Source organism: Hydrogenophaga pseudoflava (assembly GCF_031020795.1).
Classification (GTDB): domain Bacteria; phylum Pseudomonadota; class Gammaproteobacteria; order Burkholderiales; family Burkholderiaceae_C; genus Hydrogenophaga; species Hydrogenophaga pseudoflava_A.
Genome location: NZ_JAVHJP010000002.1, coordinates 445,543 through 500,950, shown reverse-complemented (window position 1 = coordinate 500,950; position 55,408 = coordinate 445,543). Strand labels below are relative to the sequence as shown.

The following is a 55,408-nucleotide window of genomic DNA, read 5'->3' as shown; positions in this document are numbered from 1 at the left end:
GGGTGGTCCGGCGCAGGCGTCATCAATGGGGGGTTTCTGTCACAATGTCCGAGTTCACAGGCACCGCTCTAGCGGTCGCCCTGTTTCCGACTTTAACTTCCCCGATCCACGTTTCTCAGGATGAACCATGGCCAGTGAGCTGATCACCCACGTTTCCGATGCAACCTTCCAGGCCGACGTGCTCGACGCCAAAGCACCCGTGCTGGTCGATTTCTGGGCCGAGTGGTGCGGCCCCTGCAAGATGATCGCCCCCATCCTGGACGAAGTGGCCGGCTCTTACAACGGCAAGCTCAAGATCGCCAAGGTCAATGTCGACGAAAACCGCGACATTCCGGCCAAGTTCGGCATCCGTGGCATTCCCACGTTGATGCTGTTCAAGGATGGGCAGCTGGCCGCCACCAAGGTGGGCGCCATGAGCAAGGCCCAGCTGACGGCATTCATCGACCAGCAACTGGCCTGAGCGGCCCCGCGCCGGCCGCCGCCCCGGGTGCAAGGCCCGGCTCATGCGCAGCGGCCGGTTTTTTCCTGTCATAATTCCCGCGTCAGCTGGCCACCAACGCCCAGCCTCTTCTGACCGCGCCGGTCCGCCATCCGGACATCAGCGCCCCTCCCCCGGTTCTGACAAGACTCCCTTCCGGAGCGATTTCCATGCACCTCAACGAACTCAAGGCACTGCACGTGTCTGAAGTCCTCAAGCAGGCCGAAGCGCTTGAGATCGAAAACACCGGCCGCATGCGCAAGCAGGAGCTGATGTTCGCCATCATCAAGAAGCGCGCCAAGGCCGGCGAACAGGTGAACGCCGACGGCGTGCTGGAGGTGCTGCCCGACGGCTTCGGCTTCCTACGCAACATGGACACCAGCTTCACGGCGTCCACCGACGACATCTACATCTCGCCCAGCCAGATCCGCCGTTTCAACCTGCACACCGGCGACATGATCGAGGGCGAGGTGCGCATCCCCAAGGACGGCGAGCGCTACTTCGCGCTCAACAAGCTCGACGCCATCAACGGCCTGCCGCCCGAGGCGAACAAGCACAAGGTGATGTTCGAGAACCTGACGCCGCTGTTCCCCAAGCAGCAGATGCGACTGGAACGCGACATCAAGAGCGACGAGAACATCACCGGCCGAGTCATCGACATCATCTCGCCCATCGGCAAGGGCCAACGCGCGCTGATCGTCGCCCCGCCCAAGAGCGGCAAGACGGTCATGATGCAGCACATCTGCCACGCCATCACCGCCAACCACCCCGAGGTGGAGCTGATGGTGCTGCTGGTGGATGAGCGCCCGGAAGAAGTGACCGAGATGCAGCGCACAGTTCGCGGCGACGTGATCGCTTCGACGTTCGACGAACCGGCCGCGCGCCACGTGCACGTGGCCGAGATGGTGATCGAACGCGCCAAGCGCCTGGTCGAACTCAAAAAGGACGTGGTGATCCTGCTGGACTCCATCACCCGCCTGGCCCGCGCCTACAACAACGTGCTGCCCAGTTCCGGCAAGGTGCTGACCGGCGGTGTGGACGCCAACGCGCTGCAGCGTCCCAAGCGCTTCTTCGGCGCCGCGCGCAACGTGGAAGAAGGTGGTTCGCTGACCATCATCGCCACCGCCCTGGTCGACACCGGCAGCCGCATGGACGAGGTGATCTTTGAAGAATTCAAAGGCACCGGCAACAGCGAAATCCACCTCGACCGCCGCCTGTACGAGAAGCGCGTCTTCCCCTCGATCCAGCTCAACCGCAGTGGCACCCGTCGCGAGGAATTGCTGCTGGCCCCCGAAATCCTGCAGAAGACCCGCATCCTGCGCCAGTTCATGTACAACATGGACGAGATTGAGGCCATGGAGATGGTGCTCAAGAGCATGAAGGCGACGAAGAACAACTCCGAATTTTTCGACATGATGCGCCGCGGCGGTTGATGCCGCAACAAACATCATATAATTCAAGGCTTTGCAACTTGCGGCAAGTACGAGAGAACGGTTTTCTCGCGGCTGCCGCACCTGACCCAAGGAATCGCCATGAAAGAAGGCATTCACCCCAATTACCGCGAAGTGTGCTTCGTGGACCTGTCGAACAACTTCAAGTTCGTGACCCGTTCCTGCGTGAGCACCAAGGAAATGGTCAAGATGGACGACGGCCGCGAACTGCCGCTCTTCAAGCTGGATACCTCCAGTGAATCGCACCCCTTCTACACCGGTACGCAAAAGTCTGTTGACAACATGGGCGGCCGCGTCGAGAAGTTCCGCAATCGCTTCGGCAAGAAGTAATCGGACCGATCGACCCTGCGGGCACGCGCCCGGGAAGAAAAGCAGCCGATCACCGGCTGCTTTTTTTTCGTCCTGAGTGCCCTTGCATCCCCCTGTATATTTGCCGTCGTGAGTCTTGCCACCCCTGCCATCGTGACCCAGTCTGCCGTGCGCCGCCTGCCGCGGATCGCCCTGCTGCTTCTGGGCCTGGCTTACGTGCTGCCGGGTTTTCTGGGTCGGGAGCCCTGGAAGAACCTGGACGTGGCGGCGTTCGGCGCCATGATGGAAATGGCCCGGGGCAGCAGCTGGTGGCAACCCCAGGTGCTGGGCGAGGCCGCCGAAATGGCGGGTCCACTGCCTTACTGGCTGGGGGCGCTGGCCATCCGGCTCCTGTCGTTTCTGCCCCCCGAGCTCGCCGTCCGGGTGCCTTTCGGGCTGCTGCTCGCCCTGACACTGGTCTGCACCTGGTACGCCACCTACCACCTTGCACGCCAGGCCAGCGCACAGCCTGTGGCATTCGCGTTCGGTGGTGAAGCGGATCCGATCGACTATGCGCGCGCCATGGCGGATGCGGCGCTGCTGGCACTCGTCGCGTGCCTGGGCCTGGCACAGATGTCTCACGAGACCACGCCCGACCTGGCACGTCTGGCCATGGTCAGCGCGGTGCTGATGGCGGCCACACGCATGGCGCTGCCGCTCACCCGCCATCCCTGGAAAGCGGTGGCACTCTGGGGGGCCGCCACCCTGGGTCTGGTGCTCAGTGGTGCGCCCTGGATCGCGCTCATCCTGGGCACGGGGCTGCTCATGCTGGTGTGGACGAGCCGGTCCGGGCAAGGCTCTGCCGCTCCAAGGGAACTGAGCTGGGTTCTGGGACTGCTGGCGCTGGCGGCCTTGCTCGCGTCGCTCACCAAACAGATCCATTGGCCGCAGATGCTGTCGCTGCCGGACTCTGCGGCCGACTGGAAGCGCTGGGGTCGGCTGCTGGTCTGGTTCACCTGGCCGGCCTGGCCGTTGGCGCTCTGGACGCTGTGGCGCTGGCGCCGCCAGTTGCGCAGCCCGCACGTGGCGCTGCCGCTGTGGGCTGTGCTGGTGAGCGTGGCCAACAGCGGCGTCAACCCCGACTTCGACCGTTCGCTGCTGCTGGCCCTGCCGGCGCTGGCCGCCCTGGCCGCTTTCGCACTGCCCACCCTGCGGCGCAGCGTCTCGGCACTGATCGACTGGTTCACCCTGGTCTTCTTCAGTGGATGTGCCCTGGTGATCTGGGTCATCTGGTTCGCCATGCAAACTGGTGTGCCCGCCAAACCCGCGGCCAACGTGGCCAAGCTGGCGCCGGGGTTCAACCCCGAGTTCTCCTGGCTGCTCCTGCTGCCCGCTCTGCTGGCCACCCTGGCCTGGGGTTGGCTGGTGGCCTGGCGCGTGGGACGGCATCGGCAGGCAATCTGGAAGAGTCTGGTGCTGCCGGCTGCCGGCGCCACCCTGTGCTGGCTGCTGCTCATGACGCTGTGGCTGCCGCTGCTGGACTACGGACGCAGCTACGGCCCTGTGGCCCGCCGCATCGCCCGGCTGGTGCCTCCTCATTCGTCCTGCGTGCTGGTCGACGGACTCGGGCAGGCACAGATCGCATCGCTGCAGTTCCAGGGCGGACTGCCCGTGCGTCGCACTGGGGATGACAAGGTGGGCGACTGCCGGATCATGGTGGTAAACCCCGACACCCAGCCCACGCTGGACGAGCGGGTGTCGCTGACCGATTGGGCCTACAAGGCCACGGTGCGGCGCCTCAATGACCGCGAACGGTTGCTGATCTACCAGAGGGTGGGCGGCGCGGCACGCTAGGCGGCGACCGCGCGCATGCGCGTGGCCGGCAGCGTGATGATGAACGTCGAGCCTCGGCCGACCGTGCTGTGCACCTGCACCTGCCCGCCGTGGCGCTGCGCCACATGTTTGACGATCGCCAGCCCGAGCCCGGTACCGCCCGTTTCGCGCGAGCGGCTGCGGTCCACCCGGTAGAAGCGCTCGGTCAGGCGGGGCAGGTGCTCGGCCTCGATGCCCGGCCCGGTGTCTTCAACGAAGAACTCGCCGCCGCCGTCGTCGACCAGGCGCCAACCGGCCCGGATGCGACCGCCCGGCGGCGTGTAGCGGACGGCGTTGCTCAGCAGGTTGGACATGGCGCTGAGCAGTTCGCTGCGGTTCCCCGACACTTCCAGTGGCGGTCCTGGCAGGGCCTCGATCTGATGCACGGGCTCCGCAATCACCGCGGAAAGCCCCTGAGCCTCCTGGACCACCTGGCGCAGCAGATCCGCAGCGCCCGCCCACTCGCCGGGGCCGGGGACAGGACTGCCCTCCAGGCGCGACAGCGTCAGCAGGTCGTTCACCAGCGTCTGCATGCGCTGCGCCTGCTGGCTCATCAGGCCCAGGAAACGCTGGCGGTCGGCCTCCTCCAGCGGCAGGCTCTGCATGGTCTCCACGAAGCCGCTGAGCACGGTCAGCGGTGTGCGGATCTCGTGGGACACGTTGGCCACGAAATCCCGTCGCATGGATTCGGCCAGCTGCACCGCCGTCACATCGCGCGTGAGCATCAGCTGCCGCTGGTCGCCGTAGGGATGGACCTGCAGCGAGATCTTCCTTGGCTGCGTGGGCCGCTGTCCGGGGCCGTCGACCTCGATCTCCGCCCCGAAATCACCCGCGTCCATGTAGGCGTTGAAACTCGGATGCCGCACCAGATTGCGCACGTACTGTCCGATGTCGCGCTGTGGATCGATGCCCAGGTGCTGGGCCGCCGTGAGGTTGCTCCATTCGATCCGCGCCATGCTGTCGAGCAGCACCACGCCGTTGGGCGAAGCCTGGATGGCGGCCAGAAAATCCTCCAGCCGCTCGTCGCTGCCATGGGCTTTCTGTTCGAGGGCCCGGAACCTCTTGCGTGCGCGCTCCAGCAGTTCACCCCAGAGCCCGGAGAGGCGTGGGGTGTGGATGTCATCGGCCCGGCTGAGCCAGCGCAGCAGTTGCGCGGCACGCAGGCTGTCCCAGAGCAGCCAGAGCATGGCCCCCCCGCCGGCCCCCGCCAGCGTCCAGGTCGCCGAACCTCTTGCCCAGCCCCATGCGCCGCCCGCTGCCACCAGCAGCAGCAGCCCCACCAACCGGCCGATCATGCTGCGCTGTCGCCACTTCCCTGCCCGACAGCCACGCGGGCCGTGAGGCGGTATCCCGCGCCGCGCACTGTTTCAACCATGCCGGCGGCGTCGCCCAGGGACTCCCTCAATCGCTTGACATGTACATCCACGGTGCGCTCCTCGATGAAGACATGGTCGCCCCATATCTTGTCGAGCAGGGTACCACGCGTGTGCACGCGCTCAGGGTGCTTCATCAGGTAGTGCAGCAGCTTGAACTCGGTCGGCCCCAGCTTGAGCTCGGCCTCGCGGAAGCTGACGCGGTAGGTGGCCGCGTCCAGCGACAGTTCGCCCACCTGCACCGAGTCGTTCACGATCTCGGGCGCACGCCGGCGCAGCACGGCGCGGATGCGCGCCAGCAGCTCCTGCGTGGAAAACGGCTTGGTGATGTAGTCGTCGGCGCCGGCGTCCAGCCCCTGCACCTTGTCCGACTCGTCGCTGCGGGCCGTGAGCATCAGGATCGGTACGGTCTTCGTGCGCTCCTGCCGGCGCCAGGTGCGGGCCAGCGCGGCACCGCTCTCGCCGGGCAGCATCCAGTCCAGCAGGATCACGTCGGGCAGCACGGCGTCGATCTCGCGGCGGGCCGATTCGCCGTCGAACACCACCGTGGGCGCAAAACCGTTGTGTCGCAGATTGACCGCGATCAGCTCGGCAATCGCCGGCTCATCCTCGACCACCAGGACGCGGGGTAGTTTTTTCATCGCTGGGCCGCCCCAAGATGAAAAGGCGCCCCCCCGGGGGGCAGCGTACCGCGCAAAGCGGGGAAGCGTGGGGGCCTGAAGTTCTTCATCCGACCACCGACTGCACTTTGTCCATGGAACTGTGGCGCACATCCTCGCCCTTGACCACGAAGATGATCTGCTCGGCGATGTTCTTGGCGTGGTCGCCCACCCGTTCCAGCGACTTGGCCAGGAACAGCAGGTCCAGGCTCGGCGAAATGGTGCGCGGGTCTTCCATCATGTACGTGATGAGCTTGCGCAGGAAGCCGTTGTACTCGCCATCGATGGCGTCGTCTTCCTTGATGATCGCCAGCGCCATCGTGGTGTCCAGCCGGGCGAACGAGTCCAGCGTCTTTCGCAGCATGCCGGCGGCCAGGTCGGCGGCCAGGCGCAGCTCCGAGATCGGCAGCGAACGCGGCGAGCCGCTTTCAATGATGGACTTGACCATGCGCGCCACGCGGGCGATCTCGTCGCCAGCGCGTTCCAGATTCTGGGTGGTGCGCGAAATCGCCATCAGGAAGCGCAGGTCTCGGGCGGTGGGCTGGCGCCGGCCGATGGTGGAAATGATCTCGTGGTCGATGTTCACTTCCATCTGGTTGATGCGGTTCTCGGTCTCAAGCACCTGCTCGGCCGTCTCCTGGCTCAGATGGACCAGGGCGTAGACCGCCTGGTGCAGCTGCGACTCGACCAGCCCGCCCATCTCCAACACGTGGGTGGAAATGGAGTTGAGTTCTGCGTCGAACTGGCTGGAAATGTGTTTGTCACCCATGGTGGTCTCCCTGTTCAGCCGAAGCGGCCGGTGATGTAGTCCTCGGTTTCGGTGCGCGTGGGCTTGAAGAAGATCTGTTCGGTCGAACCGAACTCGATCAGTTCCCCCAGGTACATGTAGGCCGTGAAATCGCTGCAGCGGGCGGCCTGCTGCATGTTGTGCGTGACGATGGCGATCGTGTAGTCCTTCTTGAGCTCGTGCACCAGCTCCTCCACCTTGCCGGTGGAGATCGGGTCCAGCGCCGACGTGGGTTCGTCCAGCAGCAGCACCGAAGGCTTGACCGCCACGCTGCGTGCGATGCACAGGCGCTGCTGCTGACCACCGGAGAGCGACAGGCCGCTCTGGCCCAGCTTGTCCTTGACTTCGCCCCACAGCGCGGCCTTGGTCAGCGCCCACTCGACGCGGTCGTCCATCTCGCTGTTCGACAGGTTCTCGTACAGGCGCACGCCAAAGGCGATGTTGTCGTAGATCGACATCGGGAACGGTGTCGGCTTCTGGAACACCATGCCGATGCGCGCGCGCAGCAGGTTCAGGTCCTGCTTGGGATCGAGGATGTTCTCGCCGTAGAAGTTGATCTGACCTTCGGCACGCTGGCCGGGGTAGAGGCTGTACATGCGGTTGAGCGTGCGCAGCAACGTGGACTTGCCGCAGCCCGAGGGACCGATGAAGGCGGTGACCTTCTTCTCGGCGATGTCCATGGACACGTTCTTGAGGCCCTGGAACTTGCCGTAGAAGAAGTTCAGGTTGCGCACCTCGAGCGCGTTGCGCTGTTCGACGGCGGCGGGAGCGATGGCGGAGGCGATCATGTGAGGGATTTCCGTTGAGGTGGCGCCTGGCTCAGGCAGGAGACTTGTTCCGGAAGAAGACGCGGGCGACGATGTTCAGGATGAGCACGGCCAGGGTGATCAGCAGCGCGCCGCCCCAGGCCAGACGGATCCAGTTGTCGTAGGGGCTCATGGCGAACTGGAAGATCACGACCGGCAGGTTGGCCATGGGCTTGCTCATGTCGGCGTTGAAGAACTGGTTGTTCAGCGCGGTGAACAGCAGCGGCGCGGTTTCCCCGCTGATGCGGGCCACGGCCAGCAGCAGGCCGGTCATCACACCGCTCTTGGCAGCGCGCAGCGTGACCATGGAGGCCACCTTCCAGCGCGGCGCACCGAGTGCGAATGCCGCTTCGCGCAGGCTGCCCGGCACCAGGCGCAGCATGTTCTCGGTGGTGCGCACGATCACGGGCACCGCGATGAGCGAGAGCGCAAGCGTGCCGGCCCAGCCGGAGAAACCACCGACCGTGGCCACCGCGATGGCATAGACGAACAGGCCCAGCACGATGGACGGGGCCGACAGCATGATGTCGGTGACGAAGCGGGTCAGCTCGGCGGTCTTGCTGGTGTCACCGTATTCGGCCAGGTAGACACCGGCGAAGATGCCGATGGGCGTGGCGAACAGCACCGTGGCGCCCACCATCATCAGGCTGCCGACGATGGCGTTGCGCAGACCGCCGCCGTCCGAACCGGGCGCCGGGGTGTCCTGGGTGAACATGTTGAGGTCCAGCGCGGCCAGCCCGTTGGACAGCAGCACGTACAGGATCCACAGCAGCACCGCCAGGCCCAGCACCATGGACCCCATCGACAGGGTCAGTCCGACGGCGTTGGAGAGCTTGCGGCGGCGGTAGAGGGATTGGTTGAAGTCGTTCATGTCACAGCCCCTTGGCCTTCTCGGCGCGCACGATCATCCACTTGGCCAGGGCCAGCACGATGAAGGTGATGACGAACAGCAGGAAGCCCAGCGCGAACAGGGCCGAGATGTGGAAGTCGGCGGCCTCGCCGAACTCGTTGGCCAGGGTCGAGGCGATCGACGTGCCCGGCGAGAACAGCGAGGTGGGCATGCGGTTGGCATTGCCGATCACGAAGGTGACGGCCATGGTCTCGCCCAGGGCGCGGCCGAGGCCGAGCATCACTCCGCCGATCACACCCTTCTGCGTGTAGGGCAACACCACGCGGCGCACCACCTCCCAGGTCGTGCAGCCCAGGCCGTAGGCGGACTCGCGCAGGATCGGCGGCACGATCTCGAACACGTCGCGCATCACGGCGGCCACGAAGGGCAGCACCATGAAGGCCAGCACGATGCCGGCGGCCAGGATGCCCATGCCGTTGGTGGAGCCGCCGAACAGGAAGCCGATCAGGGGCATGCCGCTCATGAGCTTCTGCACCGGCACTTGGACGTAGTCGGCGAACAGCGGCGCGAACACGAACAGGCCGAACATGCCGTAGATGATGGACGGCACGGCCGCCAGCAGCTCGATGGCCGTGCCCAGCGGGCGGCGCAGCCAGGGGGGGCAGGTTTCGGTCAGGAACAGGGCGATGCCGAATGCCAGCGGCACCGCGATCAGCAGCGCGATGCCGGCGCTGGCCAGGGTGCCGACGATGGCGATCGCGGCACCGAATTCTTCGTTGATGATGTCCCACTCGACGTACCAGATGAACCGGGCGCCGAACTTCTGCAGGACGGGCAGTGCATTGATGAACAGCGAGACGATGATGCCCAGCAGGGCGACCAGCACCAGCAGCGAGAACAGCTGCGTGATGCGGTGAAACAAGGCGTCCTGCAACCGCTGCTTGCGCGCGATCGACAGCATGCGGGAATTGGCCGGCACTCCGGCCGCAGTTGGCGACGTCATGGTGATGCCCACGCTCATGATGGGGTCCCCTTCAGGTGCTTTCATACCGTTGAAAGGCCCGGAGACCGGTGCAAAGTGTGCACCAGACACCGGGCCACGAGTGACGGTCTTATTTGGCGACCTGGTTCCAGACCTTGGAGCGGATCTGGGCGGTCAGGGCGTCCGGCAGCGGCACGTAGTCCAGCTCGGTGGCCAGGGTCTTGCCCTTGCTGAAGGCCCAGTCGAAGAACTTCAGGGCTTCGGCCGAGGCGGCTTTGTCTTCCGGGCTCTTGTACATCAGGATGAACGAGGCGGTGGACACGGGCCAGGCGTTGTCGCCCTTGGCGTTGACCATGGAAATGCCCATGCCCGGCACGCTGAACCAGTCGGCGCTGGCGGCGGCAGCGGCGAAGGTCGCGTCGTCGGGACTGACGTACTTGCCGTTGGCGTTCTGCAGCTGCATGAAGTTCATCTTGTTCTTCTTCACGTAGGCGTACTCCACGTAGCCGACCGCGCCCTTGATGCGGTTGACGTTGGCGGCCACGCCCTCGTTGCCCTTGCCACCGACGGACGAAGCGGCCGGCCACTTGACAGCGGCGCCCTTGCCCACGGAATCAGCCCACTCCTTGCTCACGGCGCTGAGGTAGTCGGTCCAGTTGAAGGTGGTGCCCGAACCGTCGGCGCGGTGCACCACGGTGATGTTCTCTTCCGGCAGCTTCTTGCCAGGGTTCAGGGCAGCCAGCTTCGGATCGTTCCACTTGGCGATCTTGCCCATGAACATGTCGGCCAACACCGGGCCGGTCACGCGCAGTTCACCGGGCTGGAAGCCGTCCAGGTTGATCACGGGCACGGTGCCGCCGATGATGGCCGGGAACTGGACCATGCCGTCCTTGTCCAGATCGGCACCGGGCACGGGGGCGTCGGTGGCGCCGAAGGTCACGGTCTTGGCACGGATCTGCTTGATGCCGCCCGACGAACCGATGGACTGGTAGTTCAGGCCGGTCCCGGTTTCCTTCTTGTAGGCCTCGGCCCACTTGGCGTAGACCGGGAACGGGAAGGTGGCGCCCGCGCCGGTGATGTCGGCGGCAAAGGCCGGGGCAATCGCCATGGTGGCCAGGGCGGCGGCGGCGACGGTCTTCAGAAGGGAGCGTTTGGAGATCATTCGGGTCCTCACGGGTTGGTGAAAAGGTTCACAGCCCCGGACTCTAGGCACCCACCGTGACAGCTTTGTGACAAAACGGCGATGTCATATGACAGCCATCAGAACAGGCGGGCCATCTCCTGCACGTCCTCGGCGAACATCTGGCCTTTTTCGGCCACCAGCAGGCGGCCGTCTGCGCCCGCCAGCAGCGTCACCGGCAGTCCCCGCGGTTTGGGAAAGGCCTGGCGCCAAGCCGGGGAGGCCCAGGCGGCCGGAAAACCGTAGCCTTTTTTCTTAAGATACTGCGCCGCGTCGGCGGGCGTGCGGTCGATCGACAGCGCCAGCATCTGCAGGCCGCGTCCCTGCTGGGCTTTCCAGAAGGCATCCATCTCCGGGCTCTGAAGGGCGCAGAAGGGACAGGTGCTGGCCCACCAGTACACCAGCAGCGGCCGGCCGCGCGCCAGCCCGGGGTCGAAACGCCCGCCACCAATGAGGTCCACGGCCGGCACGACCAAGGCGCTGCCCAGCACCGGCAGCGGCGGTGCCTTGGCTTCTTCGGCGGCAGCCGGCGCCGGTTGCGCCCGCAGGTGCGGCACCAGCCCGCTGGTGGCCAGGGCCACCGCGGCGCCAAGCCAGTGGCGGCGGCCGGAAGATGCCTGGAGCGGAGTGGGCGGGCTCATGCGGTTGGGTCCGTAGCTGGAGAAAAGTTGCCAAGAGCGCAGCATACGCAGCCCTGTCCACGGCTTCAAGCGGGCAGGCCGACCCCATGCGTCACAATCGGCGCACTTTCGTCAGCGCCCGCCCCATGCAAAACGGTACCCTGCTCGCCGCCATCGACCTTGGCTCCAACAGCTTCCGACTCGAAATCGGACGCCTCCAGTCGGGCCATATCGAGCGCATCGAGTACCTCAAGGAAACCGTGCGCCAGGGCAACGGCCTGGACGACAACAAGATGCTCAGCCCGGCGGCCATGCAGCGCGGCTGGGACTGCCTGGCGCGCTTTGCCGAACGCCTGCACGGTTTTCGAAAGCAGCAGGTGCGCGCGGTGGCCACCCAGACCCTGCGCGAGGCGCGCAACCGGGACGAGTTTCTGCAGAGGGCGCAGGCCATCCTCGGTTTCGGCATCGAGGTGATCTCCGGCCAGGAAGAGGCGCGGCTGATCTACCAGGGCGTCTCGCACCTGCTGCCACAGTCGGACGAGCGGCGGCTGGTGGTCGACATCGGCGGCCGCTCCACCGAGATGATCATCGGCCAGGGCTACACCGCGAGCCAGATGGAGTCGTACCGCCTGGGCAGCGTGGCCTGGTCCACGCGCTACTTTCCCAAGGGCCAGTTCACCCCCGACGCCTTCCGCACGGCCGAGATCGCCGCCAAGGCGGTGCTCGACCAGGCGCTGGACAGCTTTCCCCCGTCGCTGTGGTCTGTGGCCTACGGTTCCTCGGGCACCGTGGGCGCGGTGGCCGACGTACTGACGGCCAACGGCTGGCCGGCCGATGTGGTCACGCGCGACGGCCTGGACTGGCTGGTGGAGCGGCTGGTCAAGGCTGGCAACGCCGAGCAACTGCGCATGGAAGGCATGAAGGACGACCGGCGGCCGGTGATCGGTGGCGGCGTGAGCGTGCTGCGGGCCGTGTTCGACCTGTTCGGCATCCGGGAGATGATTCCCGCCCAGGGCGCGCTGCGCCATGGCGCTCTCTACGACCTGATCGACCGCGATGCCGGTGGCGGCGACGTGCGCGAGCGCACGGTGCGCTGGCTCAGCGAGCGTTTTTCGGTGGATGCCGCGCAGGCGCAGCGCGTGAGCGCGGTGGCCACCGCCCTCTTCGCGCAGGTGGCCGCCGGCGAGGCCAACGAACGCTTCTCGCAGAAGCTGGCCTGGGCCGCGCGGCTGCACGAGATCGGCACCCACATCTCGCACGAGCGCTCCTACCACCACGGCGCCTACATCCTGGACAACGTGGACGCGCCCGGCTTCTCGTTCCCGGAACTGCACCGCATGAGCCAGCTGGTGCTGGGTCAGCGCGGCAAATTGCGCAAACTGGAAGAGCCCCTGCAGGACGAACTGTTTGCCAAGCAGCTGCTCTGCCTTCGGCTGGCGGTCATTCTGTGCCACGCGCGCCGCCTGCCCGAACACGAAACGCTGAAGCTGGGCTACAAGGCCGGCGCGTTCCGGCTGGTGACGCCGGAGGGATGGGCCCGGCGTTTCCCGCAATCGGCCTGGCTGCTGGGGGAGGAGCTGCTGGCCTGGCAAAAAACCAACTGGAAATTCTCCGCCGACATCCGTTGAAACCGGCACGGCGGCGTGTGCAGCGCGCCACATCGCCACCGGATCAACCGATACCATCGCCCCCCGAAGGGCCTTCGGCGGCCTGCAAAACGAAGAAAAACAATGGCTTTGATCGTGGTGGCGGAAGACGACGCCGGAACAATGCGTCTCATCGAGGCGGCCCTGCACCTGCAGGGGCATGAGGTGCTGACGGCCAACAATGGGCAGTCGGCCTGGATGACGATCCGGCAGTACCGGCCCGACCTCGTCGTCAGCGACATCAACATGCCGGGGGTCAACGGCTTCGACCTGCTCAAGGCGGTCCGCGAACACGGGGTCCTGCAACAGACCCCGTTCATCCTGCTGACCTCGCTGCAGGAGCGGCGCGACATGCGCCAGGGGATGACGCTCGGCGCCGACGACTACCTGACGAAACCCGTGCACCCGCGCGAACTGGTCGATGCGGTGGCGGCGCAGCTCAACCGCAAGGCCATGCGCACCGCGGCGCTGGAGCTGCAGGTCAAGGAGGCCGTGAACGAGGCCCTGGACGAACAGGCCTGGACCTTGCAGGAGCAGTACGAGCAGCGGCTGGCCCACGAACTCAGTGAGCAATGGCCCGGCGAGACCCAGGGCGACCGCGAGGACTTCCACCCGCAGGCCACCGTGCTGTTCGCCGACATCCGCAACGACCGCGAGTGGGCGCAAGCCCTGGAGCCGCAGCAGCTCGCCACCATGCTCAAGCGCTTCTACGAGGGCGGCGGCGACACGGTCCACCTGTTCGGAGCCACCTCGGCACACTTCGTCGGTGACGGGCTGCTGGCGGTGTTCACCGACCGGCCGTCCAAGACCACCGCCCACCAGGGCCTGCGGGCGGTCAAGGCGGCCTTCGGCCTGCGCAAGTCGGCCGCGGCGATGCAGGGCTGGGTGCGCCAACAGTTCCCCGAGCTGGCCTTGCCACGTTTTGAGGCCGGCATCGCCATCCACAGCGGTCCCGTGGCCATGATGCGGCTGGACGGCCTGCTCGGCGGCGCGGCCCAGGTGCTGCCGGTGGGCGAGACCGTCGTCAATGCCCTTGCCATGCAGCGCGCCGCCACCGGTTCGCACGCGGTCACGCTCTCCATTCCCGTGCTGCGCGCGGTGACCGGGGCAGTGCATCCGGTCTCGCGCCACTTCGTCACCCTGCCCCAGTGCCCCGAGCCTCTGGAGGTGTGCGCGGTCGAACCCCTGCCCGCGACCTGAGCCATGGCCGACCGCGACACCCCCGCGCCGGCCGCCCGCCGGCGGCGCCTCTCGGTCGGTCCGGCGCTGATTGCGGCGCTGGTGCTGTCGGCGCTCATACCGGCGGTGCTGGTGTCCTGGCTGCTGTCGTCCAACAGCTCGCAGTCCATCGACACCCTGGCCGAGAACGCGATCAGCCAGGCTGCCCACCGGGTGGACGTGGGCGCGCTGGCCCACCTGGGCGAGTCCCACACTGTGGTCAACGCGCTGGTGCCGCCGGTGCCCACCAGCGGCGCGGAGGCCGAGCGCACGCGCAACTGGCTGCGCGACCCGGCCGCCTTCGAGCTGATGGCCTACGCGCTGACGCAGCAGTCGCCCAATGTGCCCTACCTCTATTTCGGGACCACCGACGGCAGCTTCTTCGGCCTCGAACGCGAGGAAGGTCGGTTCGTGGTGCGCGAAATCCTGCCCGGCGAGCCGGGGCGGCGCCACTACGAGATCAGCGAACCGGGTGACCGCAGCCGCCTGGTCAGAACAGAAGAAACCGTCTACGACCCGCGCAAGCGCCCCTGGTACCAGCTGGCCGCCAGCACCGGCAAGCGCGTGTTCACCGACGTCTACCGCTCGGCGGTCAAGAGCCAGTTCGACCTGACGCTGGCGCAGCCGATCTTCGACGCCGACGGCCGCACGCTGCTGGGCGTGATGGCGGTGGACATGAGCCTGGCGCGCCTGACCGAGCTGATCCGCAGCACGCGCATCAGCGAGCACGCGGTGACCTACCTGGTCGACGGCCAGGGCCGCATGGTGGCGTCTTCGGTGGACGAAGAGCTCAGCGAGCTGGTCAACGGCCGCCACCAGCGCATCACACCGCTGCAAAGCCGCGAGCCGCTGGTGCGCGAGTCCTACGCGCAGCTGTTCGCCGCCGACCGCCAAGGCTCGCGGCGCCAGCCCGGCCTGGTCCGGCTGGAGACCGAACGCGACTGGCTGCAGCGCCTGGGCCTGACCAGCAACCGCCTGATCGCGCTGCAGCGGCCCTTCGGGGCCAAGTACCAGCTGGACTGGCAACTGGTGGTGGTGGCGCCGGAAGAGGACTTCACCGCGCAAGTGCTCCAGGCCCGCCAGTGGGCGCTGCTGGCCATGGCCGCGCTCATCGGTGTCGGCGCCCTGGCGGCCTTCCTGGTCGCCCGGCGCCTGTCGGCCCAGTTCCAGCTGCTCAACAAGTCCGCCACCCAGCTCGGCTCCGGCCAGGTGCCGGCGGTGCTGGACAAGGCCCCGTTCAAGGAAGTCCACCACCTCTCGCGCGTGATGCACGACAGCGCGCTCAAGCTGCACGCCTACAACCGGGCCATCAAGCGCAAGAACAAGGCGCTGCGCGACGCCACCCTGCTGCTGGAGGAGCGCGTGCGCCTGCGCACCGCCGAGCTCGCCACCTCGCGCGAGGAAGCGCTGGCCGCCGTGCGGGCGAAGGCGGGCTTTCTGGCGGTGATGAGCCACGAGATCCGCACACCGCTCAACGGGGTGGTCGGCATGAGCCAGCTGCTGACCGACACCGGACTGACGCCGTCGCAGAAGGAGCTGCTGGGCGTGCTCAAGGTCTCCAGCGAGCAGTTGCTGGCCGTGGTCGACGACATCCTGGACTTCTCCAAGATCGAGTCGGGCAAGCTGGCCCTGGAACACCTGCCGATGGACCTGCACGCCGCGATCCAGGGCGTGTGCGACATCTCGCGGCTGCGCTGCCAGGAAAAGGGGCTGGCGCTGCGCGTCGACCTGCGCCCGGACGTGCCGCGGGCCATCGTCAGCGACATCACCCGCCTGCGCCAGGTGCTGCTCAACCTGCTGTCCAACGCGGTGAAGTTCACCCACCACGGCGAGGTCTGCCTGCGGGTCTGGGTCGAGCAGGCAGGCGATCCGCTGACCCTGGGCTTCAGCGTCAGCGACACCGGCGTCGGCATCTCGCCGCAGCGGCTGGGCGAGCTGTTCCAACCCTTCTCGCAGGGCGACACCTCCACCGCTCGCGTCTACGGCGGCACCGGCCTGGGCCTGATGATCTGCCGCCACCTGGTCGAGCGCATGGGCGGCCGCATCCAGGTGCACAGCCAGACCGGCGTGGGCTCGACCTTCTCGTTCACCGTCCAGGCCCGCCCCGCGCGGGCCGAGGACATCGTGGCGCCGCTGGTGCCCACGCTGCAGCTGGCGCGCAGCCCGCACCGGTTGCTGGTCGTGGACGACAACCTGACCAACCTCAAGGTCGCCTCCGCCATGTTGCACCGGCTGGGCTACCCGCACGACCTGCGCGACAACGGCCTGCGCGCGGTCGAAGCGGTGGAGCAGGCGCTGCGCGAGCACCGGCCCTACGCCCTGGTGCTGATGGACAGCCACATGCCCGAGATGGACGGCGCCGCGACCACGCGCCAGATGCGCGAGCGCCTCGGGCCGGCCGCACCGATCGTGCTGGGCGTGTCCGCATCGAGCCTTCCCAACGACCGCATCCGCTGCCTGGAGGCGGGCATGTCCGACTACCTGGCCAAGCCGCTGGAACTGCACGCCCTGGGCCAGGCCTTGCAGCGCTGGATCGACCACACGCCGGCCGGCTCCGACACCGGCCACGGCGTCGCAGACAGCGCCCCGGCCCGGCTCGCAGCGCCCTGGATCAACATCGAGCGCTGGACCATGCTGGGCGAGTTCGACAACGGCGCGGGCAAGGTCCGCGGCGCCATCGTGCAGGACTTCCTGGCCGAGCTGGACACGCGCATGGACGACATCCGCCGGGCCATGGCCGCGCGCGACCACGAAGCGCTGGGCAATGCCGCGCACCAGCTCAAGGGCGCTGCGCTCAACACCTGCGCCGCGCGGCTGGCGCAGGTGTGTGAGGCGCTGGAAGCGCGCTCCCACGCCGAAGACCCGGCGGTGTTTGCCAATGACGGACAGCTCGAACAGGTGGTGCAGGGCACGCGCGAGGCCCTGGCCCGCGCCTGAGGCGGCCGGCCTCCTGCGGTCAGACCAGTTCCGGCGTCTGCACCGCCACGATCACGGTCTGCATGCGGCCGTTGCGCTCGCGCTGGCGCAGCCACCAGACCGAGCCCTTGCGCATGGTGCACTCGCCCTCGGGCAGGTTCAGCAGCTGGGCGATCACCTGGCCCAGCGTCGGCTGGTGCCCGATCACGAGCACCGGGCCGCGGCCCTCGGGCCAACCGGCCAGCGCCAGCACGGCGGCCGGGTCGGCCCCGGGCAGCAATTCATCGCGCACACGCAGCTTGCGGCCCAGCGCATGGGCGGTCTGGCGGGCGCGTTCGGCGGGACTCACATACACCTTGGCGCCGTCCGGCAGCTGCCGGTCGAGCCAGGCGGCCATGCGGCTGGCCTGCTTCTCACCGCGCGGCGTCAGGCGCCGCTCCAGGTCCAGCGGGTCGCCCTGCCCGCCCTGTTCGCCATAGGGGTGGTCCTGGGCTTCGGCGTGGCGCCAGAGGATGAGGTCCATGGTGTCACTCCTGGGAACGGTGGCCGTAGCGGGCCATCAGCGCCGACTGGGCCGACAGGCCCGGACCGTCGACGCTGTCGCTGGCTCGGGTGTAGTCGCCGTCCGGCTGCAGCAGCCAGGCGTCGCGCGTGTCGTGCAGGTAGGCCGACAGGCACTCGTCCTTGACGCGCTGGCGCAGCGCCGGGTCGGTCACCGGCCACGCCAGTTCGACCCGGCGCAGCATGTTGCGGTTCATCCAGTCGGCGCTGGAGAGCCAGAGTTCCTCTTCGTCGTCGACGCGGAAGTAGAACACCCGCGAATGCTCCAGCAGGCGACCGATCACCGAGCGCACGCGCACCCGGTCGGTCACGCCCGGCACCTGCGCCGGCAGGATGCAGGCACCGCGCACGATCAGGTCGATCGAGGCGCCGCGCTGTGACGCGAGGGCCAGCGCACGGGCCATGGGTTCGTCGGTCAGGGCGTTCATTTTGAGGATGATGCGCGATTCCCGGCCCGACTGGGCCGCCAACCCTGCCCGTTCGACCCGCTCCAGCATGGCCTTGTGCAGCTGGAAGGGCGCGATCAGCGCACTCTGCAGGCGCGGCAGGCGGCTCTGGCTGGCCAGGTGCAGGAACACCTGTTCCATGTCCGCGGTGAGGGCCTGGTCCGCGGTGAGGTAGCTCAGGTCGGTGTACAGGCGCGCCGTGCCGGGGTTGTAGTTGCCGGTGGACAGGTGGCCGTAGCGCCGCAGCACCCCGCCCTCGCGGCGCGTGACCAGCAGCATCTTGGCGTGCGTCTTGAGGCCCACCACACCGTAGACCACCTGGGCGCCAACCGACTCCAGGCGCTCTGCGTAATTGATGTTGGCCTCTTCGTCGAAGCGCGCCTTGAGCTCGACCACCGCCGTCACTTCCTTGCCGCGCCGCACGGCTTCGCGCAGCAGCTCGATCATCTCGGCCTTGTGGCCGGTGCGGTAGATGGTCTGCTTGATGGCCAGCACGTCCGGGTCGTCCACCGCCTCCCGCAGGAAGGCCAGCACCGCGTCGAAGCTTTCGTAGGGCTGGTGGATCAGCACGTCGCCCTGCTGCAGCCGCTCGAAGAACGACTGGCCCAGCTGCAGCTGGACCGGCCATCCGGGCGTGTGCTGCTCGAACCGCAGCATCGGATGGTCGACCTGGTCGATCAGCTGGTTCAGGCGCACCAGGTTCACCGGCCCGGGCACGCGGAACAGCGCCTGCGGCGGCAGGGCAAACTGCTCCAGCAGGAAACCCGAAAGGAACTCTGAGCAGCCGGCCGAAACTTCCAGTCGCAGCGCCTCGCCATAGTGGCGGTGCTGCAGGCCCACGCGCAGGGCGGTGCGCAGGTTCTTCACCTCTTCCTCGTCGACCGCGAGGTCGGAGTGCCGGGTGACGCGGAACTGCGAGAACTCCGTCACCTGCCGGCCCGGAAACAGGTCGGACAGGTGGGAGCGGATCAGGCTGGAGATGGACACGAAGACCGCTTTCTTCGAACCCTTGGGGCCGGGCATGCGCACGTAGCGCGGCAGCACGCGCGGCACCTTGACGATGGCAATCTCGTTTTCGCGCCCGAAGGCGTCGCGGCCCTTGAGGCGCACGATGAAGTTCAGCGACTTGTTGGCCACCTGCGGAAACGGGTGCGCCGGGTCGAGGCCCACTGGCATCAGCAGCGGCTGCACCTCGCGCTCGAACCAGGCCTTGACCCAGCGCCGCTGGGCCGCGTCGCGCTCGCCGTGCGAGACCAGTTCGATGCCCTGCTTCTGCAGCAGCGGCAGCAGCTCGTCGTTGTAGATCGCGTACTGCTGCGCCACCAGCTCATGCAGCTGGGCGCTCAGGCGCACGTAGCCGTCGGCGGTCTGCGCGCCGCGCGGTTCGTTGGACTTGAAGGCCGCCAGCTGCGGCGCCATGCGCACCTCGAAAAACTCGTCGAGGTTGCTGGAGACGATGCACAGGTAGCGCAGGCGCTCCAGCAGCGGCACCTGCTCGCGCCGCGCCCAGTCCAGCACGCGCTCGTTGAAAGCCAGGATGCTGTGGTCCCGGTCGAGAAGGGTCAGGCTGGGGCTGGGGGTGGGCGGGTTCATCGGTGACGATTATTCGACCGTCCGATGACGGTTGTGTGACAAGACGGCCGTCGCTGATCGGGCAGCCGCACCAGATGGGAGAGGAACAGTGCGGCCACCCGCTCCCAGCCGAAATCCTGTGCGCGCCGCCGGGCGAGGTGACGGCGCACCCGCAGCGCCTGCGACCAGGCCTGGCGCAGGTCGGTGTGCATCGCGCCAGCCGGCGAGTCGCCGATCACCTCCAGCGGACCGTCGACGGGAAAGGCGGCCACGGGCAGGCCGCTGGCCATGGCTTCGAGCATGACCAGTCCGAAGGTCTCGTGCAGGCTGGGGAACACGAACACGTCGGCCGCGGCGTACACCTCGGCCAGCTCACGCCGCGCCAGCAACCCCACCCAGTGCACGCCGGGGTAGCGGTCGCGCAGCGCCTGCTCCAGCGGCCCGACGCCACACACCACCTTGCTGCCCGGGACGTCCAGGTCCAGAAAGGCCTGGATGTTTTTTTCGTGCGAGAGACGGCCGACGAACAGACTCACGGGCCGCGCCAGATGACCCAGCCCCGCGCATTCGCGCGGTTCGGCATGGAAGCTGAACAGCCGGGTGTCCACACCATGCGTCCAGTCGCGGAGATTGCCAAAGCCGCGCTGCTCCAGCAGGTGGCGCACCCCGGCGGTCGGCACCATCACCCCTCGGCTGGGCCGGTGGAAGCGCCGCAGCAGCGCGTAGCCCCAGGTCAGCGGCACGCCCAGGGTCAACTGCAGCATCTCGGGAAAGCGGGTGTGGAAGGCGGTGGTGAAGGGCCAGCCGTGGCGCAGGCAATGGCGACGCGCCGCCCAGCCCAGCGGGCCTTCGGTGGCGATGTGGATGGCGTCGGGCATGGCCTCGTCCATCAGCCGGCGCAGCCGCGCCCCCGGGAACAGCGCCAGCTCGATGCCCGGGTAGCCCGGGCAGGGCCGGGTGCGGAACTGCCCGGGATGGATCACCGTCACCAGATGGCCGGCGCCCTGCAGGTGGCGGACCAGTTCCACCAGCGTGGTGACCACGCCATTGACCTGCGGCTGCCAGGCGTCGGTCACCAGCAGGATTTTCATGCGGGAGCAAGGACTCCCGGGTGGGCTTGTGGTTCCTTCAGCGGCAGGGTCAGGCCGCCGTGCCCCATCGGGTGCCAGTGCACCAGCTCCAGCCGGCCATCGCGGTGTTCGACCAGGGCCGAGAGGCTCTCGACCCAGTCGCCGTCGTTGGCATACAGCGTGCCGTCGATGACGCGCATCTCGGGCCGGTGGATGTGGCCGCAGACCACGCCGTGGTAGCCGCGCTCGCGCGCCTCGGCCGCCACGGCGCGCTCGAAGTCGTTCACGTGGCTGACCGCGCGCTTGACCTTGTGCTTGAGGTACTGCGAGAGCGACCAGTACGGCAGGCCCAGCTTGTGGCGGATTCGGTTGAAGTGGCGGTTGAGCTCGAGCGTCACACCGTAAGCCCAGTCGCCCACATGGGCCAGCCACTTGGCGCACTGGATCACGCCGTCGAAGTGGTCGCCGTGGACCACCCAGAGGTGGCGGCCGTCGGCGGTGGTGTGCACCGCCTCGTTGGCCACCTCGATGCCGCCGAAGTGCATGCCGTCGAACTGGCGCGCGAACTCGTCGTGGTTGCCCGGCACGAACACCACCCGGCAGCCTTTGCGCGCGCGGCGCAGCAGCTTCTGCACCACGTCGTTGTGCGACTGCGGCCAGAACCAGCGCCGCCGCATCTGCCAGCCGTCGACGATGTCGCCCACCAGGTACAGCGTGTCGCTGGGGTGGTGCTTGAGAAAGTCGAGCAGCGCGTCAGCCTGACAACCCGGTGTGCCCAGATGAATGTCCGAAATGAACACAGCCCGCAACGACGGCGCAGCCGGAGCAGCGCCCTCATCCAGTGGAGCCGTGGAACCGGCTATGCCGGGCCACAGGCTCCGCCCCCCTGGGGGGGTGACGCCGAAGGCGGCGCGAGGGGGTGCCATGTTCACACCCCGAAGTGGCGCCGGTACCGCGCCGGCATCTCGGCGATGCGCATGATCATCGGCAGGTCGGCCGCGTTGAAATCCGGGTCCCAGGCCGGCGGGCCCATGACCTTGGCACCCAGGCGCAGATAGCCCTTGATCAGCGCCGGCGGCTCCACCTCCAGCGTGCTGTCCAGCCGTTCCACCGGCAGCGGCAGCCGGGGCCGCACGTGGCAGTCGATCGGGGCCATGTGCTTGTCCTTCACCTGGCGCCAGATGCTGGCCGCCGCGTGGCCGCCGCCGATCATGCCGTGAGGGCCCTCGTACTGCATGGGGATGCTGGCGCAGCCGATCATGGTGTCCAGCCGGTTGCGCTGCATGAAGGCCGCCAGCGCGCCCCACAGGGCCATGATCACGCCGCCCTGGCGGTGGTCGCGGTGCACGCAGCTGCGGCCCAGCTCCACCATGCTCTCGCGCAGCGGGCGCAGGCGCACCAAGTCGAACTCGGTGTCGCTGTAGGTGCTGCCGGCGCGCTTGGCCTGCTGGGGCGTGAGCACGCGGTAGGTACCGATCACCTTGCGCGTGGCACCGTCGCGGACCAGCAGGTGCTCGCAATAGTCGTCGAACAGGTCGACGTCGTGGCCCGGCACGGCGTTGGAGAGGATGGCCCCCATCTCGCCGGCGAACACCTCGTACCTCAGGCGCTGCGCCTCACGAACCTCGTCCAGGTGCCGCGCCCAGCCGACGTCGATGCCGGCCGGTGCCTGGACCACCGCACCGGGGACCACCACCGCAGCGGGCGCGTCCGTGCGGGGGTGAAGTGACCTCCGGAAGTCGGGCAGCGGCGACAGGTCCAGCGTCGGGGTGGGCAGTTCTCGCATGGTGGGCTCCTGGGTGAGGATGGCGTCCACAGCGGACGCAGGATGGATGGTTCGGTTGCTCATGGCCACGATGCTCCCTCCTCGGCATGTCCCTCGCGTGGCATGCCGATGAAACTTTTTTGACGGCGCACCACGGCGCCGCGAACCGCCACACAAACGTCATCAAACTTTCACACCCCCCGCAGAGACTCCACGCGTTTTCCATCAACCCACGCGGAAGCGACATGAGCCACAAAACCGAATCGCACTTCAACAACGAGGCGTCGAACACCACCAGCAACCCGGCCTTCGAAGAGATCCTGGAAACCCGCCTGAGCCGCCGCAGCCTGTTCCGCGGCGCGGGGCTGGCGGGTGCGGCCGTGGGCGCTGCGTCCGTCACCGGCTGCGCCACCACCATGGGCAGCGGCAGCGCCACCCAGCTCGACCGCCTGGGCTTCAAGGCCGTGCCCAAGAGCACCGCCGACAAGGTGCTGGTGCCCGAGGGCTACACCGCCCAGGTGATCTACGCGCTGGGCGACCCGCTGGCCGCGGGCGTGGCCCCGTTCAAGAACGACGGCACCGACACCCAGTTCGAACAGCGCGCCGGTGACCACCACGACGGCATGGAGTGGTTCGGGCTGGACGCCTCGGGCAAACCCTCGGCCGGCTACAACAGCCGCGGCATCCTGGGCGTGAACCACGAAGCCACCACCGACGAGAAGCTGGCCTCCTTCTTCATCCACGCCAACGGCGGCACCGCCACCCTGCCCCGCCCCGCCGCCGAGATCGACAAGGAGCTGGCCATTCACGGCCTGTCCTTCGTCGAGGTGCAGACCGACGGCAAGCGCTGGGCCTACAAGGCCGCCTCGCCGTTCAACCGCCGCATCACCACCATGACGCCGGCCGTCGTCCACGGCCCGGCCCGTGGCAGCGAGCACCTGGTCACCAAGTACAGCGCCGACGCCACCGCCTGCCGCGGCACCCTCAACAACTGCGGCACCGGCAAGACGCCCTGGGGCACCTTCGTCAGCGGTGAAGAAAACTGGTTCGGCTACTTCTTCCGCGACGCCAAGGACGACGACGCGCGCAAGAAGGACAAGCAGGTCCAGGCGCTCAAGCGCTACGGCCGCAACGCCGGCGCCGCCAGCCGCCACGGCTGGGAGAGCGGTGGCAGCGACGACCGCTTCGCGCGCTGGAACAACAGCGCCATCGGCGCCTCGGCCAAGGACGACTACCGCAACGAGATGAACACCTTCGGCTATGTGGTCGAGGTGGACGCTTACGACACCGCCGCCCCGATGCGCAAGCGCACCGGCCTGGGCCGTTTTGCCCACGAGAGCGTGGCCTTCGCCAGGCCGGTGGCCGGACAGCCCATCGTGGCCTACATGGGCGACGACGCCCGTGGCGAGTACATCTACAAGTTCGTCTCCGAGGCCAAGTGGGACCCGAAGGACGCCGAGCCGGCCAACCGCCTGGCCGCCGGTGACAAGTACCTGGACAAGGGCACCCTGTACGCCGCCCGCTTCAAGGGCGACGGCACCGGCCAGTGGCTGGAACTGTCGATGAACAACCCGCAGATCGCCAACAGCTCCTACTTCGAGTTCAAGAGCAATGCCGACGTGGCCATCTTCACCCGCCTGGCCGCCGACGCGGTGGGCGCCACCAAGATGGACCGCCCGGAATGGAACGGCGTGCACCCGCGCACCGGCGACGTCTACTTCACGCTGACCAACAACAGCGCCCGCACCGTGGCCACCGCCGACGCCGCCAACCCGCGCGTCTACACCGACCTCAAGGCCGGCAAGGAGCAGAAGGGCAACGTGCATGGCCATATCGCGCGCCTGGCCGACGCCTCGCCCGCCGGCCTGACGTTCAAGTGGGACATCTATGTGTTCGGCTCGGAAGCCGATGCCGACAAGGCCAGCGTGAACCTGTCGAACCTGACCGACGAGAACGACATGTCCTCGCCCGACGGCCTGGTGTTCAGCCCGGCCACCGGCATCTGCTGGATCCAGACCGACGACGGCGCCTACACCGACAAGACCAACTGCATGATGCTGGCCGCCATCCCCGGCAAGCAGGGCGACGGCGGTGCCCGCACCATCAAGCATGGCGACAAGGAAGTCACCACCTACGTGGGCAAGACCCCGACGCCGTCCACGCTGGCACGCTTCCTCGTCGGCCCCAAGGACTGCGAGATCACCGGCTGGTGCGAGACCGCCGACGGCCGTGCGGTGTTCATCAACATCCAGCACCCGGGCGAAGGCACCAAGATGGCCGACGTGGCCGATCCGTCCAAATACACCAGCCAGTGGCCTGCCAACGCCGGCTACGGCGCCGGCCAGCGCCCGCGCTCGGCCACCATCGTCATCACCAAGAACGATGGCGGCGTGATCGGCAGCTGATGGGCGGCAGCATGAACGGCGACACGGCGCTCCGGACAGACCAGCAGATCGCGCAGCTGCGCGAGGACCTGCTCGACTCGCTGGACGAGGAGTTCGAGCTGGAGATGGAGGACCGCCTGGGCGAGGACGCTGGGCGACCCGGCTCAAACGCGTCCAGCCGCATCCACTACTTCCGCGAGCTGTTCCGGCTGCAGGGTGAGCTGGTCAAGCTGCAGGACTGGGTGGTCGCGACCGGGCACCGGGTCGTGATCATCTTCGAGGGCCGCGACGCCGCGGGCAAGGGCGGCGTGATCAAGCGCATCACCCAGCGGCTGAACCCGCGGGTCTGCCGCGTGGTCGCGCTGCCCGCGCCCAACGACCGCGAGCGCACGCAGTGGTACTTCCAGCGCTACGTGACGCACCTCCCGGCCGGCGGCGAGATCGTGCTGCTGGACCGCAGCTGGTACAACCGCGCCGGCGTCGAGAAGGTCATGGGCTTCTGCAGCGACGAGCAGTACGAGGCCTTCTTCCGCGACGTGCCCGAGTTCGAGAAGATGCTGGTGCGCAACGGCATCCAGCTCATCAAGTACTGGTTCTCGATCTCCGACGAAGAGCAGCACCTGCGCTTCATGGGCCGCATCCACGACCCGCTCAAGCAGTGGAAGCTCAGCCCGATGGACCTGGAATCGCGCCGCCGCTGGGAGCTCTACACCAAGGCCAAGGAGGTGATGCTGGAGCGCACCCACATCCCCGAGTCGCCCTGGTGGGTGGTGCAGGCCGACGACAAGAAGAAGGCTCGTCTGAACTGCATCCACCACCTGCTGGGCCAGATGCCCTACCACGAGATTGAGCGCCCGGCCATCGTGCTGCCCCAGCGCGAGCGCCACGAGGACTACAAGCGCCAGGCGGTGCCGGCCGACATGATGGTCCCGACGGTGTACTGACCACCGCACACGCCGCGACCAGCGGCGTGTTTTCATTCCTACATTTCAACTATCATTGAAATATGGAAACAAAAACACCCGCCGAGCAACAGGCCCTGAGCGCCCTCACCGCCCTGTCCCAGGTCGTGCGTCTGCGCGCCTTCCGCGAGCTGGTGGTGGCCGGCCCGGCGGGCCTGACGCCGGGCGCCATCGCCGAGCGCCTGGGTGTCGCGCCCAGTTCGCTGTCGTTCCATCTCAAGGAACTGGTGCACGCCGATCTGGTGAGCGCCGAACCGCAGGGCCGCCACCTGATCTACCGCGCCCACTTCGACCGCATGAACGCCCTGCTGGGTTACCTGACCGAACACTGCTGCGGCGGACAGCCCTGCGAGGTGGCGCCTTCGGCCTGCACCGACTGCGGAGACCCGGCATGAACCTCGCCGACGCGCTGAACCTCGGCTGCGCCTGCCAGACGCTGGACACGCCCCGCCTGCGCGAGCAGCTGGAGACCGAACCCGCGCTGGCCGGACTGACCGCCCGCCTGGCCGAGAGCCACCCGCACCTGTTCTCGCGCTCGGCGGTGTTCCTCGACGCGAGCGTGATGGACCAGATCACCGACGCGGTGGCGGCGCTGGAACGCGTGATCGCCCTGCCCGCCTGGCGGCAGCAGGCGCTGGACCGCGCGCCGCAGATCGCCGCCCTGGACCATGGCCCCGCCGGTGTCTTCATGGGCTATGACTTCCACCTCGCCGACGACGGGCCGCGCCTGATCGAAATCAACAGCAACGCCGGCGGCGCCTTGCTCAACGCCGCCCTGGCACGCGCGCACCGCGCCTGCTGCGAGTCGTTCCAGCAGGTGTTCGACCCGCAGGACACCCTGCGGCAACTGGACGAGGTCTTTGTGGACATGTTCCGCGCCGAATGGCGGGCGCAGCGCGGTGAGGCACCGCTGCGCACGGTGCTGATCGTGGACGATGCGCCCGACGCGCAGTACCTGGCGCCCGAGTTCCAGATGGCGCGCGCGCTCTTCGCCGCGCACGGCCTGACCGCCGTAGTCGCCGACCCGCGCGAGCTCCAGTGGCGCGATGGCGCGCTCTGGCACCCCGCCCTGCCCGCCGGCACGCCGGTCGACCTGGTCTACAACCGCCTGACCGACTTCTACCTGCAGGACGGCGCGCACAAGGCACTGCAGCAGGCCTACCTGGCCGGCGCCGCCGTGGTCACGCCGCACCCGCGCACCCACGCGCTGTACGCCGACAAACGCAACCTGATCGCCCTGTCCGATGCGGCACTGCTCGACAGCTGGGGCGTGGACGAAGCGGACCGTGCCCTGCTGCGCCGGGTCGTGCCCGCCACGCAGCGCGTCACGACCGAACACGCCGAGGCGCTCTGGGCGCAGCGGCGCACGCTGTTCTTCAAACCCGCGGCCGGCTTCGGTGCCCGCGCGGCCTACCGCGGCGACAAGCTCACCCGGCGCGTGTGGGACGAGATCCTGGCCGGCGACTACGTCGCCCAGACCACCGTGCCACCCAGCGAACGGCTGGTCTCGGTGGACGGCCAGACCGTCCGGCTCAAGCTGGACCTGCGCGCCTACACCTACCGCGGCCAGGTGCAGCTGCTGGCCGCGCGCACCTGGGCCGGCCAGACCACCAACTTCCGCACCGAGGGCGGCGGTTTCTCGCCCGTGGTGGTGCTGCCCCGAGCCCTCTGACACTCCATCGACTCCTCCACCATGAACGTCCTCTTTCTCTGCACCCACAACTCCGCCCGCTCCATCCTGGCCGAAGCCGCGCTCAACCACCTCGGCCGTGTCGGCGGCGAGCAGCGCTTCCGCGGCTTTTCCGCCGGCAGCAGCCCGCGCGAGAACCAGCAGCCCAACCCGCTGGCCCTGCGCGCACTGCAGGACGCGGGCATCGCCACCGAGGGTCTCTCCAGCAAGAGCTGGGATGTTTTCGCGCAGCCCGACGCGCCGGCCATGGACCTCGTCATCACAGTCTGTGACAACGCCGCCGGCGAGGCCTGCCCGTTCTGGCCCGGCCAGCCGGCCACCGCCCACTGGGGCTACCCCGACCCGTCGAACGTGACGGGTTCCGATGAAGAACGCCTGGACGCCTTCAAGCAGACCCTGCTGGCGATCCGCCGCCGGCTCGAGTTGCTGATCAGCCTGCCGGCCAGCGGCGTGGACCGGTTGCGCCTCCAGCAGACCGCGCGCGAGCTGGCGCAGAAAGGCTGACCACCATGGGACTGTTTGAACGCTACCTCAGCGTCTGGGTCGGCCTGGGCATCCTCGCCGGGGTCGGCCTGGGCCTGCTCACGCCCGCCACCTTCGCCGCCATCGCCGCCGTCGAGTTCGCGCACGTCAACCTGATCGTCGCTGTGCTCATCTGGGTGATGATCTATCCGATGATGATCCAGATCGACTTCGCCGCCGTGCGCGACGTCGGCAAGAAGCCCCAGGGCCTGCTGCTCACCGTGGTCATCAACTGGCTCATCAAGCCCTTCACCATGGCGGCACTGGGCGTGCTGTTCTTCCGTCATCTGTTCGCCGGCTGGGTCGATCCGCAATCGGCCAGCGAGTACATCGCCGGCATGATCCTGCTGGGTGTGGCGCCCTGCACCGCCATGGTGTTCGTGTGGAGCCAGCTCACCAAGGGCGACCCCAACTACACCCTGGTGCAGGTGTCGGTGAACGACCTGATCATGGTGGTCGCCTTCGCGCCCATCGCCGCCTTCCTGCTGGGCGTGACCGACCTCACCGTGCCGTGGCAGACCCTGCTGCTGTCCACCGTGCTGTATGTGGTGCTGCCCCTCGTGGCCGGCGTGCTGACGCGGCGCGCGTGGCTGGCGCGCGGTGGCGAGGCGGCCGTGGGCGCTTTCGTGAAGCGGCTCAAGCCATGGTCGGTGGTCGGGCTGATCGCCACCGTGGTACTGCTGTTCGGCTTCCAGGCCGAAACCATCGTCGCCCAACCGGCGGTGATCGGCCTGATCGCCATCCCGCTGCTGATACAGACCTACGGCATCTTTGCCATCGGTTGCCTGGGGGCGCGCTGGCTGAAACTGCCGCACGACATCGCCGCGCCGGCCTGCCTGATCGGCACCTCCAACTTCTTCGAGCTGGCGGTCGCGGTGGCGATTTCCCTCTTCGGCCTGCACTCGGGCGCGGCCCTGGCCACCGTGGTGGGCGTGCTGGTGGAGGTGCCGGTGATGCTGTCGCTGGTGGCGTTCCTGAACCGCCGTCAGCGTGGCCCGGCGCCTCTGGGCGCCACCCCCTCGCACTGACACCGCTCACTACAATCGTCCGCAGCGAAGCGGTCGTCCCCACAGGGGCTCCGCCATGCTGCACCGATCACGCATCAAGGAGTTCCCATGTCCTCTTCACGGCTGGCCCTGACCCTGGGCACTGCAACCCTCGTGCTGATGGGCTGCTCCAGCATCTCGCTGGAACAGCCCGCCCCCAAGGCGGATGCCGCGGACGGCAACGTGCGGGTCGTGCGCTCCTATGACAACAGTTTCGACGGCGAAGTCCGCGGCACGCCCGCACCCGAGAGCCGCTTCGCCAAGGTGAAGATCGGCATGGAGCTGGAGCAGGTCTACAAGCTGATCGGTGAACCCGACCAGCTCTACAACCACACCACCGGCAAGAACTGGATTCCCTTCTACTTCGGCGCCGACGGCCAGCGCATCGTCACCCACTACCGCGGCGAAGGCTGCCTGACCTACAGCGCGGGCGGCGTGTTCAACGGCAAAAAGCAGCTGCTGCGCATGGACGTCGACGCCGCCGGCCAGTGCTACAAACCCTGATGTCCAGCGCTTCATCCGACGGTCTGCCCGCAGCCCCGCTGCCCCTGCTGGTCCACCCCAGCGAACGGGGGCCTGCGGGCATGAGCGTCTCGGTGTCGCTGGCCCCGGTGGGCTCCGACGACGGGCCGGGCTGGCTGCTGCGCTACCGGCTGGAGGGCGACATCGGCGCGCTGGCCCTTCCGTCTCCCGCCGCGGGCGCCGCCGACGGGCTCTGGCGCCACACCTGCCTGGAGGCCTTCGTGCAGGACGGCGACGGGCCTGGTTACCACGAGTTCAACCTTTCACCGTCGGGGCAGTGGGCGGTCTACCGCTTCGACGCCGAGCGCCAGCGCCTGCCCGGCGATGCGCCGCCGGCCGTTGGCCCCACCATCACCACCGAACGCGCCCACCGGTCGCTGGTGCTGCAGGCCTGGCTGCCGGGCACCCTGCTGCCCGCACGACCGACCGCCATCGGCCTGACCGCCGTGATCGAAACCGTCGATGGCGAGCTCAGCCACTGGGCGCTGCAGCACCCGAGCGCCGACCGGCCCGACTTCCACCACAGTGCCGGCTGGACCCACCGTCTGGCCTAGCCTCCGTCTCCTCCCGCCCTCCGTCCGCATGAAATTCGGCCTCGAACGATTCCTTGAAGACCCCGCGCTGCGCGCCCCGCTGGCCGGCCGCCGCGTCGCCCTGCTCGCCCACCCGGCCTCGGTCACGCGCGACCTGACCCATTCGCTCGACGCCCTGGCCGCCTTGCCCGACGTGAAGCTGACCGCCGCCTTTGGCCCGCAACACGGCCTGCGCGGCGACAAGCAGGACAACATGGTCGAGTCGCCCGATTTCACCGACCCGGCGCTGGGCATCCCGGTGTTCAGCCTGTACGGCGAGGTGCGGCGCCCGACCGACGCCATGATGGACACGTTCGACGTGCTGCTGGTGGACCTGCAGGACCTGGGCTGCCGCATCTACACCTTCATCACCACGCTGCGCTACGTGCTCGAAGCAGCGGCGCAACACCGCAAGACGGTCTGGGTGCTGGATCGTCCCAACCCCGCCGGCCGCCCGGTGGAAGGCACGCTGCTGCGCGAAGGCTGGGAGAGCTTCGTCGGCGCCGGCCCGATGCCGATGCGCCACGGCATGACCATGGGCGAGCTCGGCCACTGGTTCATCGACCTGCTCAAGCTCGACGTGGAGTACCGCGTCATCACCATGGAGGGGTGGCAGCCCGACAAAGGCCCAGGCTTTGGCTGGCCGCTCGAACGAACCTGGGTCAACCCCAGCCCCAACGCCGCCAACCTCTGGATGGCGCGCGCCTACGCCGGCACCGTGATGCTCGAAGGCACCACGCTGAGCGAAGGCCGCGGCACCACGCGCCCGCTGGAGCTCTTCGGCGCGCCGGACCTCGACACCACCCGCCTGCTGGCCGACATGCGCCGCATCGCCCCCCAGTGGCTGGCCGGCTGCCGGTTGCGCGAATGCTGGTTCGAGCCGACCTTCCACAAACACGTGGGCAAACTCTGTGCCGGCGTGCAGATCCACGTCGAGGACCCGCAGCACCACGACCACGCCGCCTTCCGCCCCTGGCGCCTGCAGGCCCTGGCCTTCAAGGCCGTGCGCGAGCAGGCCTTCGACTACCCGCTCTGGCGCGATTTCCCCTACGAATACGAGCGCGACCGCCTGGCCATCGACCTGATCAACGGAGGGCCGGCGCTGCGCGAATGGGTGGACGACATGAACGCCACGGCGGGTGACCTGGAAGCAGTCGCGGCGCCCGACGAGGCGGCCTGGATCGAAACCCGCCGCCCGTTCCTGCTCTACTGAGCCGTCACAGCCACTTCTGCATGAAGCTGGCCGTGCCCATCGCCGGGTCCAGCTGGTAGCCCTCGTAGCCGATGCGCCGGTAGAGCTTCACCGCCGGCTCATTGCCCGAGAGCACCTCCAGCGTCATCTTCACCGCGCCACGCTCCACGGCAATGCGCTCGGCCTCGGCCAGCATCGCCTCGGCGATGCCGCGGCCCCGGTGGCTGGCCAGCACGGCCACGTCGTGCACGTTGACCAGCGGCTTGCACTTGAACGAGGAAAACCCCTCGATGCAGTTGACCAGGCCCACCGGCTGCTCGCCGTCGAAGGCCAGCACGCTGTAGGCCTGCGGGCGGGCAGCGAGTTCACGGGCCAGATTGGCCTTGACGAAGTCGGACAGCGGATCACCGCCGCCCGCCGGGTCGCTGGCGTACGCGTCCAGCAACATCACCAGCGCGGCGGCATCGGAAGCACGACCGTAGTCGGCTCGGCGCACGGAAAACGCGGCCGCCATCAGAGCGCCTTCACCGCGGACACCAGCCGTTCGGCACAGGCCTGGGCCTGTGCGGCATCGCGCGCCTCGACCATCACCCGCAGCAGCGGCTCGGTGCCGCTGGCGCGGATCAGCACGCGCCCCGTGTCGCCGAGTTCGGCCTCGACCGCTTTCGTCTCCTCGGCCAGCATCGCATTGTTTTTCCAGTCTTCCTGGCCGGGCTGCAGCCGCACATTGATCAGCGTCTGCGGGAACAGCGTCACATCGGCCAGCAGCTGCGCCATGGTCTGGCCACTGCCGGCGCAGGCCTGCAGCACCTGCAGAGCGGACACCAGGCCGTCGCCGGTGGTGTGTTTGTCGAGCACCAGCAGGTGGCCCGAGCCCTCTCCACCCAGGATCCATCCGTGGCTCTCGAGCTCCTCAAGCACGTAGCGGTCACCGACCCTCGCGCGCACGAACTTCACACCCTTGTTGCGGAACGCCATCTCGACCGCCATGTTGGTCATCAGCGTGCCGACCACGCCGGGCACGTCGAAGTCGCGCGCGATGCGGTCGGCCGTGATCAGGTACAGCAGCTCATCGCCGTTGAACAGGCGCCCGCTGGCGTCCACCAGCTGCAGCCGGTCGGCGTCGCCGTCCAGCGCCACGCCGTAGTCGGCGCCGGTCGCCTGCACCGCGGCCACCAGCGCCTGCGGGTGGGTCGCGCCCACCTCGTGGTTGATGTTCAGGCCGTCGGGCGCGCAGCCGATGCGCACCACCTCCGCACCCAGCTCGTGGAACACGGCGGGTGCGATCTGGTAAGCCGCGCCGTGGGCGGCGTCCACCACGATCTTCAGGCCCTTGAGCGTCAGGTCGTTGGGAAAGGTGCTCTTGCAGAACTCGATGTAGCGGCCGGCCGCGTCGTCCATGCGGCGCGCCTTGCCCAGGTTGCGCGAGTCGGCCCAGACCGGGTCTTTCTCCAGCTCGGCCTCCACAGCCTGCTCCCACTCGTCAGACAGCTTGTTGCCCTGGGCGCTGAAGAACTTGATGCCGTTGTCGCCAAACGGGTTGTGGCTGGCGGAGATAACCACCCCCAGGCTGGCACGCTGAGCGCGGGTCAGGTAGGCCACCGCCGGCGTGGGCACCGGGCCCAGCAGCACCACGTCGACCCCCGCCGAGTTGAAGCCCGACTCCAGCGCCGACTCCAGCATGTAGCCGGAGATGCGGGTGTCCTTGCCGATCAGCACCGTGGGGTGCTCCTCGCTGCGCCGGAGCACGCGCCCTACGGCGTGGGCCAGCTTGAGAACGAAGTCGGGAGTGATCGGGGCCTGACCGACCGTGCCACGGATGCCGTCGGTGCCGAAGTATTTGCGCGTCATGCGCGGGATTTTAGGCGGCAGGACCGAGCGCTCAGGTGCGGGAGAGGACCGGCGCCTCGATCGCGGGCGAAGACGTGTCCTGGGCGCTGGACCAGGCGTATGGAACGTTCTGGGTTGTGGGCGCTTCAGCGGTCCGACTTCGATCCATGGCAATCGCTTCGTTCCAGTGGCTTTGCTCGGAGCGGCCCAGCGCCGTGCCGACATCAAATTCCCGCAGCGGCGCATGGGTCTGTCGCATGGCGATGGTGCTGCCATCCTTGCTGAGGTGAAAGGATTGAACGTCGCCCTGCCCCACATGTCGCGTGTGTTCCTTGGCCGCGGCGGCGGCAAGCGTGCTGACCTGCCGATCGCTCAACCCGAGCATGCCCAGCCGCTCCCCCAACGCTTCCTTGAATTGCTCCGCGGTCTGGCGTTGCTCAGGAGACGCGTCGTTCTCGCTCAGCAAGTGTTGCAACAGACTCCGATTCGCAGGAGGCGGGTTCGTTGTTTCCGAGTTGAGCGGGCTGCCCGGCACGGGCGCCGTGATCTGCTGGATGTCCACCTTGTTGTGACCGGGCTTGAGCCGTCCATCGAAATGGGATTCGATGGGGCCCCGGTACTCAGGCGTCACCACAGTGCCGTCGTGCACCGCAACCTGCGGTCGGTGGATTTCAAAGCCGGCGTGCTTCAGGGCACCCCAGGTGAAGTCGACGCAGCTGTTGGAGGCGCCGTTGTACTCGCCTTTGAAGTAGCGCCAATCTTCCTTCACCGCAGCCTCTCCGTACTGCTTGAGCCGGGCGTACTGCTCGGGGGTGACTTCCATGGTGCGGGAGTAGGCTGGGTTTTGGTACGCCCTGGAATCCGTGTCGTATCCCTTTCCCGGACCGCTGGATGCGACGTGCTCCTTCGGTGCAAACCCGTAGCTGTTCTTGATCTCCCCATCAGAAATTTGGTACCACATGTGTCCGGCCGCCGAGGTACCGTCGGGGCGCCCTTGCTTGTCCACCAGTGGAGTGCCTGGCAGTGCCGTGTATATGGTGACTTGGTAAGGACCCGGCATAGGCGCTCCTAGCGATCAGGGGCTCGTTCATAAGACAGAAACGCCTTGAAACCCTTGAGCTGCGGGATGTCCTTCAAGGTTTCCAGCCGCAATCGATAGCGGCCCGGTCCTTGCTCACCCGGCCCGCCGAACTCCAGCACGTAAGTGGATGCGTCGGGTGTGCCTGGCGGTGCACCGGAGTATTCGGTGAAAGCCCTGCTAGACACAGCGATGTCGTCCTTGAGGCTGAACGACTCGAACCGGCTGGGCTCATAGCCTTTGGCAACATCCACACGATTCCAGATCTTTACTGGAATCTCTTTCCCGTCCTGCAAGCGGTGCAGCGTTACACGCACGAACACCGGGTTGGCGTCAATGGTGGCGATTTTTCCATCCGGGTCGGCAGGCGCAAAGAGCATCCTCAGCCCCAGAAAGTAGCCCGTCGAGTGGCTGACCTTGGGAGGCGGCGGCACATCGAAGGTCACATCGATCTTGTGGCCCGCCTTGTCCAGCGGCATGGGGATCTTCAAGGGCGCCGTCAGCACACCGCTCTCCGGGACAGCTTTCGCAGCAGGGGCACCGGCCCCACCCGCCGAACAGCCGACCAGGGCCAGCGCCAGTCCTGTGACGCACCACCACCGGGGCAAGTTTTTGACAAGGAATGAACACACCACATCGGCTCCTTTGAATCCGCGCCTCAGCGCTCCAGGTGCGCAAGCATCGCATCAATCTCGCCGCCGATGCCTGCCAGTCCGGTGTACTCGGCCGGTGGGCTCGCCACCTTGCTGCGGTCGGCGTCCATCTGCCGGGCCAGCGACTCCCGGACGCTCGGCACCGCTTCGGGCAGCTCGACCGGCGCGACCTCGGGCGGCGGCGCAAGGGATGTCGCGGAAGCGGCCACCAGCGGTGGGTCGGTCGCCAGGGCCAGCAACGGCACGTCGACCTTGGGCAGCAGCCGCTCCTTGAAGGCCGTCTCCTTGAAGTACCGGATCTTGTCCGACATCACCGGATGCGCCATGCCCTCTACCAGGAGGATCTGCTTATCGTCGCCCATGGCCTTGAGTTCCTGCGGCAGCATCAGCGCTCGGCGCTCCTCGCTCTCGCTGCGGGTGTAGCTGCTCTCGCTCGAGCGGCTGCGGCTCACGCTGTCCTTGCGCATGCCGGTGTAACCCAGCATCTCGCTGTATTCGTTGGCGTCCTGCTGCTCGCGCGGCGCGAAGATGATGCGCAGCGCGTGGTTGGTCATGATGGTGCGCGCGTTCTCCTTGCCGTAGGTCGACTCCAGCTGCGCCATGCTCTGAACGATGGGCATGAGGCGCAGGTTGTAGCCGGCCATGAAGCTGACCGCGCTGGCGATGATGTCGACGCGCCCGATGCTGGTGAACTCGTCCATCAGCAGCAGGCACTGGTGCTTCAGCTCAGGGTTGGACTGCGGCAGCTCGCGCGTGTTCTGGTTGATCAGCTGGCTGAAGAACAGGTTGAGGATCAGGCGGCTCTCGGCCAGCTTGTTGGGCTGGATGGCGACGTAGATGCTCATCTTCTTCTTGCGCACATCGCGCAGGTCGAAGTCGTTGCCGCTGGTGGCGGCGTCCACCACCGGGTTGAGCCAGGGGTTCAGCGGCTCCTTGAAGGTGCCCATGATGCTGGCAAAGGTCTCGTTGGCCTGCCCCAGCAGCGTGGAGAATGCGGTGCGCGCACTGGCGCTCAGGTGCGGCCAGGACGCCAGCTCGGCCAGATAGGCCTTGAACTCCTGACCCGGCCGGCCCGAAGCCAGGCGGTACAGCCCACCCATGGTCGGCTCATCGAACGGCGCGCCGTACTGCTCGGCCAGGTAAGCCGCCTGCTCGAACGCGTAGAGGGTGAACGCGACAAAGGCGTTCTGCGCCTGGTTGGCCCAGAACGGGTCCTTGTGCAGGTCGGACACCGGGTAGAGCATGGCCGCGATGCTCTGCACGTCGCTGATGCGGAACGCCGGATCGCGCGAGACATAGGACAGCGGGTTCCAGCGGTGGGTGCGCCGGTCCTCGGCGAACGGGTTGAACAGGTAGACCGACTGACCGTAGCGCGCGCGGAAGCCGCTGGTGAGGTCGAAGTTCTCCTGCTTGATGTCCAGCACCACCACCGAGCCCTGGTAGCTCAACAGGTTGGGAATGACGATGCCCACACCCTTGCCCGAGCGCGTGGGTGCGGCCAGCAAGGCGAACTGCTGGCCGTTGAAGTAGACGAACTGCCCGTCCTTCTTGCCCACCACCAGCGCAGTGTCCTCGGCCCGGAGCATCTTGCGCGACCGCAGATCGGCCATGGCGGCGAAGCGGGCTTCGCCATAGAGGCTTGGCTTTCGGCGCAGCAACACGGCGAGCACCAGCGCGGACAGCGCCAGCAGAGGCACGCCGAACCCCACCAGACCACTGCTCTTGATGACCGGGCCATGCTTGGGCGCATCGGCATAGGCGGCCACGTAGCGCCAGTAGTCGAACGCGCCGATGCGCTCCAGCGGCAGGCCCAGCCGCCAGGCCATCAACCACCCGCTGAGATACGTTCCCGCCACCAGTGCCACCACGAGCAGCACCAGAACGCCCCACCCGAGGAAGCGCCTCATTGCCGGACCCTGGCACCTTTGACGTCACCCAGCCGCGCCATCTGGTCCTTGTAGCGCCGCAGCTGGTCGCGGGCCCACTCGTACCGGCACAGCTCCACCGAGGCGGGCAGCGCCTTGACGGGCACCGCCTGCTCACGGGATTGCGTCGCGCAACGAGCATCGCGGTACTCGCGCCAGCGGCTGTGGTCCAGGTCCTGGTGGCGCGCGTAGGCCTGCGCGTAGTTCCTGCCGTGCTCGGCCTGCAGCGACTGCATGCGGCCCGTCCGGTAGTCGCGCACCAGGGTCAGCAGGGCCTTGTCCTGTTCGATGCGCGCGCGGCGGCAGGCCACCAGTTCGGGCGCCGCGCTGTCGCAGACGGCGTCCACCCTGTCGGGCGCGGCGCCACGCCTGACCGTCTCGGGCTTGCCGCGCACCCAGCGCCCGCTGGAAGCCACGTAGCAGTGGCTCTCCACCTTGGGGCTCCCTGAGGCCCCGGCCACCTTCAGCGACACGCAGTTCGGCGCGGACGGCTGGATCTCGCCCGCGTTGGACACCAGATCAATCTGTGCGAAGCGCCCGGTTTTCGGATCGAACTGGTAGAGACTGTCCACCGGCAGCTTGCCCTCCATGGCGTAGAGGCGCGTGACCTTGAAGTCCAGCAGGCCATCGCCGTTGAAGTCCTTGAACTGCAGCCATTCGCTGCGCTCCAGCTGGTCGCGCGCCATCTCGAAGGCGTGCGGCAGCGCCTGCAACTCCTTGCCGTCCTGCGTCACCACGATGTAGCCCGAACCCACCTCGCCCTCCGCGGCGTCGGCCTTGTCGTCGAACTCGAAGCTGAACGCCAGCTCCGGCGCATCCGGGCCGAGCTTGCGGATGATGGTGTCCAGGCCGTGGGCCTGCGGACGCAGCAGGTCCAGCGACAACGGGGCACACGCCACCAGGGGCAGCAGCAGCGCCAGGCCACCGACTCTTCTCAATACCTTGTTCATGTCTTCACTCCCTCACCTTCACATCCCTCAGTAGCCGCAGCGCGCAAACACCGTGGTGTCCACGGGTTCGTCCAGCGCGTCGGTGCCCCGGCGGCGGGACCACAGCAGCTCGTCCTGCCGCAGCTCGAAGACATAGGTTTCCAGTGTCTTGGGCTTCTCGTAAGGCGGCACATCCACCAGCGCCTGCATGCGCCAGGTGTTCACTCGGCGAGGCTGCACATCGGTCACGAAATACATGGTGGTCTGGGTGTTGTCTGCCCACTGCTGCAGCTGGCGTTCGTCGATCACCAGTGCCCCCGGGTCGGGCTCGACCGGTTTGCGCCCGAGGTAGGCGGCGCACTTGGCTGCCCCCTCCTCGTTCTTCAGGAACCACAGCCCCCGCATGTCGACGGGGGTGATGCCTGGCGTCGGAGTCGTGGCCTGAGCGGCAACGCCACAGAGCGCAGCGAATGCGGTCGCCAGAAGCTGACGATGTTTCATGTTGTCCTCCTTGAATGTCATGACTCCAGCGCAAGCTTGCGCTGGGGATCGAAGTCGATGCCGGTGATGTAGCGCTGACCGGCATGGGCCTTGATGTGCACCACGATGTCGATGGTGAGCATCAGCAGCCGCTTGATCTCGTCGAAGTCCAGACCCGCACCTTCGGGCGAGGCCTTGACCATCAGCGCCATCTGGTCCCAGGTCTGGCTCGTGCTGCCGGCGTGGCAGCTGGTGATCGAGCCCGGGTGGCCGGAAGCACAGTTGCGGATGTAGTAGAACGATTCGTCGCCCCGGATTTCGGCCAGGATGATGCGGTCGGGCTTCATCCGCAGGCAGGCCTCCATGCAGCCCTTGGCCGTGACGTTGGCCGTGCCCTGCCCGCCCCGCGAATAGATGAGGTGGACACGGTTGGGCTGCTCGATGAACAGTTCGCGTGCGTCCTCGATGGTGATGAGCCGTTCGTCCCGCGGGATGTGTGTCACCAGCGACTTCATGAACGTCGTCTTGCCGCTGCCGGTAGCGCCTGAGACCACGATGTTCTTCTTGTAGAACACCGCCTTGCTGAAGAAGTCGTGGTAGTTGCGGTCCCGCTTGAGCGCCAGCAGCTCCTCGTCCATCTCGCCGACGCTGTCGGTGCCTTCGAGAATGCGGGCGAAGAAGCCGTCCTCCTGGTACTGGTCCAGAGTCTTGGTGTAGCGCGAGGGCAATCGGATCGTGATCGACACGTGGTCCGCCGGCACCGCCGGCGGCAGCACGAACTGCGCACGCTGGCCGGTGGGAAAGGTCAGCGACACCACTGGGTCCACCGCGGTGATGCGCTGCCCCGTCTTGCTCTCGTTGACCACCGTGGTGCAGAACTGCCGCGCACGGTCGAACGTCAACCCGGGCACGTCGATGCGCTCCCAGCCGTTCACAGTCTCCAGAAACACCTCTCCGGGCCTGTTGATGCAGATCTCGGTGACCCGCGGATCGTTCAGGAACGGCGTGATGCCCAGGACGTGGTACTGGTACTCCAGGAACTCGGTGGAAATGTGGGCAATCTGCTCCGCGCCCCCGCTCTCTGACATGTCGGACACCGCCACCGGCTCAGCGCATGACGCTGGAGAAGTCCACGTCCCGGGCGGTGAAGATGTTGATCACCGTGCCGTTGAGCACCGTCACCGTCGCCTTGCGGTTGGCCGAGCGCGCCAGCATGTCGGAGGCGGCCTTCTTGGCAGTGGAGGCGGTGGCCGATTCCCAGGGATCGATGGACACCACCCCCACACCGCCAGCCCCCGTCACCGTGGTGCTGCCGCGAATGTTGTGCTCGTTCGCAAACCGCTGAGCCCCGGCGTCGATGCCATCGGCCAGCAGGCTGACCAGCAAGGCCGCACCGATGCGCTCGCCCCAGTGGCCGTCGTAGTGGCCGGGCACCCCGGCGCCGCCGAGGGCATCCGTGCCGTTGCTGTCGATCCGCACATCCAGGCCCGTGGTGGTGAGCACCCGGGTCCAGACGATGCCGATCCGGTCGTAATTCTCGTCGGCGTACTTGTATTCACCCGTGACCTTCGACCCCTTGTCGATCAGCAGGCGGCGCCCGTTGACCGAGTAGATGGGCTCTGTGACGATGCAAGAGGTCATGCCAGGCAGCGTCGAAACAATCTTGGTTTCCAGCGAGCAGCGGATGTAGGTGCCCCGGGTCAGGGTGAAGTCGGCGTTGGCCAGGGCCTCCACCGCGCCGCGCTTCACGGACGAGTACTCGTCCTCGAACAGTTGGTTCTTCTTGCCCTTGTCCTGGGTCGCCACCAGGTTGTTCTCGCTGGCCATGCGGCGCTGCATCAGGTCGTCCTTGGGCGCCTGGGTCTGGGCCTCGGCCATCTGGGGCATGTCGTTGGGCAGCGGCGGCAGGTCGGCCTTCGCCACCACTTCGGCAGGCGGTGGCGGCGGGAGCACGGCGAGCTTCGGCTTGTTCGGCACGGTGACCTCTTCATAGGTCACCTGCTTCTTCTTGTCGTCGTCGGCCGAGAACGCATTGCTTGCGACCCACAGGGTCATGCCGATGGTGGCCAGCGACACCAGCACGATGTAGGCCACCGCCGTCTTGTTCACCCCGCGCGTCAGACCTGCCGACAGTTTGGGCATGTTGTCGGACAGCACCGGGCCCTGTCCACCGCCTTGGGGAAATTGCATGCTCATTGGTTCCTCCTGAGTCCCACCACGTCATTGCCCAGCCGCATCACCAGAAACGGATAGACGCCCAGCACCACCATCACGTTCTTCTCGCTCTTGGTGTTCACCAGAAACTCCTCGCCGTTGCGCTCGTTGCGGCCGAACACGGCAGGGAAGTTCGCCATCGGTGGCAAGTGGATGTAGGTGAACTGACCGTTGTCGTACACGCGCGTGGGCACGATGGTCGACACATCGCTGACCGCCGAGTAGTCGTAGTTCAGGTGGTAGTTGCTCTGCGAGTTGAGTGCCGCCGCCGACGGCGACAGCACCGCATTGGTGGCGGCCAGCGGACTGGCCTTGTCCGGCTCCTCGCTGCCATACACAAAGCGGATCTTGTAGAACACGCCCGCGTTCTTGGCCTCCTCCAGCGTCTTCCACTTGGTGGCCGACACGCGCAGGTCCAGCAGGTACGAGCGCATGTTGGTGCGGATGTACATGTTGGTGTCCACATCCACGTTCTTGGGCCGGATGTAGAAGATGTTGTCGCGCCGCACCAGCTCCCAGCCGTCGCTGAAGCCGGTGCCGAAGTCCTTGACCTGCTCCTGCGCGCTGATCTCGATCTGGGTGGCAATGCCCAGGCCTGTGTTCACGCGCACCACCTGGTCCCGCTGGTAGGGCACTTCGCGCACCTCCTGTGCGCCAGCGCCGCCCGCCCAGAGGCTGGCCGTGAGCGCCAGAACCGCCATGGCGCTGAAATTTCGCAATCGATGAGTCATGCTCGTCTACTCCCTGTCATTTCAGATTCAATGGGGACGCAACCACCATGTTGCGCCCGTGTACCGGAGGGCTCGGCCCCTACTGCCCCGGGGACGGTGTCGCAGGTGCGCCGGGCAGTGCCGACAGCGGAGGCTGCGCGGACTGCTGCGCATTGGCAGGCACCACCGCCGTCGGAGCATCCGGCGCGTCCGCGCCGCGGTGCATCACACCTTCGTCCTCCGTCAGCAGCGGCACCCCCTTGTCCGGCTGGCCGGCCGTGAACACCGGCGCGTTGAACTCGTCGTCCACCCGGAACGAGGTCACCTGGAAGCCCAGCGGATTGCGCAGCCGCAGGTGGTCGCTCATCTTCAGGTTGGTCTTGTATTCGTAGCTCATCGTGGCCACGTGGCTGCTGAGGTACTCGCTGCGCCCGTTGGTCTTGTCGAACTTCCACTTCTCGAAGCGCACCGTGGCCCCCGTCGGCCGGGCACCACGCTCCTCGTCCAGCCCGTTGAACACGATGCTGTTGACCTTCACCCGGATCGCGGTGTTGCGGCCCCACTTCTTCTCGGGGCTGTTGGCCGTACCGTCGAACTGCTGCACGAACAGGCCCTTGACCTGGTCGTTGGACATCGACGCCACGTACTCCCAGTCGTGCTCGTTGATGGTGTCGTAGTCGTAACCCTCGCGCGCCTGCACGAAGCGGGCCACATGGCTGCGGTTGAGCGCCTCGCTGGCGTAGATGCCAGTGGCCGCAACGTTGTCGCGCAACGGTGACACGGTGCTGGTGCTGCGCTTGAGGTCCACCGTCACCAGGTAAGGCACCTTTTCCTTGAGCGGCAACATGTAGGCAATCGCACCGCCCATCATCAAGGTCAGCACCATCGACGAAATGGCCACGATCCAGGCACGGCGCTCGCTGCGCTTGACCATCGAAATGACGTTGGACTCGAAGTCCATCGACTTCCTGAGAATTTCCTGCGAGGCCTCGGACACCTCGCGCTTGAACAAAGCCATAAGGTCCTCAGGGCATCTTGGTCACCAGCATCGACCGGCTGGCCGACACCTGGATGCGCAGCTTCTGCGCCGCGTAGTTGCGTCGCACCGCATTCAGGGCGCGCTGCAGGTTGTTGTCCTTGATCGACTCCAGGCCCGAGACCAGGGTCAGGTCGCTCGGGTACTGCCAGTCCAGCGCCCCGCCGTTCTCCTTGGCCCAGCGCTCGAGCATGTGGCGCAGCGTCGCATCGGTCGGCAGCATCTGGAACCGCGGCAGCTCGTTTTCTTCCTTGAGCGGAATCTCCTGCGGCTTGGCAGCCAGCGTGTTCACCGGCCTCCAGTTGTCGACGATGTCGATGGGCTTGGGCGCAGCGCAGGCTTGCAGCAAGCCTGCCAGCAACAAGGCCCCCATCAATCGCGTCATCCGTCCCTGGTTCATGCTTGTATTGGTCATCTCGTAGTCACTCGTTGGTCAGTTCGAATTGGCATTCGTCAACTCTTCCTCACGGGCTTGTCTGCAGGCGCGCCGAAAGGAAGTTCCGGTCTTGCCGGGGCTCCATGGCTCGCTGCCACAGGGCGGTGGTCGCCACGGTCAACAGAGGTATCGCCCACGCCCTGAGAAACCGTCAGCCGCCCGCCCTTGCCCGCACCGTTGGCCAATGCCGCCTCGGTGCCAGCGCCGACGTATATCCCCCGTGCCGCGTCGTAGGTGAGGTCGGCCACCGGGGGCTGCACCGGTGTGTTCCCCGCGCTTTCAACCACAACCAGCCTGGAAGAAGAAGAAGAAGAAGACGGAGAAGAAGGATTGCCCGGGTCGCGGAATTCGTCGCCGCCCTGCTTCTGCCGTAGAAACGCCAAGCCCTGGGAATCAGGCGCCCGGCTGGCCATGCCCAAACTGCCGGGCGCGGGAGATGGGCCATAAGACAGGCGTTCGCTGGCGCCTGCCGACCCGAAAACACCGGTTCGTTGAAGAGCCATCTGGGTATTGCGGGTTGAGACGCTTTCACCTGCGGCGTCCGACCCGCCCCGGGAGGACTCAAGGCGCGCCCCTGAGCCGCCAGACGAAGCGCCGACACCCGCCGGCTGCTGCCCGCCCATGGCCTGGGCCAGCCCGACCACACCGCCAGCGGCCGCCCCGCCGCCCATGGCCCCCATCATGGCGCCAGCAGCAAAAGACGCCCCGGAGTTGAAGAACTGCATGATCAACGGCGGGATCATCACCAACAGCGCAGTCGACAGCGCTCCGAGCATGGCCATCCGCATGGCACTTCCACCGACATCCACCGACACCACACTGCCCATAGCTGAGGCATTGAGGAAGAAGCCGGCAAGCACCGTGGCCCCGTACATCATCATCATCTTCAGCAGAATGCCGGAGACCAGCGCCAGCACCGCCAGCGAAAACATCGTTCCGAGCAGGAACTTCGCCCAGCTCCAGAACATGGCCGCGGTCTGCTGGAACAACAGGAAGAACAGGAACAAGGGCGCCAGCATGATCGCCAGCGTGATGGAGATTTCCGCCATGATGGCCATCACCGACACCAGCATCGCCGGGCCGCTCTGACCGACCAGACCGGCCATCTGGGTGAGTGACTTGCCCTCTGCGTTGGCCTGAGCGCCACCGACAAAGCCATCAATCAGGGCGTTGAACACCTGGGCCAACGCCAGGTTGATGTCGATCGTGCGGTAGACGTCGGTTCCGTCGTCCACCACGATCCCCGTGACCAGCGCCTGAAAATCCAGCACCGTGTCGGCAATCACCGGCGAGTTCGCAGCCACCAACGCCACGAGCGACAGGATCAGCACCATCTTTCCCGTCTTGAAGGCCAGTCCCAGAATGGGCTGGCGATTGGCCCCGGAAATGATCATGAACCCCTGGTAGATCACCCATATGGTCATGAGCACGGTGGACATGTAGGCCAACGCAATGCCCAGCTTGGCCGCCACCAGCTCGCGATAGGTACCGATCAACATGTCGTCGATCAGGTACTCGCGAACACTGCAGACGAACACGGCGTCGTTGACCATGGACACGTACCTGTTGTCCAAACCCGTAAGGGCGGTCACCAGAAACGCTGGAAGCGCAGCGGAGCTACAGGGCATGTAAAAACTCTGGAGATGGTTTCAATCAAAGCAGCCCGTTATCTCGGCGGCTTTACGAACGGCACCGGGCCAAGATTGACGAGCGAATTCGGCCGGGTGTCTGAAACCCGACGTGCTTCGGCCATCTGCATTTCGTAGGCTTTTTCGCGCTGCTTGTAGCCAAAGTGCAGGGCTTGAAGCTTCATCGCATCGTTCTGCATGCGGGTTTGCAGACCGATCAACTCGAACTGAAAGCGTTGGAGCTTTCCAGAGTCCACAACGCTTCTTCCATCGTCAATCACCCGCTTGATTTGCCCATCTCGCGCCACTATGACGTTCACCAAGTCCACCGTTTCCTTGAGCGTGGTCAGGCGCAGATTGCGCAGGCCCATACAGGCGTTGTAGTGCTGCTGGTTGAGTTGGCGGTCGCCGCAGTCGGCGGCCGTGCCAATGAACCGCTCAGGGTTCTGCGCCGCCACCGTAGCAAAGTCGATATCAAGGTTGGACGAGGCCGAAAGATTGTCCATTTGGCCCGAGGTTCCACTCACATTGTTGATTCGATGGACCAGGTCTCTTACCGCTTCGTCCAGCACCGCCCACTGCGCCTGTGCCGCTTGAGACAGCAACACCAAGCTCAAGAACAAGAGTTTCTTCATAGCAGTCGCGTTAGGTTATGAGTCATTGATAACGGCGATGAATTTCTGACTCCCCTGGCCGACCAGCCAAAACCGCTACCGCAATGCGCCGTTCGCTCGCATTGGCAGGTGTTTGAAAGGTGACCATCAAAAGTCGACCGTCGTGCGACCAGTTGTCAGGGCCTTCATTCGGCTCCCAACCCACCGCTGCAACAACTTCGTCGTACGTCATTCCCGCCTGCAACCGGTCTAGCGCCGCCCGAAGGTCCTTGGAGTCTTCCGAGCTCTCGTCTCCGCCGCCGCCACCACCGCAGGCCGACAAACCTGCGGCCAGGACACCAGCCAGGGTCAGTTTCAGTGCCACCCGGCGGGTACTCCAATGCATCGCAGCCCTACATTCATTGCTCTTCATGCCATCCACTCCTTGAGTAAGCGTTGTTGCTGTCAAAACGTGCGCGCACCAATTAGAAAAGGCGCGACTTGTTGCCCAGGCCGTACCACTTGCCGCCGGAGGCCTCGCAGTTCTTCTTGCTCTTGCGCCACTCGAACAAGGTCTGCGGCGTGTAGTGGTAGTGGTTGGAGGTGGACCTTTCGCTGTCGGCGGCACCACCGCTCTTGGCACCGATGCAGGTGCCCAGTGCCTTGGGCGGGCACTTCGGCACGAGGGTCGAGTCGATCTTCATCGGCGTCATCTGCACGGTGCAGGCCTTGTGCAGGGCCTCCACGTCGTCGCTGCGGTTGGTCGCGCTCTCCCAGCAGCTGAGCAATGGCAGGCTGGGCCGGGTGATGTCCATGTTGCCCTTTTGCAGGCAGGAAACCACCACGCCGGCCTGTCCCGGCTCCGGCATTTCCGTGCCCTCGGGCAGCTTGTCGAGGATCTGGGTGTCGGGAATGTCGGGCTGTTCACCGGGCTTCGGTGGGCTGGGCGGCTTGGGCAGATTGACGGCGTGTGCGACTGTCGCCAGCATCAAGGCGGCACCCAGCGTGCCAAGGGCCCGCATGGCCCGTGTGGATGTTTTCATTGGTTTTCCTCCTGTCTGTTGTTCTTGGTGCAAGCCGCCGTCACTCTTCCATCAGGTGCTGGCACTCCTCCAGGCCATCCGGTGCGCCGGCTTTGCCCTTGTAGTCAAAGGGCATCTTGCCCGGGCTCTTCCAGGTGCCCGGGCGGCGACCGTGAGGGCAGACCTGCTCGTACTTGCTGGTCCACTTGGGGTTGAAGCAGTACTGGTTGACGATCTTCCAGGTACCGGCGATGGGGTTCACCCCCACCCAGCAGTGCGGCGGATAGCCGAAGGCACAGAAGGAGAACACGTCCTGCCCCGCGGGCAGGTCGTTGTCAAAGAAGGCGCCACCCGTGGAGGTGCCTTCGGGGGCCAAGCCGCCGCACCTCGACTGGCCAGCGGTCGCCGAAGCGGCCAGCGGGGCGCCTGCCAATGCAAGTGCTGTCAGCAAGTGCATGGCGGTGGCTGTCGGTGTTCTGATTTGCTTCATTTTTGTATCTGCTCCCTTGTGTATCCGGCTACCTCAGCAACGACTCTTCGCTGCTTTCCTCCAAATCGGCCGTTGGCGCATGCCTGAGAAACTCGTTGCTGTTGGCCATGAGCGCCTTGCGCTGGGTGCGCAGCCCTTTGCGCCGCAGGTGGAACTCGGGCAGCCAGGTGTCGGGCAGGTGCGGCGTGGGGTGCTCCGCCAGCAACGCGGTCAGGATCTCCACGTTGTCTGAAGAGCCCGAGAGCACGGCAAGCTCGTCGTCCATACCATTGAGGTTGAGCTGGCACAGCACCGCGTTGTGGCCCTGCTTGACGAGGAAGCAGCGACTGCGCTCGTCCAGCCCCACCACCAGTTCGAACTCGGCCCGTGTGAGCTTGAGCCCTTCGAGGTAGTCCTTCGGGTCGGCGTTGGGGTTGGGCAGGAGAATCAGCGTAGCGGTCTGCTCGATCAGCGCGGCCGAGATGTCGCTGTTGAGCGCATCCTGCGGACTCTGCGTCGCGAAGATGCCCAGGCCGTTCTGCTTGCGGATGGTCTTCTGCTTGTTCTTGGCAAAGTCCTTGAGGCCGCCTTTCCCTTCCAGCACCTTCCAGAACTCGTCCATCACATAGATGAACGGGCGCCCGTCGATGAGACTCTCCATCCGGTGCAGCAGGTACTGAATGATCGGTTCACGGGTTTTGGCGTCCTCGATGACTTCGGTGTAGTCGAAGCCGATGATGTTGGAGCCCGAAAAGTCGATGTTGTCCTTGGGGTTGTCAAACACCCAGGCGAACGGCCCACCCTTGCACCAGACCGAGATGCACTCGAAGAGGCTGTTCTCGCCCATGTTCGGCAGGCTCTTCTGCAGGTTGGTCATGGTGCGCAGATGCACCGGCGTGTCCAGGATGGCGCGCACTGCACGGATCAGGTCTTCCTGCTCGGTTGCGGCGTACTTCTCCTTGCCACACAGTGTCTGCAACAACTCCACGAGGAACTGTTCGTTCTCCGGGGTGTTGCCGCACTGCAAAGGGTTGAAGCCGGTAGGCCGCCCTTTCTCCAGCGTGAAGTAACGACCGCCACAGGCGCGGATGAAGATCTCGGCGCCCCGGTCTTTGTCGAAGAAGAAGATCGTCGGCTCCGGCTCGATCTTCTGCACCTGCGCCAGCAGGAAGTTGATGAGCGCCGTCTTGCCGGTGCCGGACTTGCCGATCACCATCGTGTTGGCAATGGCCTTCTCACCCAGCGAGTACTCGTGCGGCTTGGTGGCGTGAAAGTTGAAGTGGTAGGCCTGATTGTTCAGCGTCTGAAGGATGCTGACCGACGGGCCCCAAGGATTGAAGTTGGGCTTGCCGGTGGCGAAGTTGTGCAGCGGGCTCAACCCCAGGAAGTTCAGCGAACTCAGGTTGGCAATGCGCGGGCGGAAGCGCCAGTTGCAGGGCAGCTGCGCATAGAAAGCCGCTGGCACGGCCACGTCCTCCTTCACTGTCACAAAGCTGGCGCCCGACAGCTGGGCGCGCGCTTGGGCGACATTGCTGTACAGCTCATCCTGGCTACTCGCGAAGATGGCCATGTTGAAGTGGTACTGGCCCAGCACGAAATTGCCGGAGGCCAGCTGGTCCATCGCAAAGTCCAGCTCCACGATCTGGCTCACCGCTTTGTCTTCGGAGGAGAGCATGGCCCCCTTCGTTCGCTCCAAGGCCTTCATCGAGTCGTACCGGCTCATGGGCGTGAAGGAGTGCGTGACGATGTACTCGAATTCGAGGTACTTCAGGCCGTTGAGGATGCCCGGCCAGGAACTGTCGGCGTATTCCTTGATGTTGAGGATGGCGCCGAAATGGTTGTCGCCATTCGCGGTTCGAATGGCGAAGTCACCGCTTCCGGTGGAGAACAGGTGCTTGCTCGTCGGCAGGTAGTTGTAGATGGGCGCCGGCAAGACCGGGGCGGGCTCGTCCACATGGTTGATCAGATAGCCGAAGAACTCGAGGTTCTCTGAAAATACCTGCTTGTGCGTGCTCTCGTACAGTCCGAGGCGGTACGGGGAATAGTCCTGCAGCAGCGCCTCGACGTTGCCCACGAGTTCGTAGATCTTCTCGAGGTAGGCCTTCTCTTCCTTGCGCAGCACCTCAATGTCGCGCGAGATCGCCGCGAACTTCTTTCCGCTGACCACGGGCCGGTACACCATGGTCAGGTAGAGCTCGTTCTGCATCAGTCGCTTGCTGGAAAGCCGCTCGATGTATTTGTCGTGCAGTTCCTGGCTGAAACGGTGGGGGAACCGGGCTTCGGCCTTGATCGGACGACGGCGGCGAATGTCGTGTGCCCAGAACGCCACGTTCTCGAAATCCGGCGCGCGCAGGCTTTGCAGCAGGTTGTTGAACGCCTTGTGCCGGTGTTCCAGCTCCCAGTCCTCACGCCCAACGAACGGAAAGCCGCTGAGCAGCCAGGTGACCATGTAGTCACCCTCGCGCGACTTCACCACGTGGGTATCCACGTGGGTGCTGAAGGGAATGAAGTTGCTGTAGTCAGCGTCGGGAGAAAAGAGCGACATGTGCGAAAGCAGTTTGTTACCCGGAACGACCAGAAATGGCGACAACCAGATTCACTCGTAAGGAGCCATCAGCTTCCGGCGCCCCACCTTGCCAGCCGGCCCGAACGCCCAAGACCCTCCGTATTGACCCGCATTGCGAGGTAAAAACCGGAACACCAAATGCAAGCCAACCAAGCGAAATATCATCTCATCTCGCTTGGCCATCATTCGCATGACAAGTATTGCCAACGGAATCAAAAGCAAGATATACAGGGAGATGTACATCGCCAATAACAGGGGCACCCCTGCGCCCACCAGGAACGGCACATAGGGGACTCCCAGAATCATGGGGGGACGGGTGCAGCCCCGAAATAGAACATCCTTGTGCATCGCGGCATTCAGCTCAGGAATCGGCCAATGCCATCCTAGCCTTCATCTCCAGCGCTGCAGTCAGCAACATAGTTGTCGCCACCTACGCGACCTTCCTGCAAATCCCCGACAAACCACCCTGCAATCGTCGCAGCCCCCCCAATCAACAAACCGCCGATCAGAACCGGCGCCACATCTGACAACCTCTTATGAGCAAATGCAATTTGATAACCCGCAAAAACTACAGCAATCGTCACAATGGAGATGGAGGCCACACGAAGAATCGTCTCGAATCGCGCAAAAAAACCGGTCACCTTGTTGCACGCATCCGCAAAGGTCTGTGCTGACGCATCCGGACTTATTGTCATCAGGGCCACTCCTAGCAATATGGCGATCATCAGCTGGTGCTCGAAACCCGACTTCATTTTGAATTCTGAAAAAACCTTCATACATCCTCCTTTTAAAAAACAAATGATTGATCAGCCGACTCGCCCGAAGCTTTTCCAACGCCTCCAATGGGAGGGGACTGGGATGAAGACGCTGCCGGCCTCGCGACCGATCCCGCCCCTTCGCCATGAACGATCGGGCCTCCCTTTCGAGGGGAAGAGACGCGAGACACTCCGATCCCCGACGACTCAGCTCGGCGACCTGTATCGCGCGGGATTTCCAAAGAAGCAAAGGGGTTAGGAAGTGGTAACGCGCTCGGGACCACGGTTTGCGCCGGCTGCGGCGCCCGCAACTGCCTGGTCTGGTAAGGATCGCCATTGACTCCCACCAGTTGGGTGGGTATTGGTCCGATGTCAGGCTTGTTACGTCCGACGCGGTCACCCAACGCCACAGGCACCTCGGCTCCCGGCCCAGGAACAGGAAGCGCCTGCCGGTTCTCCGAGGTATTCAAGCCTGAAGCATCGCGAGCTTCGGCATTCTCTTGCTTCGTTACTGGCGCGCTGTCTTGGAGCAAGGCTTTGCGGGGCCCGGTTCCATTGGGAATGATGCGTATCGGACCGGAGGGCGCAGATTCGGCGCCTGCTCTGCGCATGGACGCAAACACCTTCTGCACATATCCATGCCGAAAACCCGTTGCGAAGTTACCCGAGTAATAACAACTGAACGCCTTGCCCCAGTCCTGGGCACGGTCGTAACACTCCCGAAGAATGCGGGAGCCTGCTTGAAGATTGGGACAAACCTCGAACGCTTGTTCGTAGGTCTTGAGGCCGTACTTCGCCAGGTTGTAGCGATTGACCTGGGAGATGCCGACGGAAAAGTTGTAGCCCTCTTCCTTGAGTTGGCGCACAGTGGCCAGCGCTTCTTCAAGATTCTTGGGCTGGCGCGCCAAGTAACCGCCCACCACTCCGATGGCAAACGGATTGCGCGATGACTCCACGTGCACGACGTGTTGCATCACCTCCCTGGGTACCGCGAGATCCGGACAATCCAGCATGACGGCTGCGGGGGCCGGCGGACTCGTCCACGCTGTATCGCGTTTGGGCCGAGCCTGCTGCCACTTCCTCCTGAATATATTTTTGGCAGGCCGGCATTGTAACTTGCGTACTAGTTGGTTTCACCTCCAAAGCGGGGGATAAACACTTTGTTGCCAGTTCCACTCTTGTCCGTGAGCTGCAGCAACGCGCTCCACACAGCGAGACCATCAACCGTCTCTCTGACATCGTGAACACGAACCACCGAAGCCCCGCGCTCCACCGCCAGCACGGCCGCCACCACGCTGCCAGACGCGCGCTCAACGGGCGTCGCTCGTCCGGTCACGGCACCCAGGGACGACTTCCGTGACCAACCAACAAGCCATGGGTATGGCAGTTGCCCTAAAGCGGACTGGTTCGCCAGGAGTTCGAAGTTCTGTTCCACCGATTTGCCGAAGCCCACTCCCGGGTCCAGCACAATCCGCTCTGGTTGCACACCCTTTGCCTCCAGCAGGCTGGCGCGATCCCCAAGGAACTGCCTCACCGGAATCACCACGCTTCCTTCCATGGGCGCCACTTGCATCGTCTGAGGATCGCGGTGCATGTGCATCAGACAGACCCCGCAGCGGGGATGGGCCGCCACTACATCCATCGCGCCGGTGCGGCGCAGAGCCCAGATGTCGTTCACGATGTCCACCCCCAGATCAAGCACCGCTTGCATGACCTCAGGCTTGTAGGTGTCCACGGACACAGGCACTCCCAGCTTCACCGCTTCGCGCACCACAGGAAGGACCCGCTCGAGCTCAACTTCCAGAGGCACGGCGGGACTCCCAGGCCGGGTCGACTCGCCCCCAATGTCCAGAATGTGTGCCCCCTCCCTGAGCACCTCTTCGCAGTGCCTCAGCGCCGAGGATGTGCTGTCGTGCTGCCCGCCGTCTGAAAACGAGTCTGGGGTCACATTGATGATGGCCATGACCTTGGGCGTGTTCAGGTCGATGACGAAGCGGGAGGTGGTCCAGTGCATGGGTCAAAACGAATGAAAACGGGGCCCTAGAGGCCCCGCTGAAATAACAAACTGGCAGAAAACGTGATTCAGGCGGCTGACGGCGCCGCGTCCGTGGTCACGGCAGGCGTTCCGCCGCTGCCACCACCTCCGGCAGACGGCGTGCGCGGCGTCCAGTCCTTGGGTGGGCGTGGTGGCTTGCCAGCCATGATGTCGTCGATCTGGTCGGCATCAATGGTTTCCCACTCCAACAGGGCCGTTGCCATGGCGTGCATCTTGTCGCTGTGTTCTTCGATCAGATCCCGCGCCAGCTTGTACTGCTGATCGATGATACGACGCACCTCCGCATCGACCTTCTGCATAGTCTGCTCACTCATGTTGGTGGTCTTCGTCACCGAGCGGCCCAGGAACACCTCCCCTTCGTTCTCGGCGTAAACCATCGGCCCCAGGGCGTCGGTCATGCCGTAGCGCATCACCATGTCGCGGGCAATCGAGGTCGCTCGCTCGAAGTCGTTGGAAGCACCGGTGGTCATCTGGTTCATGAACACTTCTTCGGCAATGCGGCCACCGAACAGCATGCTGATCTGGTTGAGCATGTAGTCCTTGTCGTAGCTGTAGCGGTCCTGCGCCGGCAGGCTCATGGTCACGCCCAGCGCCCGGCCACGCGGGATGATGGTGACCTTGTGCACCGGGTCGCACTTGGGCAGCAGCTTGCCGATCAAGGCGTGGCCGGCCTCGTGATAGGCCGTGTTCTTGCGCTCTTCCTCGGGCATCACCATGCTCTTGCGCTCGGGGCCCATGAAGATCTTGTCCTTGGCCTTCTCGAAGTCCTGCATCTCGACCACGCGCGCATTGCGGCGCGCGGCCATCAGGGCGGCTTCGTTGCAGAGGTTGGCCAGGTCGGCACCGCTCATGCCGGGCGTACCACGGGCGATCACGCTGGCGTTCACGTCGGTTCCCAAGGGCACCTTGCGCATGTGCACATTCAGGATCTGCTCGCGGCCGCGGATGTCAGGCAGGGTCACATAGACCTGGCGGTCGAAACGGCCCGGACGCAGCAGCGCGGCGTCCAGAATGTCCGGGCGGTTGGTCGCAGCCACCACGATCACGCCGAGGTTGGTCTCGAAGCCGTCCATCTCGACCAGCATTTGGTTGAGGGTCTGCTCACGTTCGTCGTTGCCACCACCGAGACCTGCACCACGCTGACGGCCGACGGCGTCAATCTCGTCGATGAAGATGATGCAAGGCGCGTTCTTCTTCGCGTTCTCGAACATGTCGCGCACGCGGGCCGCGCCCACGCCAACAAACATTTCCACGAAGTCGGAACCCGAGATACTGAAGAACGGTACCTTGGCTTCACCGGCGATGCCCTTGGCCAGCAAAGTCTTGCCGGTCCCTGGAGGCCCCACAAGCAACAGTCCGCGAGGGATGCGACCACCGAGCTTCTGGAACTTTTGGGGGTCCTTGAGAAAGTCCACCACCTCTTTGACTTCTTCCTTGGCCTCGTCGCAACCGGCCACGTCCGCGAAAGTCACGGTGTTGTTGTTCTCGTCGAGCATGCGGGCCTTGCTCTTGCCGAAGCTGAAGGCACCACCCTTTCCGCCGCCCTGCATCTGGCGCATGAAGTAGATCCACACGCCGATCAACAGCAGCATGGGGCCCCAGCTGACCAGCAGCGTCATCAGCAACGAGCCCTCCTCGCGCGGACGCACGTCGAACTTGACGTTGTTGTTGATCAGGTCGCCCACCAGACCACGATCGAGGTAGGTGGCGGTGGTGCGGATGCGGCGGTCGTCATGGGTGACCGCGACGATTTCGGTGCCGCCCTGACCTTCCTGGATCGTGGCTTGCTTGATCTGCTGCGCCTTCACCTGGTCGAGAAACTCGGAGTAGCCGACATAACCGGCTCCGGCCGTCGCGCGGCCGTCGAATTGCTTGAAGACGGTGAAAAGCACCATGGCGATCACCATCCACACGGCAATCTTCGAGAACCACTGGTTGTTCAAGGTCGGCTCCTGACTAGAACGGATACAGGCATGTTGAGCCCATTTTAGGTGTTTCAAGCCCTCAGGGACTTGACATTTGAGTAGGCTACGCCAATGAAATGGTTAGTATTTATTGATCAGCTTCAGCTTTTGAGACCCATGCCCACCAAAAAGGTTTCGGAGGATTTGTCCCTCGACGCCTTGGGCTTGAAGGGTTTGACGACCTTGAAGGTCTTTCGGAACAGGGCCACCAGGGGGTCGTAAGCCCCGCCGTGGAACAGTTTGGCCACCAGCGCCCCTTCTGGCTTGAGGTGCTGACTGGCAAAGTCCACCGCCAAGCCCACCAGATCCTCGATCCGCGCGGCGTCGGCCGATCCGATGCCCGAAAGGTTGGGAGCCATGTCGGACACCACGACATCCACGGCCTTCACTCCTCGCTCGGTGAGTGCCCGCTCAAGCGCGGCCAACACCTCGTTCTCCCGGAAGTCGCCCTGAATGAAATGCACACCTTCGATCGGCTCCATGGGCAACAGGTCCAGCGCGATGATCTGCCCGTGCAGTTCGCCGACGGCCGCACCGCCCGGACTCAGGCGGCGCCGCACGTACTGGCTCCACGCACCGGGTGCCGAGCCCAGGTCAACCACCACGTCGCCAGGACGGATCAATCCCAGCGTTTCGTCGATTTCCTTGAGCTTGTAGGCCGCCCGCGCCCGGTAGCCCTCTTTCTGGGCCAGACGCACATAGGGATCGTTGACGTGTTCGTTCAGCCACGCCTTGTTGACCTTCTTGCTCTGAGTCCTGACTTTCATGCCCATGGCGATACCGGGGCTGTGAGCCGCCGCTGTGTAAACGATAATTGTCCCATGCCCCAGATCCAACTCACGCCCGCACAGCGCAAGGTGCACCGCGCCGAGGCGCACCACCTAGACCCCGTCGTTCTCGTCGGCGGCGACGGCCTGACGGCCGCCGTCAAAAAGGAAGTCGATGCCGCGCTCAAGGCGCACGGCCTGATCAAGATCCGTGTGTTCAGCGACGACCGCTCATCCCGCGAGGCCATGTTGCAGACGCTGACCGATGAGCTGGACGCTGCTCCCATCCAGCACATCGGCAAGCTGCTGGTGCTCTGGCGCCCGGTCCCAGAGAAGCAAAAGGTGGCAGACGAGGATCGAATGCCCGGTCCACGCGATGTGAAGGTGCTCAAGTTCAGCAAGCGCGGCGGCCAGAAGCCCGAAGTCAAGGTGGTTCGGGTGCTGGGTAACCAGCGGCTGACCCCCGGCGGACAGGTCAAACGCGCCAAGGTGCTCAAGAAAAGCATCAAGAAAAGCGCCCGCTGAACCCGTGTGCCGGGGTTCTGCAACCCCGGGGCATTGAACTTTCCCTCACGAGCCCCTACTGAGTCGCATGAACAAAACTGCCGACAATCCCTTGCTCGATTTCTCGGGACTGCCCAGGTTCGATGCCATTGAACCGGCCCATGTGGCCCCCGCCATCGACCACCTGCTGAAGGATGCCGGCGCAGCGCTGGATGAGGTCACGGGACCTGCGTTCCCGGCGGAGTGGGGTGCCTTGTCGGCCCGGCTCGATGTCTCCACCGAGCGCCTGTCGCGCGCCTGGGGCGCTGTCGGGCACCTCAACGGCGTGGCCGACACGCCCGAGCTGCGGGCCGCGTACAACGA

The 55,408-nt window shown here is 65.8% G+C and carries 55 protein-coding genes (1 of these 55 cut by a window edge); 18 read left to right on the top strand and 37 right to left on the bottom strand.

Annotated features, from left to right (window positions below; all coding sequences use genetic code 11):
- Positions 1-127: 127 nt before the first annotated feature.
- The 4 genes from trxA (at position 128) to RCO38_RS08090 (ending at position 4,071) form a co-directional block, all read left to right on the top strand.
- Positions 128-460, top strand: coding sequence for a thioredoxin TrxA (trxA, locus tag RCO38_RS08105; RefSeq protein ID WP_066151299.1), 333 nt, complete (start codon positions 128-130; stop codon positions 458-460).
- 188 nt (positions 461-648) lie between these two features.
- Positions 649-1,911, top strand: a complete 1,263-nt coding sequence (gene rho, locus RCO38_RS08100; protein WP_308327786.1) for a transcription termination factor Rho — start codon at positions 649-651, stop codon at positions 1,909-1,911.
- Between the two features lie 99 nt (positions 1,912-2,010).
- Positions 2,011-2,259 (top strand): type B 50S ribosomal protein L31, encoded by a 249-nt coding sequence (locus RCO38_RS08095; RefSeq protein ID WP_308327785.1) that lies wholly within the window; start codon positions 2,011-2,013, stop codon positions 2,257-2,259.
- A gap of 108 nt (positions 2,260-2,367) precedes the next feature.
- Entirely contained in the window at positions 2,368-4,071 is a 1,704-nt protein-coding gene (locus RCO38_RS08090) for a hypothetical protein (RefSeq protein WP_308327784.1), read from the top strand.
- On the opposite strand, the gene phoR is transcribed toward RCO38_RS08090, so the two are convergent.
- The 8 genes from phoR to RCO38_RS08050 all read right to left on the bottom strand — a co-directional run bounded on the left by phoR (position 4,068) and on the right by RCO38_RS08050 (position 11,367).
- The gene (phoR, locus tag RCO38_RS08085; protein ID WP_308327783.1) at positions 4,068-5,384 is read right to left on the bottom strand and encodes a phosphate regulon sensor histidine kinase PhoR; all 1,317 of its coding nucleotides are present in this window, start codon (positions 5,382-5,384) and stop codon (positions 4,068-4,070) included. The two genes, RCO38_RS08090 and phoR, sit on opposite strands and share 4 nt — an antisense overlap.
- Positions 5,381-6,103: a phosphate regulon transcriptional regulator PhoB gene (phoB, locus tag RCO38_RS08080; RefSeq protein WP_308327782.1), complete on the bottom strand. Its 723-nt coding sequence runs from the start codon at positions 6,101-6,103 to the stop codon at positions 5,381-5,383. The genes phoR and phoB overlap by 4 nt, the downstream gene beginning before the upstream one ends.
- An 85-nt stretch (positions 6,104-6,188) precedes the next feature.
- A complete protein-coding gene (gene phoU / locus RCO38_RS08075) occupies positions 6,189-6,890 on the bottom strand; it encodes a phosphate signaling complex protein PhoU (protein WP_308327781.1) in 702 nt (233 codons plus the stop codon).
- 14 nt (positions 6,891-6,904) lie between these two features.
- Positions 6,905-7,696, bottom strand: a complete 792-nt coding sequence (gene pstB, locus RCO38_RS08070; RefSeq protein WP_308327780.1) for a phosphate ABC transporter ATP-binding protein PstB — start codon at positions 7,694-7,696, stop codon at positions 6,905-6,907.
- 31 nt (positions 7,697-7,727) lie between these two features.
- Positions 7,728-8,585 (bottom strand): phosphate ABC transporter permease PstA, encoded by an 858-nt coding sequence (gene pstA, locus RCO38_RS08065; protein ID WP_308327779.1) that lies wholly within the window; start codon positions 8,583-8,585, stop codon positions 7,728-7,730.
- Between the two features lies 1 nt (position 8,586).
- Positions 8,587-9,585: a phosphate ABC transporter permease subunit PstC gene (pstC, locus tag RCO38_RS08060; RefSeq protein WP_308328073.1), complete on the bottom strand. Its 999-nt coding sequence runs from the start codon at positions 9,583-9,585 to the stop codon at positions 8,587-8,589.
- A 91-nt stretch (positions 9,586-9,676) separates the two neighbouring features.
- Positions 9,677-10,708, bottom strand: a complete 1,032-nt coding sequence (gene pstS, locus RCO38_RS08055) for a phosphate ABC transporter substrate-binding protein PstS (RefSeq protein WP_308327778.1) — start codon at positions 10,706-10,708, stop codon at positions 9,677-9,679.
- Positions 10,709-10,806: 98 nt separating this feature from the next.
- On the bottom strand, positions 10,807-11,367 hold the full coding sequence (locus RCO38_RS08050) for a TlpA disulfide reductase family protein (protein ID WP_308327777.1): 561 nt from the start codon (positions 11,365-11,367) through the stop codon (positions 10,807-10,809).
- A 125-nt stretch (positions 11,368-11,492) separates the two neighbouring features.
- Between RCO38_RS08050 and ppx the strand changes: the two genes are divergently transcribed.
- The 3 genes from ppx (at position 11,493) to RCO38_RS08035 (ending at position 17,147) form a co-directional block, all read left to right on the top strand.
- A complete protein-coding gene (ppx, locus tag RCO38_RS08045) occupies positions 11,493-12,974 on the top strand; it encodes an exopolyphosphatase (protein ID WP_308327776.1) in 1,482 nt (493 codons plus the stop codon).
- Positions 12,975-13,076: 102 nt separating this feature from the next.
- Entirely contained in the window at positions 13,077-14,192 is a 1,116-nt protein-coding gene (locus RCO38_RS08040; RefSeq protein ID WP_308327775.1) for a response regulator, read from the top strand.
- A gap of 3 nt (positions 14,193-14,195) precedes the next feature.
- On the top strand, positions 14,196-17,147 hold the full coding sequence (locus RCO38_RS08035) for a hybrid sensor histidine kinase/response regulator (protein WP_308327774.1): 2,952 nt from the start codon (positions 14,196-14,198) through the stop codon (positions 17,145-17,147).
- A 19-nt stretch (positions 17,148-17,166) separates the two neighbouring features.
- Here the strand turns inward: RCO38_RS08035 and RCO38_RS08030 are convergent, their stop codons facing one another.
- Genes RCO38_RS08030 through RCO38_RS08010 form a run of 5 tightly spaced genes read right to left on the bottom strand, consistent with a single transcriptional unit; the run spans position 17,167 to position 22,561 of the window.
- Positions 17,167-17,649, bottom strand: coding sequence for a SixA phosphatase family protein (locus RCO38_RS08030; RefSeq protein WP_308327773.1), 483 nt, complete (start codon positions 17,647-17,649; stop codon positions 17,167-17,169).
- Positions 17,650-17,653: 4 nt separating this feature from the next.
- Positions 17,654-19,726 carry a polyphosphate kinase 1 gene (ppk1, locus tag RCO38_RS08025; RefSeq protein ID WP_308327772.1) on the bottom strand — a complete coding sequence of 691 codons (2,073 nt, stop codon included), beginning with the start codon at positions 19,724-19,726 and terminating at the stop codon, positions 17,654-17,656.
- Positions 19,723-20,796, bottom strand: a complete 1,074-nt coding sequence (locus RCO38_RS08020) for a glycosyltransferase family 4 protein (RefSeq protein WP_308327771.1) — start codon at positions 20,794-20,796, stop codon at positions 19,723-19,725. The genes ppk1 and RCO38_RS08020 overlap by 4 nt, the downstream gene beginning before the upstream one ends.
- Positions 20,793-21,701: a UDP-2,3-diacylglucosamine diphosphatase gene (locus RCO38_RS08015; RefSeq protein ID WP_308327770.1), complete on the bottom strand. Its 909-nt coding sequence runs from the start codon at positions 21,699-21,701 to the stop codon at positions 20,793-20,795. Before RCO38_RS08015 ends, RCO38_RS08020 begins: the two co-directional genes overlap by 4 nt.
- A 2-nt stretch (positions 21,702-21,703) precedes the next feature.
- On the bottom strand, positions 21,704-22,561 hold the full coding sequence (locus RCO38_RS08010; protein WP_308328072.1) for a GNAT family N-acetyltransferase: 858 nt from the start codon (positions 22,559-22,561) through the stop codon (positions 21,704-21,706).
- Positions 22,562-22,785: 224 nt separating this feature from the next.
- Between RCO38_RS08010 and RCO38_RS08005 the strand changes: the two genes are divergently transcribed.
- From RCO38_RS08005 to RCO38_RS07965, 9 genes are all read left to right on the top strand, one after another.
- Positions 22,786-24,945 (top strand): PhoX family protein, encoded by a 2,160-nt coding sequence (locus RCO38_RS08005; RefSeq protein WP_308327769.1) that lies wholly within the window; start codon positions 22,786-22,788, stop codon positions 24,943-24,945.
- A gap of 11 nt (positions 24,946-24,956) precedes the next feature.
- The gene (gene ppk2 / locus RCO38_RS08000; RefSeq protein ID WP_308327768.1) at positions 24,957-25,868 is read left to right on the top strand and encodes a polyphosphate kinase 2; all 912 of its coding nucleotides are present in this window, start codon (positions 24,957-24,959) and stop codon (positions 25,866-25,868) included.
- Positions 25,869-25,930: 62 nt separating this feature from the next.
- Positions 25,931-26,281, top strand: a complete 351-nt coding sequence (locus RCO38_RS07995) for an ArsR/SmtB family transcription factor (RefSeq protein ID WP_308327767.1) — start codon at positions 25,931-25,933, stop codon at positions 26,279-26,281.
- A complete protein-coding gene (locus tag RCO38_RS07990; RefSeq protein WP_308327766.1) occupies positions 26,278-27,558 on the top strand; it encodes a hypothetical protein in 1,281 nt (426 codons plus the stop codon). The genes RCO38_RS07995 and RCO38_RS07990 overlap by 4 nt, the downstream gene beginning before the upstream one ends.
- Positions 27,559-27,579: 21 nt before the next feature.
- Entirely contained in the window at positions 27,580-28,080 is a 501-nt protein-coding gene (locus tag RCO38_RS07985; protein ID WP_308327765.1) for an arsenate reductase ArsC, read from the top strand.
- A 5-nt stretch (positions 28,081-28,085) separates the two neighbouring features.
- Complete coding sequence (gene arsB, locus RCO38_RS07980; protein ID WP_308327764.1) at positions 28,086-29,126, top strand: ACR3 family arsenite efflux transporter; 1,041 nt, start codon at positions 28,086-28,088, stop codon at positions 29,124-29,126.
- An 87-nt stretch (positions 29,127-29,213) separates the two neighbouring features.
- Positions 29,214-29,648, top strand: coding sequence for a hypothetical protein (locus RCO38_RS07975; protein WP_308327763.1), 435 nt, complete (start codon positions 29,214-29,216; stop codon positions 29,646-29,648).
- Complete coding sequence (locus tag RCO38_RS07970) at positions 29,648-30,220, top strand: DOMON-like domain-containing protein (RefSeq protein WP_308327762.1); 573 nt, start codon at positions 29,648-29,650, stop codon at positions 30,218-30,220. Before RCO38_RS07975 ends, RCO38_RS07970 begins: the two co-directional genes overlap by 1 nt.
- A gap of 28 nt (positions 30,221-30,248) precedes the next feature.
- Positions 30,249-31,451, top strand: a complete 1,203-nt coding sequence (locus RCO38_RS07965; RefSeq protein ID WP_308327761.1) for an exo-beta-N-acetylmuramidase NamZ family protein — start codon at positions 30,249-30,251, stop codon at positions 31,449-31,451.
- 4 nt (positions 31,452-31,455) lie between these two features.
- Here RCO38_RS07965 and RCO38_RS07960 read toward each other — a convergent pair whose 3' ends face one another.
- The 24 genes from RCO38_RS07960 to RCO38_RS07845 form a co-directional block, all read right to left on the bottom strand.
- Entirely contained in the window at positions 31,456-31,944 is a 489-nt protein-coding gene (locus RCO38_RS07960) for a GNAT family N-acetyltransferase (protein ID WP_308327760.1), read from the bottom strand.
- Positions 31,944-33,281 (bottom strand): phosphoglucosamine mutase, encoded by a 1,338-nt coding sequence (gene glmM / locus RCO38_RS07955; RefSeq protein WP_308327759.1) that lies wholly within the window; start codon positions 33,279-33,281, stop codon positions 31,944-31,946. The genes RCO38_RS07960 and glmM overlap by 1 nt, the downstream gene beginning before the upstream one ends.
- 31 nt (positions 33,282-33,312) lie before the next feature.
- Positions 33,313-34,083: a hypothetical protein gene (locus RCO38_RS07950; RefSeq protein WP_308327758.1), complete on the bottom strand. Its 771-nt coding sequence runs from the start codon at positions 34,081-34,083 to the stop codon at positions 33,313-33,315.
- A gap of 245 nt (positions 34,084-34,328) precedes the next feature.
- The gene (locus tag RCO38_RS07945; protein ID WP_308327757.1) at positions 34,329-34,817 is read right to left on the bottom strand and encodes a hypothetical protein; all 489 of its coding nucleotides are present in this window, start codon (positions 34,815-34,817) and stop codon (positions 34,329-34,331) included.
- A 179-nt stretch (positions 34,818-34,996) separates the two neighbouring features.
- Positions 34,997-36,898 carry a type IV secretory system conjugative DNA transfer family protein gene (locus RCO38_RS07940; protein ID WP_308327756.1) on the bottom strand — a complete coding sequence of 634 codons (1,902 nt, stop codon included), beginning with the start codon at positions 36,896-36,898 and terminating at the stop codon, positions 34,997-34,999.
- Positions 36,895-37,866, bottom strand: coding sequence for a hypothetical protein (locus tag RCO38_RS07935; RefSeq protein WP_308327755.1), 972 nt, complete (start codon positions 37,864-37,866; stop codon positions 36,895-36,897). The genes RCO38_RS07940 and RCO38_RS07935 overlap by 4 nt, the downstream gene beginning before the upstream one ends.
- Positions 37,867-37,893: 27 nt before the next feature.
- Positions 37,894-38,346 carry a hypothetical protein gene (locus RCO38_RS07930; RefSeq protein WP_308327754.1) on the bottom strand — a complete coding sequence of 151 codons (453 nt, stop codon included), beginning with the start codon at positions 38,344-38,346 and terminating at the stop codon, positions 37,894-37,896.
- A 17-nt stretch (positions 38,347-38,363) separates the two neighbouring features.
- Positions 38,364-39,413, bottom strand: a complete 1,050-nt coding sequence (gene virB11 / locus RCO38_RS07925; protein ID WP_308327753.1) for a P-type DNA transfer ATPase VirB11 — start codon at positions 39,411-39,413, stop codon at positions 38,364-38,366.
- 19 nt (positions 39,414-39,432) lie between these two features.
- Positions 39,433-40,515 carry a TrbI/VirB10 family protein gene (locus tag RCO38_RS07920; RefSeq protein ID WP_308327752.1) on the bottom strand — a complete coding sequence of 361 codons (1,083 nt, stop codon included), beginning with the start codon at positions 40,513-40,515 and terminating at the stop codon, positions 39,433-39,435.
- 2 nt (positions 40,516-40,517) lie between these two features.
- Positions 40,518-41,270, bottom strand: a complete 753-nt coding sequence (locus RCO38_RS07915; RefSeq protein WP_308327751.1) for a TrbG/VirB9 family P-type conjugative transfer protein — start codon at positions 41,268-41,270, stop codon at positions 40,518-40,520.
- Positions 41,271-41,349: 79 nt separating this feature from the next.
- Positions 41,350-42,267 carry a virB8 family protein gene (locus RCO38_RS07910; protein ID WP_308327750.1) on the bottom strand — a complete coding sequence of 306 codons (918 nt, stop codon included), beginning with the start codon at positions 42,265-42,267 and terminating at the stop codon, positions 41,350-41,352.
- A gap of 7 nt (positions 42,268-42,274) precedes the next feature.
- Entirely contained in the window at positions 42,275-42,685 is a 411-nt protein-coding gene (locus RCO38_RS07905) for a TcpQ domain-containing protein (protein WP_308327749.1), read from the bottom strand.
- A 53-nt stretch (positions 42,686-42,738) separates the two neighbouring features.
- On the bottom strand, positions 42,739-44,274 hold the full coding sequence (locus tag RCO38_RS07900) for a type IV secretion system protein (RefSeq protein WP_308327748.1): 1,536 nt from the start codon (positions 44,272-44,274) through the stop codon (positions 42,739-42,741).
- Positions 44,275-44,387: 113 nt separating this feature from the next.
- Positions 44,388-44,984 carry a hypothetical protein gene (locus RCO38_RS07895; RefSeq protein ID WP_308327747.1) on the bottom strand — a complete coding sequence of 199 codons (597 nt, stop codon included), beginning with the start codon at positions 44,982-44,984 and terminating at the stop codon, positions 44,388-44,390.
- A 22-nt stretch (positions 44,985-45,006) separates the two neighbouring features.
- On the bottom strand, positions 45,007-45,375 hold the full coding sequence (locus RCO38_RS07890) for a hypothetical protein (protein WP_308327746.1): 369 nt from the start codon (positions 45,373-45,375) through the stop codon (positions 45,007-45,009).
- 52 nt (positions 45,376-45,427) lie between these two features.
- Positions 45,428-45,985 (bottom strand): hypothetical protein, encoded by a 558-nt coding sequence (locus RCO38_RS07885; RefSeq protein ID WP_308327745.1) that lies wholly within the window; start codon positions 45,983-45,985, stop codon positions 45,428-45,430.
- Between the two features lie 40 nt (positions 45,986-46,025).
- A complete protein-coding gene (locus RCO38_RS07880) occupies positions 46,026-46,340 on the bottom strand; it encodes a hypothetical protein (protein ID WP_308327744.1) in 315 nt (104 codons plus the stop codon).
- 142 nt (positions 46,341-46,482) lie between these two features.
- On the bottom strand, positions 46,483-48,978 hold the full coding sequence (locus RCO38_RS07875; protein WP_308327743.1) for a VirB4 family type IV secretion/conjugal transfer ATPase: 2,496 nt from the start codon (positions 48,976-48,978) through the stop codon (positions 46,483-46,485).
- 51 nt (positions 48,979-49,029) lie between these two features.
- A complete protein-coding gene (locus RCO38_RS07870; RefSeq protein ID WP_308327742.1) occupies positions 49,030-49,347 on the bottom strand; it encodes a VirB3 family type IV secretion system protein in 318 nt (105 codons plus the stop codon).
- A gap of 35 nt (positions 49,348-49,382) precedes the next feature.
- Entirely contained in the window at positions 49,383-49,775 is a 393-nt protein-coding gene (locus RCO38_RS07865; protein WP_308327741.1) for a TrbC/VirB2 family protein, read from the bottom strand.
- Between the two features lie 11 nt (positions 49,776-49,786).
- Positions 49,787-50,767 carry a lytic transglycosylase domain-containing protein gene (locus RCO38_RS07860; protein ID WP_308327740.1) on the bottom strand — a complete coding sequence of 327 codons (981 nt, stop codon included), beginning with the start codon at positions 50,765-50,767 and terminating at the stop codon, positions 49,787-49,789.
- Positions 50,768-50,877: 110 nt separating this feature from the next.
- Positions 50,878-51,768, bottom strand: a complete 891-nt coding sequence (folP, locus tag RCO38_RS07855; protein WP_308327739.1) for a dihydropteroate synthase — start codon at positions 51,766-51,768, stop codon at positions 50,878-50,880.
- Positions 51,769-51,836: 68 nt separating this feature from the next.
- Entirely contained in the window at positions 51,837-53,753 is a 1,917-nt protein-coding gene (gene ftsH, locus RCO38_RS07850) for an ATP-dependent zinc metalloprotease FtsH (RefSeq protein WP_308327738.1), read from the bottom strand.
- 122 nt (positions 53,754-53,875) lie between these two features.
- Positions 53,876-54,541 carry an RlmE family RNA methyltransferase gene (locus tag RCO38_RS07845; protein WP_308327737.1) on the bottom strand — a complete coding sequence of 222 codons (666 nt, stop codon included), beginning with the start codon at positions 54,539-54,541 and terminating at the stop codon, positions 53,876-53,878.
- A 54-nt stretch (positions 54,542-54,595) separates the two neighbouring features.
- Between RCO38_RS07845 and RCO38_RS07840 the strand changes: the two genes are divergently transcribed.
- Together RCO38_RS07840 and RCO38_RS07835 are read left to right on the top strand one after the other, a co-directional pair.
- Complete coding sequence (locus RCO38_RS07840) at positions 54,596-55,066, top strand: YhbY family RNA-binding protein (RefSeq protein ID WP_308327736.1); 471 nt, start codon at positions 54,596-54,598, stop codon at positions 55,064-55,066.
- Between the two features lie 67 nt (positions 55,067-55,133).
- On the top strand, positions 55,134-55,408 hold the start of the coding sequence (locus RCO38_RS07835; RefSeq protein WP_308327735.1) for a M3 family metallopeptidase. 1,807 nt of this gene lie beyond the right edge of the window; the window shows 275 of its 2,082 coding nt (coding positions 1-275); the start codon lies at positions 55,134-55,136; its stop codon lies beyond the right edge, outside the window.

What these genes read in the sequence shown, in the direction of transcription:
- RCO38_RS08040 (WP_308327775.1), top strand. Translation starts at nt 13,077, where the DNA reads ATGGCTTTGATCGTGGTGGCGGAAGACGACGCCGGAACAATGCGTCTC.
- RCO38_RS08050 (WP_308327777.1), bottom strand. Translation starts at nt 11,367, where the DNA reads ATGAGCCCGCCCACTCCGCTCCAGGCATCTTCCGGCCGCCGCCACTGG.
- RCO38_RS07970 (WP_308327762.1), top strand. Translation starts at nt 29,648, where the DNA reads ATGTCCAGCGCTTCATCCGACGGTCTGCCCGCAGCCCCGCTGCCCCTG.
- glmM (WP_308327759.1), bottom strand. Translation starts at nt 33,281, where the DNA reads ATGACGCGCAAATACTTCGGCACCGACGGCATCCGTGGCACGGTCGGT.
- RCO38_RS07920 (WP_308327752.1), bottom strand. Translation starts at nt 40,515, where the DNA reads ATGCAATTTCCCCAAGGCGGTGGACAGGGCCCGGTGCTGTCCGACAAC.
- RCO38_RS07990 (WP_308327766.1), top strand. Translation starts at nt 26,278, where the DNA reads ATGAACCTCGCCGACGCGCTGAACCTCGGCTGCGCCTGCCAGACGCTG.
- RCO38_RS07910 (WP_308327750.1), bottom strand. Translation starts at nt 42,267, where the DNA reads ATGGCTTTGTTCAAGCGCGAGGTGTCCGAGGCCTCGCAGGAAATTCTC.
- pstC (WP_308328073.1), bottom strand. Translation starts at nt 9,585, where the DNA reads ATGAGCGTGGGCATCACCATGACGTCGCCAACTGCGGCCGGAGTGCCG.
- folP (WP_308327739.1), bottom strand. Translation starts at nt 51,768, where the DNA reads ATGCACTGGACCACCTCCCGCTTCGTCATCGACCTGAACACGCCCAAG.
- RCO38_RS08015 (WP_308327770.1), bottom strand. Translation starts at nt 21,701, where the DNA reads ATGGCACCCCCTCGCGCCGCCTTCGGCGTCACCCCCCCAGGGGGGCGG.
- RCO38_RS07930 (WP_308327754.1), bottom strand. Translation starts at nt 38,346, where the DNA reads ATGAAACATCGTCAGCTTCTGGCGACCGCATTCGCTGCGCTCTGTGGC.
- pstB (WP_308327780.1), bottom strand. Translation starts at nt 7,696, where the DNA reads ATGATCGCCTCCGCCATCGCTCCCGCCGCCGTCGAACAGCGCAACGCG.
- phoB (WP_308327782.1), bottom strand. Translation starts at nt 6,103, where the DNA reads ATGAAAAAACTACCCCGCGTCCTGGTGGTCGAGGATGAGCCGGCGATT.
- RCO38_RS07945 (WP_308327757.1), bottom strand. Translation starts at nt 34,817, where the DNA reads ATGCCGCTGGACAAGGCGGGCCACAAGATCGATGTGACCTTCGATGTG.
- RCO38_RS07895 (WP_308327747.1), bottom strand. Translation starts at nt 44,984, where the DNA reads ATGAAGAAACTCTTGTTCTTGAGCTTGGTGTTGCTGTCTCAAGCGGCA.
- RCO38_RS07975 (WP_308327763.1), top strand. Translation starts at nt 29,214, where the DNA reads ATGTCCTCTTCACGGCTGGCCCTGACCCTGGGCACTGCAACCCTCGTG.
- ppx (WP_308327776.1), top strand. Translation starts at nt 11,493, where the DNA reads ATGCAAAACGGTACCCTGCTCGCCGCCATCGACCTTGGCTCCAACAGC.
- RCO38_RS08005 (WP_308327769.1), top strand. Translation starts at nt 22,786, where the DNA reads ATGAGCCACAAAACCGAATCGCACTTCAACAACGAGGCGTCGAACACC.
- trxA (WP_066151299.1), top strand. Translation starts at nt 128, where the DNA reads ATGGCCAGTGAGCTGATCACCCACGTTTCCGATGCAACCTTCCAGGCC.
- phoR (WP_308327783.1), bottom strand. Translation starts at nt 5,384, where the DNA reads ATGATCGGCCGGTTGGTGGGGCTGCTGCTGCTGGTGGCAGCGGGCGGC.
- RCO38_RS07860 (WP_308327740.1), bottom strand. Translation starts at nt 50,767, where the DNA reads ATGCTGGATTGTCCGGATCTCGCGGTACCCAGGGAGGTGATGCAACAC.
- RCO38_RS08010 (WP_308328072.1), bottom strand. Translation starts at nt 22,561, where the DNA reads ATGCGAGAACTGCCCACCCCGACGCTGGACCTGTCGCCGCTGCCCGAC.
- RCO38_RS08095 (WP_308327785.1), top strand. Translation starts at nt 2,011, where the DNA reads ATGAAAGAAGGCATTCACCCCAATTACCGCGAAGTGTGCTTCGTGGAC.
- RCO38_RS07985 (WP_308327765.1), top strand. Translation starts at nt 27,580, where the DNA reads ATGAACGTCCTCTTTCTCTGCACCCACAACTCCGCCCGCTCCATCCTG.
- RCO38_RS08030 (WP_308327773.1), bottom strand. Translation starts at nt 17,649, where the DNA reads ATGGACCTCATCCTCTGGCGCCACGCCGAAGCCCAGGACCACCCCTAT.
- RCO38_RS08020 (WP_308327771.1), bottom strand. Translation starts at nt 20,796, where the DNA reads ATGAAAATCCTGCTGGTGACCGACGCCTGGCAGCCGCAGGTCAATGGC.
- RCO38_RS07865 (WP_308327741.1), bottom strand. Translation starts at nt 49,775, where the DNA reads ATGAAGGTTTTTTCAGAATTCAAAATGAAGTCGGGTTTCGAGCACCAG.
- pstS (WP_308327778.1), bottom strand. Translation starts at nt 10,708, where the DNA reads ATGATCTCCAAACGCTCCCTTCTGAAGACCGTCGCCGCCGCCGCCCTG.
- RCO38_RS07950 (WP_308327758.1), bottom strand. Translation starts at nt 34,083, where the DNA reads ATGGAAGTCACCCCCGAGCAGTACGCCCGGCTCAAGCAGTACGGAGAG.
- RCO38_RS07960 (WP_308327760.1), bottom strand. Translation starts at nt 31,944, where the DNA reads ATGGCGGCCGCGTTTTCCGTGCGCCGAGCCGACTACGGTCGTGCTTCC.
- RCO38_RS07840 (WP_308327736.1), top strand. Translation starts at nt 54,596, where the DNA reads ATGCCCCAGATCCAACTCACGCCCGCACAGCGCAAGGTGCACCGCGCC.
- RCO38_RS07940 (WP_308327756.1), bottom strand. Translation starts at nt 36,898, where the DNA reads ATGAGGCGCTTCCTCGGGTGGGGCGTTCTGGTGCTGCTCGTGGTGGCA.
- RCO38_RS07995 (WP_308327767.1), top strand. Translation starts at nt 25,931, where the DNA reads ATGGAAACAAAAACACCCGCCGAGCAACAGGCCCTGAGCGCCCTCACC.
- RCO38_RS07965 (WP_308327761.1), top strand. Translation starts at nt 30,249, where the DNA reads ATGAAATTCGGCCTCGAACGATTCCTTGAAGACCCCGCGCTGCGCGCC.
- RCO38_RS08035 (WP_308327774.1), top strand. Translation starts at nt 14,196, where the DNA reads ATGGCCGACCGCGACACCCCCGCGCCGGCCGCCCGCCGGCGGCGCCTC.
- arsB (WP_308327764.1), top strand. Translation starts at nt 28,086, where the DNA reads ATGGGACTGTTTGAACGCTACCTCAGCGTCTGGGTCGGCCTGGGCATC.
- RCO38_RS07885 (WP_308327745.1), bottom strand. Translation starts at nt 45,985, where the DNA reads ATGAAAACATCCACACGGGCCATGCGGGCCCTTGGCACGCTGGGTGCC.
- pstA (WP_308327779.1), bottom strand. Translation starts at nt 8,585, where the DNA reads ATGAACGACTTCAACCAATCCCTCTACCGCCGCCGCAAGCTCTCCAAC.
- RCO38_RS07915 (WP_308327751.1), bottom strand. Translation starts at nt 41,270, where the DNA reads ATGACTCATCGATTGCGAAATTTCAGCGCCATGGCGGTTCTGGCGCTC.
- ppk1 (WP_308327772.1), bottom strand. Translation starts at nt 19,726, where the DNA reads ATGAACCCGCCCACCCCCAGCCCCAGCCTGACCCTTCTCGACCGGGAC.
- RCO38_RS07845 (WP_308327737.1), bottom strand. Translation starts at nt 54,541, where the DNA reads ATGAAAGTCAGGACTCAGAGCAAGAAGGTCAACAAGGCGTGGCTGAAC.
- RCO38_RS07905 (WP_308327749.1), bottom strand. Translation starts at nt 42,685, where the DNA reads ATGAACCAGGGACGGATGACGCGATTGATGGGGGCCTTGTTGCTGGCA.
- RCO38_RS07935 (WP_308327755.1), bottom strand. Translation starts at nt 37,866, where the DNA reads ATGAACAAGGTATTGAGAAGAGTCGGTGGCCTGGCGCTGCTGCTGCCC.
- RCO38_RS07870 (WP_308327742.1), bottom strand. Translation starts at nt 49,347, where the DNA reads ATGCACAAGGATGTTCTATTTCGGGGCTGCACCCGTCCCCCCATGATT.
- rho (WP_308327786.1), top strand. Translation starts at nt 649, where the DNA reads ATGCACCTCAACGAACTCAAGGCACTGCACGTGTCTGAAGTCCTCAAG.
- phoU (WP_308327781.1), bottom strand. Translation starts at nt 6,890, where the DNA reads ATGGGTGACAAACACATTTCCAGCCAGTTCGACGCAGAACTCAACTCC.
- RCO38_RS07900 (WP_308327748.1), bottom strand. Translation starts at nt 44,274, where the DNA reads ATGGTCAACGACGCCGTGTTCGTCTGCAGTGTTCGCGAGTACCTGATC.
- RCO38_RS07890 (WP_308327746.1), bottom strand. Translation starts at nt 45,375, where the DNA reads ATGAAGAGCAATGAATGTAGGGCTGCGATGCATTGGAGTACCCGCCGG.
- virB11 (WP_308327753.1), bottom strand. Translation starts at nt 39,413, where the DNA reads ATGTCAGAGAGCGGGGGCGCGGAGCAGATTGCCCACATTTCCACCGAG.
- ppk2 (WP_308327768.1), top strand. Translation starts at nt 24,957, where the DNA reads ATGAACGGCGACACGGCGCTCCGGACAGACCAGCAGATCGCGCAGCTG.
- RCO38_RS07875 (WP_308327743.1), bottom strand. Translation starts at nt 48,978, where the DNA reads ATGTCGCTCTTTTCTCCCGACGCTGACTACAGCAACTTCATTCCCTTC.